Annotated in this window: 59 protein-coding genes and 1 pseudogene (1 of these 60 running past the window's edge); 44 read left to right on the forward strand and 16 right to left on the reverse strand. The window is 64.2% G+C overall.

Going from position 1 to position 54,872, the window contains the following annotated elements; genetic code table 11:
• The first annotated feature begins 41 nt into the window (after positions 1-41).
• The 7 genes from AC5IJH_RS09255 (at position 42) to AC5IJH_RS09285 (ending at position 5,626) form a co-directional block, all read left to right on the forward strand.
• On the forward strand, positions 42-296 hold the full coding sequence (locus AC5IJH_RS09255; RefSeq protein WP_491902530.1) for an acyl carrier protein: 255 nt from the start codon (positions 42-44) through the stop codon (positions 294-296).
• Between the two features lie 142 nt (positions 297-438).
• Positions 439-1,392 carry a pyridoxal 5'-phosphate synthase lyase subunit PdxS gene (gene pdxS, locus AC5IJH_RS09260; protein ID WP_491902531.1) on the forward strand — a complete coding sequence of 318 codons (954 nt, stop codon included), beginning with the start codon at positions 439-441 and terminating at the stop codon, positions 1,390-1,392.
• A gap of 75 nt (positions 1,393-1,467) precedes the next feature.
• Positions 1,468-2,130, forward strand: a complete 663-nt coding sequence (gene pdxT, locus AC5IJH_RS09265) for a pyridoxal 5'-phosphate synthase glutaminase subunit PdxT (RefSeq protein WP_491902532.1) — start codon at positions 1,468-1,470, stop codon at positions 2,128-2,130.
• A gap of 2 nt (positions 2,131-2,132) precedes the next feature.
• On the forward strand, positions 2,133-2,891 hold the full coding sequence (locus tag AC5IJH_RS09270) for a cytochrome c oxidase subunit II (protein WP_491902533.1): 759 nt from the start codon (positions 2,133-2,135) through the stop codon (positions 2,889-2,891).
• The gene (locus AC5IJH_RS09275; RefSeq protein WP_491902534.1) at positions 2,888-4,603 is read left to right on the forward strand and encodes a cytochrome c oxidase subunit I; all 1,716 of its coding nucleotides are present in this window, start codon (positions 2,888-2,890) and stop codon (positions 4,601-4,603) included. Before AC5IJH_RS09270 ends, AC5IJH_RS09275 begins: the two co-directional genes overlap by 4 nt.
• 25 nt (positions 4,604-4,628) lie before the next feature.
• Complete coding sequence (locus AC5IJH_RS09280) at positions 4,629-5,390, forward strand: cytochrome c oxidase subunit 3 (protein ID WP_491902535.1); 762 nt, start codon at positions 4,629-4,631, stop codon at positions 5,388-5,390.
• A 5-nt stretch (positions 5,391-5,395) separates the two neighbouring features.
• Positions 5,396-5,626, forward strand: a complete 231-nt coding sequence (locus AC5IJH_RS09285) for a copper resistance protein CopC (protein WP_491902536.1) — start codon at positions 5,396-5,398, stop codon at positions 5,624-5,626.
• 36 nt (positions 5,627-5,662) lie between these two features.
• Here AC5IJH_RS09285 and AC5IJH_RS09290 read toward each other — a convergent pair whose 3' ends face one another.
• The 4 genes from AC5IJH_RS09290 to AC5IJH_RS09305 form a co-directional block, all read right to left on the reverse strand.
• Positions 5,663-6,073: a hypothetical protein gene (locus AC5IJH_RS09290; RefSeq protein ID WP_491902537.1), complete on the reverse strand. Its 411-nt coding sequence runs from the start codon at positions 6,071-6,073 to the stop codon at positions 5,663-5,665.
• 59 nt (positions 6,074-6,132) lie between these two features.
• On the reverse strand, positions 6,133-7,158 hold the full coding sequence (locus tag AC5IJH_RS09295; RefSeq protein WP_491902538.1) for a metallophosphoesterase family protein: 1,026 nt from the start codon (positions 7,156-7,158) through the stop codon (positions 6,133-6,135).
• 32 nt (positions 7,159-7,190) lie between these two features.
• Positions 7,191-7,403 (reverse strand): sulfur carrier protein ThiS, encoded by a 213-nt coding sequence (gene thiS, locus AC5IJH_RS09300; protein WP_491902539.1) that lies wholly within the window; start codon positions 7,401-7,403, stop codon positions 7,191-7,193.
• 66 nt (positions 7,404-7,469) lie between these two features.
• Positions 7,470-7,868 carry a hypothetical protein gene (locus AC5IJH_RS09305; RefSeq protein WP_491902540.1) on the reverse strand — a complete coding sequence of 133 codons (399 nt, stop codon included), beginning with the start codon at positions 7,866-7,868 and terminating at the stop codon, positions 7,470-7,472.
• Between the two features lie 295 nt (positions 7,869-8,163).
• Here AC5IJH_RS09305 and AC5IJH_RS09310 point away from each other — a divergent pair, with 295 nt between their 5' ends.
• The 5 genes from AC5IJH_RS09310 to AC5IJH_RS09330 all read left to right on the forward strand — a co-directional run bounded on the left by AC5IJH_RS09310 (position 8,164) and on the right by AC5IJH_RS09330 (position 11,223).
• A complete protein-coding gene (locus AC5IJH_RS09310) occupies positions 8,164-8,571 on the forward strand; it encodes an NADH-quinone oxidoreductase subunit A (RefSeq protein WP_491902541.1) in 408 nt (135 codons plus the stop codon).
• A gap of 3 nt (positions 8,572-8,574) precedes the next feature.
• Complete coding sequence (locus AC5IJH_RS09315; protein WP_491902542.1) at positions 8,575-9,072, forward strand: NADH-quinone oxidoreductase subunit C; 498 nt, start codon at positions 8,575-8,577, stop codon at positions 9,070-9,072.
• A 167-nt stretch (positions 9,073-9,239) separates the two neighbouring features.
• Positions 9,240-10,394: an NADH dehydrogenase (quinone) subunit D gene (nuoD, locus tag AC5IJH_RS09320; RefSeq protein WP_491902590.1), complete on the forward strand. Its 1,155-nt coding sequence runs from the start codon at positions 9,240-9,242 to the stop codon at positions 10,392-10,394.
• The gene (locus tag AC5IJH_RS09325) at positions 10,391-10,726 is read left to right on the forward strand and encodes a transcriptional regulator (protein WP_491902543.1); all 336 of its coding nucleotides are present in this window, start codon (positions 10,391-10,393) and stop codon (positions 10,724-10,726) included. Before nuoD ends, AC5IJH_RS09325 begins: the two co-directional genes overlap by 4 nt.
• The gene (locus tag AC5IJH_RS09330; RefSeq protein ID WP_491902544.1) at positions 10,723-11,223 is read left to right on the forward strand and encodes an NADH-quinone oxidoreductase subunit NuoE family protein; all 501 of its coding nucleotides are present in this window, start codon (positions 10,723-10,725) and stop codon (positions 11,221-11,223) included. Before AC5IJH_RS09325 ends, AC5IJH_RS09330 begins: the two co-directional genes overlap by 4 nt.
• On the opposite strand, the gene AC5IJH_RS09335 is transcribed toward AC5IJH_RS09330, so the two are convergent.
• Positions 11,199-11,498, reverse strand: coding sequence for a hypothetical protein (locus tag AC5IJH_RS09335; RefSeq protein ID WP_491902545.1), 300 nt, complete (start codon positions 11,496-11,498; stop codon positions 11,199-11,201). The two genes, AC5IJH_RS09330 and AC5IJH_RS09335, sit on opposite strands and share 25 nt — an antisense overlap.
• Positions 11,499-11,752: 254 nt before the next feature.
• Here AC5IJH_RS09335 and nuoF point away from each other — a divergent pair, with 254 nt between their 5' ends.
• The 11 genes and pseudogenes from nuoF to AC5IJH_RS09390 all read left to right on the forward strand — a co-directional run bounded on the left by nuoF (position 11,753) and on the right by AC5IJH_RS09390 (position 23,178).
• Entirely contained in the window at positions 11,753-13,066 is a 1,314-nt protein-coding gene (gene nuoF / locus AC5IJH_RS09340; RefSeq protein ID WP_491902546.1) for an NADH-quinone oxidoreductase subunit NuoF, read from the forward strand.
• Positions 13,063-13,254 (forward strand): type II toxin-antitoxin system HicA family toxin, encoded by a 192-nt coding sequence (locus AC5IJH_RS09345; RefSeq protein ID WP_491902547.1) that lies wholly within the window; start codon positions 13,063-13,065, stop codon positions 13,252-13,254. The genes nuoF and AC5IJH_RS09345 overlap by 4 nt, the downstream gene beginning before the upstream one ends.
• Positions 13,251-13,469 (forward strand): type II toxin-antitoxin system HicB family antitoxin, encoded by a 219-nt coding sequence (locus AC5IJH_RS09350; protein ID WP_491902548.1) that lies wholly within the window; start codon positions 13,251-13,253, stop codon positions 13,467-13,469. Before AC5IJH_RS09345 ends, AC5IJH_RS09350 begins: the two co-directional genes overlap by 4 nt.
• A gap of 22 nt (positions 13,470-13,491) precedes the next feature.
• Positions 13,492-13,803, forward strand: a pseudogene (locus AC5IJH_RS09355) (2Fe-2S iron-sulfur cluster-binding protein); the annotation flags it as partial.
• A gap of 11 nt (positions 13,804-13,814) precedes the next feature.
• Positions 13,815-15,839, forward strand: coding sequence for a molybdopterin oxidoreductase family protein (locus tag AC5IJH_RS09360; RefSeq protein WP_491902549.1), 2,025 nt, complete (start codon positions 13,815-13,817; stop codon positions 15,837-15,839).
• A gap of 123 nt (positions 15,840-15,962) precedes the next feature.
• Positions 15,963-17,018, forward strand: coding sequence for an NADH-quinone oxidoreductase subunit NuoH (gene nuoH, locus AC5IJH_RS09365; RefSeq protein ID WP_491902550.1), 1,056 nt, complete (start codon positions 15,963-15,965; stop codon positions 17,016-17,018).
• Between the two features lie 149 nt (positions 17,019-17,167).
• Entirely contained in the window at positions 17,168-17,662 is a 495-nt protein-coding gene (locus tag AC5IJH_RS09370) for an NADH-quinone oxidoreductase subunit J family protein (protein ID WP_491902551.1), read from the forward strand.
• Positions 17,663-17,664: 2 nt separating this feature from the next.
• Positions 17,665-17,970 carry an NADH-quinone oxidoreductase subunit NuoK gene (gene nuoK / locus AC5IJH_RS09375; RefSeq protein WP_491902552.1) on the forward strand — a complete coding sequence of 102 codons (306 nt, stop codon included), beginning with the start codon at positions 17,665-17,667 and terminating at the stop codon, positions 17,968-17,970.
• Complete coding sequence (nuoL, locus tag AC5IJH_RS09380) at positions 17,967-20,117, forward strand: NADH-quinone oxidoreductase subunit L (RefSeq protein ID WP_491902553.1); 2,151 nt, start codon at positions 17,967-17,969, stop codon at positions 20,115-20,117. The genes nuoK and nuoL overlap by 4 nt, the downstream gene beginning before the upstream one ends.
• Positions 20,118-20,119: 2 nt before the next feature.
• Positions 20,120-21,655 carry a complex I subunit 4 family protein gene (locus AC5IJH_RS09385; RefSeq protein ID WP_491902554.1) on the forward strand — a complete coding sequence of 512 codons (1,536 nt, stop codon included), beginning with the start codon at positions 20,120-20,122 and terminating at the stop codon, positions 21,653-21,655.
• A 2-nt stretch (positions 21,656-21,657) separates the two neighbouring features.
• Complete coding sequence (locus AC5IJH_RS09390; protein ID WP_491902555.1) at positions 21,658-23,178, forward strand: NADH-quinone oxidoreductase subunit N; 1,521 nt, start codon at positions 21,658-21,660, stop codon at positions 23,176-23,178.
• 2 nt (positions 23,179-23,180) lie between these two features.
• Here the strand turns inward: AC5IJH_RS09390 and AC5IJH_RS09395 are convergent, their stop codons facing one another.
• The 6 genes from AC5IJH_RS09395 to AC5IJH_RS09420 form a co-directional block, all read right to left on the reverse strand.
• Positions 23,181-23,879, reverse strand: a complete 699-nt coding sequence (locus AC5IJH_RS09395) for a hypothetical protein (RefSeq protein ID WP_491902556.1) — start codon at positions 23,877-23,879, stop codon at positions 23,181-23,183.
• Positions 23,876-24,793 carry an ABC transporter ATP-binding protein gene (locus tag AC5IJH_RS09400; protein ID WP_491902557.1) on the reverse strand — a complete coding sequence of 306 codons (918 nt, stop codon included), beginning with the start codon at positions 24,791-24,793 and terminating at the stop codon, positions 23,876-23,878. The genes AC5IJH_RS09395 and AC5IJH_RS09400 overlap by 4 nt, the downstream gene beginning before the upstream one ends.
• Positions 24,794-24,901: 108 nt before the next feature.
• Positions 24,902-25,216: an ATP synthase F0 subunit C gene (locus AC5IJH_RS09405; protein WP_491902558.1), complete on the reverse strand. Its 315-nt coding sequence runs from the start codon at positions 25,214-25,216 to the stop codon at positions 24,902-24,904.
• Between the two features lie 133 nt (positions 25,217-25,349).
• On the reverse strand, positions 25,350-26,084 hold the full coding sequence (gene atpB / locus AC5IJH_RS09410) for a F0F1 ATP synthase subunit A (RefSeq protein WP_491902559.1): 735 nt from the start codon (positions 26,082-26,084) through the stop codon (positions 25,350-25,352).
• Positions 26,085-26,150: 66 nt separating this feature from the next.
• Positions 26,151-26,576, reverse strand: coding sequence for an ATP synthase subunit I (locus AC5IJH_RS09415; protein WP_491902560.1), 426 nt, complete (start codon positions 26,574-26,576; stop codon positions 26,151-26,153).
• 20 nt (positions 26,577-26,596) lie between these two features.
• A complete protein-coding gene (locus AC5IJH_RS09420) occupies positions 26,597-26,851 on the reverse strand; it encodes an AtpZ/AtpI family protein (RefSeq protein ID WP_491902561.1) in 255 nt (84 codons plus the stop codon).
• A gap of 90 nt (positions 26,852-26,941) precedes the next feature.
• Between AC5IJH_RS09420 and lysS the strand changes: the two genes are divergently transcribed.
• Positions 26,942-28,471, forward strand: a complete 1,530-nt coding sequence (lysS, locus tag AC5IJH_RS09425; RefSeq protein WP_491902562.1) for a lysine--tRNA ligase — start codon at positions 26,942-26,944, stop codon at positions 28,469-28,471.
• Between the two features lie 207 nt (positions 28,472-28,678).
• Here the strand turns inward: lysS and AC5IJH_RS09430 are convergent, their stop codons facing one another.
• A complete protein-coding gene (locus AC5IJH_RS09430; RefSeq protein WP_491902563.1) occupies positions 28,679-29,089 on the reverse strand; it encodes an Rrf2 family transcriptional regulator in 411 nt (136 codons plus the stop codon).
• Between the two features lie 171 nt (positions 29,090-29,260).
• Between AC5IJH_RS09430 and AC5IJH_RS09435 the strand changes: the two genes are divergently transcribed.
• From AC5IJH_RS09435 to AC5IJH_RS09465, 7 genes are all read left to right on the forward strand, one after another.
• On the forward strand, positions 29,261-30,058 hold the full coding sequence (locus AC5IJH_RS09435) for a TIGR00282 family metallophosphoesterase (protein WP_491902564.1): 798 nt from the start codon (positions 29,261-29,263) through the stop codon (positions 30,056-30,058).
• A gap of 131 nt (positions 30,059-30,189) precedes the next feature.
• On the forward strand, positions 30,190-30,897 hold the full coding sequence (locus tag AC5IJH_RS09440; protein WP_491902565.1) for a Crp/Fnr family transcriptional regulator: 708 nt from the start codon (positions 30,190-30,192) through the stop codon (positions 30,895-30,897).
• Between the two features lie 122 nt (positions 30,898-31,019).
• On the forward strand, positions 31,020-31,292 hold the full coding sequence (locus AC5IJH_RS09445) for a hypothetical protein (protein WP_491902566.1): 273 nt from the start codon (positions 31,020-31,022) through the stop codon (positions 31,290-31,292).
• Positions 31,293-31,517: 225 nt separating this feature from the next.
• The gene (gene mutS / locus AC5IJH_RS09450; protein ID WP_491902591.1) at positions 31,518-34,148 is read left to right on the forward strand and encodes a DNA mismatch repair protein MutS; all 2,631 of its coding nucleotides are present in this window, start codon (positions 31,518-31,520) and stop codon (positions 34,146-34,148) included.
• 13 nt (positions 34,149-34,161) lie between these two features.
• Positions 34,162-35,283 carry a glycoside hydrolase family 3 N-terminal domain-containing protein gene (locus tag AC5IJH_RS09455; protein WP_491902567.1) on the forward strand — a complete coding sequence of 374 codons (1,122 nt, stop codon included), beginning with the start codon at positions 34,162-34,164 and terminating at the stop codon, positions 35,281-35,283.
• Positions 35,280-36,449 carry an anhydro-N-acetylmuramic acid kinase gene (locus tag AC5IJH_RS09460; RefSeq protein ID WP_491902568.1) on the forward strand — a complete coding sequence of 390 codons (1,170 nt, stop codon included), beginning with the start codon at positions 35,280-35,282 and terminating at the stop codon, positions 36,447-36,449. Before AC5IJH_RS09455 ends, AC5IJH_RS09460 begins: the two co-directional genes overlap by 4 nt.
• 143 nt (positions 36,450-36,592) lie before the next feature.
• On the forward strand, positions 36,593-37,981 hold the full coding sequence (locus tag AC5IJH_RS09465; protein WP_491902569.1) for an ABC transporter substrate-binding protein: 1,389 nt from the start codon (positions 36,593-36,595) through the stop codon (positions 37,979-37,981).
• A 4-nt stretch (positions 37,982-37,985) separates the two neighbouring features.
• Here AC5IJH_RS09465 and AC5IJH_RS09470 read toward each other — a convergent pair whose 3' ends face one another.
• Complete coding sequence (locus AC5IJH_RS09470) at positions 37,986-39,941, reverse strand: non-ribosomal peptide synthetase (protein ID WP_491902570.1); 1,956 nt, start codon at positions 39,939-39,941, stop codon at positions 37,986-37,988.
• Positions 39,942-40,226: 285 nt separating this feature from the next.
• On the opposite strand from AC5IJH_RS09470, the gene AC5IJH_RS09475 reads away from it, so the two are divergent.
• Complete coding sequence (locus AC5IJH_RS09475; RefSeq protein ID WP_491902571.1) at positions 40,227-40,889, forward strand: MBL fold metallo-hydrolase; 663 nt, start codon at positions 40,227-40,229, stop codon at positions 40,887-40,889.
• An 87-nt stretch (positions 40,890-40,976) separates the two neighbouring features.
• Positions 40,977-41,189, forward strand: a complete 213-nt coding sequence (locus AC5IJH_RS09480; protein ID WP_491902592.1) for a hypothetical protein — start codon at positions 40,977-40,979, stop codon at positions 41,187-41,189.
• Between the two features lie 36 nt (positions 41,190-41,225).
• Here the strand turns inward: AC5IJH_RS09480 and AC5IJH_RS09485 are convergent, their stop codons facing one another.
• Positions 41,226-42,434 (reverse strand): pyridoxal phosphate-dependent aminotransferase, encoded by a 1,209-nt coding sequence (locus tag AC5IJH_RS09485; RefSeq protein ID WP_491902572.1) that lies wholly within the window; start codon positions 42,432-42,434, stop codon positions 41,226-41,228.
• 23 nt (positions 42,435-42,457) lie between these two features.
• Here AC5IJH_RS09485 and AC5IJH_RS09490 point away from each other — a divergent pair, with 23 nt between their 5' ends.
• A complete protein-coding gene (locus AC5IJH_RS09490; RefSeq protein WP_491902573.1) occupies positions 42,458-43,141 on the forward strand; it encodes an HAD family hydrolase in 684 nt (227 codons plus the stop codon).
• 151 nt (positions 43,142-43,292) lie between these two features.
• Positions 43,293-44,480, forward strand: a complete 1,188-nt coding sequence (gene ribB / locus AC5IJH_RS09495) for a 3,4-dihydroxy-2-butanone-4-phosphate synthase (RefSeq protein ID WP_491902574.1) — start codon at positions 43,293-43,295, stop codon at positions 44,478-44,480.
• Between the two features lie 21 nt (positions 44,481-44,501).
• Here the strand turns inward: ribB and AC5IJH_RS09500 are convergent, their stop codons facing one another.
• The gene (locus AC5IJH_RS09500) at positions 44,502-45,245 is read right to left on the reverse strand and encodes an SDR family oxidoreductase (protein ID WP_491902575.1); all 744 of its coding nucleotides are present in this window, start codon (positions 45,243-45,245) and stop codon (positions 44,502-44,504) included.
• Between the two features lie 141 nt (positions 45,246-45,386).
• The gene (locus AC5IJH_RS09505) at positions 45,387-45,614 is read right to left on the reverse strand and encodes a hypothetical protein (RefSeq protein WP_491902576.1); all 228 of its coding nucleotides are present in this window, start codon (positions 45,612-45,614) and stop codon (positions 45,387-45,389) included.
• A 420-nt stretch (positions 45,615-46,034) separates the two neighbouring features.
• Between AC5IJH_RS09505 and AC5IJH_RS09510 the strand changes: the two genes are divergently transcribed.
• The 9 genes from AC5IJH_RS09510 to AC5IJH_RS09550 all read left to right on the forward strand — a co-directional run.
• Complete coding sequence (locus tag AC5IJH_RS09510) at positions 46,035-46,427, forward strand: hypothetical protein (protein ID WP_491902577.1); 393 nt, start codon at positions 46,035-46,037, stop codon at positions 46,425-46,427.
• 131 nt (positions 46,428-46,558) lie between these two features.
• Positions 46,559-46,804, forward strand: coding sequence for a YtxH domain-containing protein (locus tag AC5IJH_RS09515; RefSeq protein WP_491902578.1), 246 nt, complete (start codon positions 46,559-46,561; stop codon positions 46,802-46,804).
• A 146-nt stretch (positions 46,805-46,950) separates the two neighbouring features.
• A complete protein-coding gene (locus AC5IJH_RS09520) occupies positions 46,951-47,580 on the forward strand; it encodes a YkgJ family cysteine cluster protein (RefSeq protein ID WP_491902579.1) in 630 nt (209 codons plus the stop codon).
• Between the two features lie 357 nt (positions 47,581-47,937).
• Positions 47,938-48,198 carry a helix-turn-helix domain-containing protein gene (locus AC5IJH_RS09525; protein WP_491902580.1) on the forward strand — a complete coding sequence of 87 codons (261 nt, stop codon included), beginning with the start codon at positions 47,938-47,940 and terminating at the stop codon, positions 48,196-48,198.
• Positions 48,199-48,408: 210 nt separating this feature from the next.
• Positions 48,409-49,677 (forward strand): WecB/TagA/CpsF family glycosyltransferase, encoded by a 1,269-nt coding sequence (locus AC5IJH_RS09530; protein WP_491902581.1) that lies wholly within the window; start codon positions 48,409-48,411, stop codon positions 49,675-49,677.
• A 70-nt stretch (positions 49,678-49,747) separates the two neighbouring features.
• Positions 49,748-51,115: an O-antigen ligase family protein gene (locus tag AC5IJH_RS09535; RefSeq protein WP_491902582.1), complete on the forward strand. Its 1,368-nt coding sequence runs from the start codon at positions 49,748-49,750 to the stop codon at positions 51,113-51,115.
• Positions 51,106-52,479, forward strand: a complete 1,374-nt coding sequence (locus AC5IJH_RS09540) for a glycosyltransferase family 2 protein (RefSeq protein WP_491902583.1) — start codon at positions 51,106-51,108, stop codon at positions 52,477-52,479. The genes AC5IJH_RS09535 and AC5IJH_RS09540 overlap by 10 nt, the downstream gene beginning before the upstream one ends.
• A gap of 113 nt (positions 52,480-52,592) precedes the next feature.
• Positions 52,593-53,642, forward strand: coding sequence for a polysaccharide biosynthesis/export family protein (locus tag AC5IJH_RS09545; RefSeq protein WP_491902584.1), 1,050 nt, complete (start codon positions 52,593-52,595; stop codon positions 53,640-53,642).
• Between the two features lie 134 nt (positions 53,643-53,776).
• Positions 53,777-54,872: the 5' portion of a GumC family protein gene (locus AC5IJH_RS09550; RefSeq protein WP_491902585.1), read on the forward strand. It continues 1,097 nt past the right edge of the window; only the first 1,096 of its 2,193 coding nucleotides appear in the window; it begins with the start codon at positions 53,777-53,779; the stop codon falls past the right edge of the window.

Genomic DNA, 54,872 nt, shown 5'->3' on the forward strand with positions numbered 1-54,872 from the left:
TGCCATCGAGGTCAAATGGATGGCACGCCCAGGGGAGTGGAATGCAAACGGCAGAGATCGACGACAAGCTGACGACCATCTTTCGAGACATCTTCGACGATGACGACATCACGCTTCGTCCAGAGATGACGGCCGCCGACGTGGCGGAGTGGGATTCCTTCAACCACATCAACCTGATCGTGGCGACAGAGGCGAAGTTCGGCATCAAGTTTCAGACGGCAGAGATCGAGTCACTCAAGAACGTCGGTCATCTCGAAGACCTGATTGCAAAGAAGCTGGCCGCCCTGGGCCGTTGAACGCACGTTGCATCGCCCTGCTGCAACGTACTCACCGCGTCTGCAGCAGGATGGAAACCGATCCGCTGACCGCGTGCATTCCGCTGTTAGACTGAAAAGTCAGTCGAAGCGGCGCGAAAGCCGCATCAGCGAGGTACGCACGATGAGCGAAAAGAACGGCAACCACAACGGCTCCAAGGCGAAGGGCGAGACAGAGACGAACGGACTGCGGCTGAAAACCGGTCTGGCCGAGATGCTGAAAGGCGGCGTCATTATGGACGTCACCGACGCGCGCCAGGCGGAGATCGCCGAAAAGGCCGGCGCCGTCGCCGTCATGGCGCTCGAGCGCGTGCCGGCGCAGATTCGTGCAGAGGGCGGCGTCGCCCGCATGGCGTCTCCGAAGAAGATTCGCGAGATCATGCAATCTGCTTCGATCCCGGTCATGGCCAAGTGCCGCATCGGCCACTTCGCCGAGGCACAGGTGCTGCAGGAGCTCGGTGTTGACTTCATCGACGAGAGCGAAGTGCTCACCATGGCAGATGAAGTTCACCACGTGGACAAGCACGCATTCACCACACCGTTCGTGTGCGGCGCGCGTGATCTGGGTGAGGCATTGCGGCGCATAGCAGAGGGCGCGGCGATGATCCGCACTAAGGGCGAGGCCGGCACGGGTGACGTGGTGCACGCGGTCAAGCACATGCGGCAGATCGTGAAGGAGATGCGCGGCCTAACTGTCCTGGGTGAAGAAGAACTCTTCGCCGCGGCGAAGGAGTTGCGCGCACCTTACGAGCTGGTCCGCATTGTGGCGAAGACAGGCAAGCTGCCGGTGCCGAACTTCTCCGCTGGCGGTATCGCGACTCCGGCCGATGCGGCGCTGGTTCGTCAGCTCGGGGCTGAGGCGGTGTTTGTCGGCTCGGGCATCTTCATGCACGACTCGTACACGTTTGCCGAGCCGAAGGAAGCGGAGATCCGCGCGCGGGCGATCGTGCGTGCGACCACACACTACGACGATCCCAAGGTACTGGCCGAGACGAGCGAGGAGTGCACCGGCGCGATGAAGGGCCTAGCGATCTCGGCTCTCGAAGCATCGCAGTTGTTGCAGACGCGCGGCCACTGATCTCAACCAAGCGCAAGCTGGATCAGGGGGTGCCGTCAACTGCGGCACCCTTTTGATCTTCCAGGAGTGGAAGCTTTGTCGGAACAGCAGCCAGCCAGCGGGCTGACAGGAACAGAAGCGGGGGAACGAGTCCGCATCGGTGTGCTCGCGATCCAGGGCGACTACGCAGCGCATGCGCGCGCGCTCGAAGCAGCCGGTGCCGCGCCGGCGCTGGTGCGCAAGCCGGAGCAGCTTGCGGCGCTCGACGGGCTGATCATTCCGGGCGGCGAATCCACCACCTTCCTCAAGTTTCTGGAGCGCGACGGCTTCTTCGAGACGCTCCGCGAGTTCACTCGTTCCACGCCCACCTTTGGCACCTGTGCCGGTTGCATATTGCTGGCCAGCCATGTGACCCATCCCGCGCAGCAGAGCCTCGGTGTGCTCGACGCAACGGTCGAGCGCAATGCCTATGGCCGCCAGATCGATAGTGCGATCACGGAGGCTGAGACGCACCTCGGGCCAGCGTACGACGATAGCCCGCTCGAAACCGTCTACATTCGCGCGCCGCGCATTCAGCAGATCGGCTCGGATGTGAAGGTACTTGCGGCGCGCGACGGCTTCCCTGTCCTCGTGCGCCAGGGCCACCTGCTGGCCGCGACCTTCCATCCAGAACTTTCCGACGACGGCCGCGTGCATCGCTACTTCGTCGACATGGTGCGGCAGGCTGTGGAGCAGAGGCGCGGCTCTGCACGGAGCTGAAGTTGCCCCTGCCGCTGCACCCCGCCGCGATTCTCAGCCCCTGGTGGATGCCGCCGAATGCGGCCGCGCACGGAGTCGTGCTCGATCGGCTGATGCGCTGGGATATCGCCGCCATGGCGGGCTGTTTCGTCCTGGCCAATGTGCTGCTTGTCTGGCTGATGTGGCGGCCGCGCCGAGAGCGGCGCGCGCCCTCCGCATGGCATGTCGAGTTGATCCCGCTGGCGCTTATCACCTTGCTATACGTCGCCATGACGGTGACAGCCGAGCATGTCTGGGCGAGCCAGCGGTTCGAAGGGCCAGCCCCTGCCGCGCTGCCCGTCGAGGTCGTGGGACAGCAGTTTCAGTGGTACTTCCACTACCCGGGCGTAGATGCCACGTACGGTCGCAGCCGTTCCGACCTGATCAATGCAGCGCTCGGAGATCCGCTCGGCCTCGACCCTGCGGACGATCACAGCCGCGATGACATCGTCGCGAGTGAGCTCGTCCTCCCCGTTGGCCGGGAGGTCGATCTTCAGTTGCGGGCACACGACGTGATCCACGGCTTCTTTGTGCCGCAGATGCGGCTGAAACAGAACGCCCTCCCCGGGCAGTTGCTGCACGTGCACTTCACGCCGGCCGCTGCGGGCACGTATCCCATCCTGTGTTCGCAGATCTGCGGCTCCGGGCACGCACGCATGCAGGCGCGGATGCGAGTCGTCTCTGCGGCAGAGTACGCAACCTGGCTGGCGCAGCACGCGCCGCATCGGGAGACCGCACAGTGAATCCTCGCGGAGCGACGGCCTCGATGGACGCGCGCAGTGCGTGGCGGCGCGTCCTCGCGCGCGTGTTCACGACGGACCACCGCATACTTGGCGTTCGCTACCTGCTGCTTTCGCTGGCTGCCGTCGCAGCCGGCACGCTGCTTTCGCTCGCCATGCGGATCCAGCTCGCATGGCCAGGGCTGCGCTTCCCCCTGCACGGCCCCATGCTGCCGGAGGAGTACCTGGCCCTGGTGACGATCCACGGCACGCTGATGGTTTTCTTCGTGCTGACCACCGCACCGCAAAGCGGCTTCGCCAGCCTGGTGCTGCCGGAGCAGATCGGTGCGCGGCGTATGGCCATGCCTCCATTGAATGCAGCTGGTTTCTGGATTGTGCTGCTGGCGTTGCTGGTGTTGCTCTCCGCGTTCCTGGTGCCCGCGGGTGCGCCCATCTCCGGCTGGACCAGCTACCCCCCGCTCAGCGCAGTCGCCTCGGCTGGTCCCGGCCAGGGCTATGGCATGGACTGCTGGCTCGTCAGCATCGGACTGTTCTCGATTGGCACATGGCTGAGCGCGCTTAACATCCTGGTCACGATCGTCACTGAGCGCGCACGCGGCCTCACGCTCAATCGCCTGCCGCTCACGGTCTGGTCGTGGCTGGTGTCGTCGCTGCTCATCCTGCTGGCGTTCACGGTGCTGTTCGCCGCACTGGTGCTGCTCCTGTGTGATCGGCATCTTGGTACGGCGTTCTTCATTCCGCAGGGCGACTGGGTCAGCGGCACGGTGGTCGGGCACGGGGACGGCTCGCCGCTGCTGTGGCTGCATCTCTTCTGGTTTTTCGGGCACCCGGAGGTCTACATCGCCATCCTGCCCGGGATGGGGCTGGTGTCGGGCCTGCTTGCGAACTTCAGCCGCCGCCCGGTCGTCGGCTATCGGTTGATGGCAGTGACTACTGTGCTGATCGGCCTGCTCGGGTTCGTGGTCTGGGGCCACCACATGTTCGTCAGCGGCATGAACCCGTACGCTGGCACTGCGTTCGCGCTCACCACGATGGCGATCGCCGTCCCGAGCACGGCCAAGGTCTTCAGTTGGCTCGGGACGATGTGGGGTGGCGGACTGCGCCGCACCACGCCGCTGCTGTTTGCTGTCGGTTTCGTTTCACTGTTCATCGCGGGTGGTGTCACCGGCCCGATACTGGCGCTCCCGGCTCTCGATACTTACCTGCACAACACCTTCTTCGTGGTCGCGCACTTTCACCTCATCATGGCGATGGCCGGCGCATTCAGCATCTTCGCCGGCGTCTACTACTGGTTCCCGCTGATGACGGGGCGCCTGATGAGCGAGCGGCTGGGGCGATGGCACTTCTGGCTGAGCCTGATCGGCGCTTACGGCAGCTTCTTCCCCATGCACCTGGAGGGGCTGGCCGGGCGCCCGCGTCACTACGCGCAGGTGACTGGATCAACCTCATCGCTTGCTGCGCTCCTGCCGTCGGAACGCGGCATCACATGGTCAGCGTTTCTTCTTGCTTCCGCGCAGGTCATTTTCCTCATCAATGTTCTGTGGAGCGCGCGCGCCGGTGAGGCCGCGGGCGAGAATCCATGGCAGGCCACGACCCTCGAGTGGCAGCCCGAAAGCCACGCCGGTATGGTCGAACGCGGGCCCTACGAGTACGGTGTCAATGATGTGGGATCGGATTTCACACCACAGTGGGAGCCGGTCGTCGAACAGGAGTAAGCTGAGTTCGGAACGGAGTGCTGCCATGCCCGCTACCTTCACCAGGTCGGTTGTCGACACAGAACGGGAACGGAAAGATACAGGGTTTGGCGGCCGGCCTCCAGTCGATCGACGGCCCACCGGTGGTGGCGGTGGGGACGAAAACTGGGAGAACCATCGGCACAATCGCGGCCCCCGGGCACTGCTCACGCGCTACCGTTTCGGCATCTTCTCTGCCCTCGCGGGCGACCTCATGTTCTTCATGGCCCTGGTGACGGCCTTCTTTTTCCGCCAGTCCTCCGGCCACTTTGATCCGCATGGCGCGTACCTGCTGGACTGGAAGCCGCTCGCCATCCCGCCAATCCTCTACCTGAACACGGCCATTCTTCTAGTATCGAGCGTCACCATGGAGATGGCACGCCGCCAGCTCTTCCGCGAAGTCGATGTCATGGAGGAGTGGCTGGGCATGGGCAGGCCGGCCGCACGGCGCGCGGCGCCCTGGCTGGGCGCGACCGTGGTGTTGGGCATCCTCTTCCTGGTTGGCCAGTGGATGGCATGGAAAGATCTGGCATCGCAGGGGTTCTTCTTCGCCTCAAACCCGAGCAGCCATTTCTTCTACCTGATTACGGGCGCGCACGGAGCTCACCTGATCTTTGGTGTGCTCGCGTTGGTCGCAGCCCTGGCTTCTCTCACGCTGCTGCGCCGCATGGAACTGCGCCAGATCTTCGTCGACTGCACGGCATGGTACTGGCACTCCATGGGCTTCTTCTGGGTGTTCCTCTTTGGCCTGCTGGCCTTTTGCCAATAGCTCGCATGCGCACGTTCTCTCTGTCCTTGCTGCTCACTTGTGCCACGTTCAGTGCGCACGCGCAAGGCTGCTCGATGTGCCGCGACACGACCGCCGGCTCTGCTCCTCAGGTGCGCGCCGGATTGCGCAAAGCCATCCCCGTTCTTGCAGTTCCGGCGATCCTGCTGTTCGGTGGTGTGCTTGCCGCCGCGCGCGCGTCTGACCGCTGGACGGGCGACGATGACGGGCAGCGTTAGCACGCCACCTCAGCCACTCACTCCGCGACGAGCGTTCTACTTTGAGTTCGCGTCATCGACGGTCTTGACCAGCGGAATGCCGTTCTGGCCGCTCGGGATGTAAACCGTCGTATGGTTGGGTGAGTTCGCCAGGGCTCGCTGCGACTCGATGGCTTCGTGCTGCAGGTAACGGTCAGTGAGCGTACCTGTGATGATCTGCTGGGCCCGCGCAATGCCCTCCGCCTCGACCACGCGGATGTCTGCCTTTTGCTTCTCAACCTGCACCAGTTGCGCTGTTTGCTGGATCTTCAGCTCATTCAGTCGGATCTGGTTCGCCTCGTCCTGCCGAGCCTGGTAGCGCCGGTAGGCAGGCAGGCCAAGTAGAAGGACCACGAGCACAGCGATCAGGCATGCAAGGACAAGACTGAAGTTTCCCGGGCGCAACCCGGTGCGGGATGGCTGAACCATGCTCTCTCCTGATTTCGACAGCGAAGGTGCGCGCCTACCCTAGCACGCATCCCGGGTGCTCAACGCGCCGTCTCGGTGAAGTGGTCCTTCTCAGCCAGCGAGTACTCGGCAGCAGTGGGATCGGCGATCTTGTACATCGTGCCCTCCGCCTTTTTGCCGTCGACCGTGAGCATGACGTAGTGGAAGACAGGAAAGCCCTTGTCCCGGTACTGATCCTGAGGTCCGCGGACTACGACCGGATAAGGCGCCGCGCCACCCCCACCGGTGATGAGGTGCGTGATCCCGTTGGACTCAAACCGCTCGTAGTTGTGAATGTGCCCGGAGACAACGATGAACTTCTGTCGGGCGGTGAGCGCGCGGGCTTCGAGGTAGCGCCGCAGGTTGATACCGTCCGCGCCTGGGATGTTCGCGATGAATTCAGTCTGGGTGTCAGCGATCAAGGGCACGTGCATCTGCAGGACGACAAAGTCGACTTGGGAGGGGATATGGTCGAGCTGATGCTTGAGCCAGTCAGCCTGCCGGCCCTCGGGCCACACCGGCTCGGTCGTGTTCAGGTTGATGAGCAGCACATTGCCGAGCAGAACCGAGTAGGTGCCATTACCGGCGATCTGAGGAAAAGCTCCGAAGAAGTTCTGCTGCCCGAGTCGCGCGTCGTGGATGACTTCGTGATTGCCGACGGTCGGAAACACGTGCGGATCGTGCGCCCATGAGGCAGCTTCGGTGTCGAAGACCTTCCAGTCGGCGGGACTGCTGCCCTGAAAAGGCAGGTCGCCCGTGAAAAAAATAGCGTCGGCGTGCTGCTCGCCTACCCGCTCAGCCAGCCATTTGCGGGCCCTTGGGTTGGTCACCCGGGTGTTGGCGGGGTTGGTAAAGCGCGTGTCCCCGTAAATGAGCAGGCGCAGCGGCTTGCCGCGAGGCAGATCTCTGAGTACAAACGTCGGCTCATCGGGGTGTTCGTAGGCGATCCGGGGTGGGGGGGCCGCCGCGAAGGCACGCACCACGACGAAAGCGGCGAGCGCCCAGGCGATCCAGCACCAGCCCCCTGCTCTCGAGTCCGACCTCGAGGCGAACCGGAACTGACCCATTGCAGCCGAAGAACCACCTCTGGCAAAGCCCGTCACAGCCCCCCGCCGACGAAGTGAACGATTTCAAGCCGGTCGCCTTCGGCCAGCGGCGTCTGCTCCCACCTAGCGCGCGGAGCGATGTCGCCGTTCCGCTCGATGGCAATCCGGTCCGGCTTCATCCCGAGCACCGCGACCAGTTCTTCGAGGGTCGCGCGCCCGGGCTCGAGCGAGAAGTCGCGTGCCTGTCCGTTCAGCACGATCTGCATAGGACCCCAGATTACCAGCGCCGCGGGTCTTATTAGCCCGAGCGTCACTGGGGACTGCAGTCGTGTTTACCGTGATCCAAACAAACGCTGCCGCAGTCGGTCAACCAGGGACGGCACGATCGGGGATTCGTAGTACACCTGTCGGTTGGCAGCCATCAGGATTTGAATGGCTTCGAGCCGGGGATCACTGTTGTGCACCGACGGCAGCGAGCCTGCGGCGTGCACGTACTCGTCGGCCAGGTATTCGATGGCGTGCCCGAGCACGGTTAGCGCGAAGCCAGCCTCTGGCGTGATGTGACGCCGCGCACTGCGCGTGCTGACGCCCGTGGAGGCGCTGTGCACCGCGGTGCGGATGACAGGGGTGGGGCGCGGCGTGGAAGCGGGGAGTGGTGCGGCCGCGGCCGGGCGTGAGGGTGGGACAGGCAGAGAGGCAGGCAGTGGAGCAAATACAGGCGATGTAGCCATACGTGAGGACCTCGAAAGAGTCTCTACTGTCGAGCACCATATCGGCGGCGCGCGGGGTTGGACAAGGACTTGCCTTCTTTTTTTTATTCGCCCTCTCCCAACCCGGGACGAGACGCCCTGATTCGGGACGGGTAACCTCTGCCCGGTCGGCGTCACGGATCGGTTTTGACCATAAACGCGTGCGTTTGGCACACGGCTTGACTGCCCCCTGTCCCACCCCTAATCTCGCAAGAGAGGGTTGGTGCGCAGAACGTAATCTCCCCTACGCCGCTCCGGCACCTCGTCAAAGGACCGCATGCAGACGCCAAATTACTTCTGGAACTATCTACCGCTTCTGCTGCAGATCCTCATCGCCGTCGGCATGGGTGCCGGAATGGTGATGGGCTCCTTCTTTATCGGCAAACACCGCCGGACTGCCGCCAAACTTTCGACGTATGAGTGCGGCATCGTCAGCGAGGGGGACGCCCGCGGCCGCTTCTCCGTCCGCTTCTACATGGTGGCGATGCTGTTCATTCTGTTCGACGTGGAAGCGGTCTTCATGTTGCCTTGGGCGGTGATCTACCGGCATCTGCCGGCGATCAGCGGCTCCCGCTACTTTGGCTTCTGGGAGATGCTGGTTTATCTCGGCTTCGTCCTGGTGGGCTTCTTCTACATCTGGAAGAAGGGCATTCTCGACTGGGCCGCTGACCGGGGGGACCTCTAGTCCATGTGGGATCGCGAGCATTACGACAAAGCGGCCGTGCTCGAAGCGCACGGCTCCAATCCGGCGATTGCCGCGCTCGAATCTGAGCTACCTGGCGCACTCGCGGATGCGAAGTTCGACCGGGGCGAGTTGACGCTCGAGATCGCACGTGAGCACATCCGTGCGGCTGCCCTGATCGTGCAGAAGTCTGGCTACAACTTCCTCGAGGACGTCACCTGCCTCGACCGCTTCCCTGCGGAGCCGCGTTTCCAGGTGACCTACCACATCCTCTCGCACAGCCTGAAGGCACGTGTGCGGCTGGCCGCGCTGGTCGACAGCCTCGATCTCGAGATCGACAGCATCACCCCGGTCTGGCCCTCGGCGAACTTCTACGAGCGCGAGGTCTTTGACTTGTTCGGCGTCCGCTTCGGCGGCCACCCCAACCTGCGCCGCATCATGATGCCCGACCAGTGGGAGGGCCATCCGCTGCGCAAGGACTACCCCGTGGAAGGCTACCGCTGATGCCGACGACGCCCGAGACCCCCGTCTCCCCTGCTCCTTCGAGCTCCGTTCCACCCGCGACCACCCCGGTCGACAGTGAGCGCACGCCGACCATGCCGTTCGCGGCCGGCTTCGAGATCTCGCCCTTGATCGAAGCGCGTCCTGAGGAGAGCGGACGCGATCGCACCATGATCCTCAACATGGGGCCGCAGCACCCGTCGACGCACGGCGTGTTGCGCCTGGTGCTCGAGATCGACGGCGAAACGGTGCTGCGCGTGGTCCCGGACATCGGCTTCCTGCACACCGGCATCGAGAAGACCTGCGAGGCGAAGTTCTATCAGCAGGTGGTGCCGCTCACCGACCGAATCGACTACCTCAGCCCGATGTCGAACAACCTCTGCTACTGCCTCGCCGTCGAGAAGCTGCTTGGGCTCGAAATACCGCCGCGCGGGCAGTATCTGCGTGTGCTGCTGAACGAGCTGACGCGTTTGCAGTCGCACCTGGTCTGGCTGGGCACGCACGCCATGGACATCGGCGCGCTGACGGTGTTTCTCTACTGCTTCCGGGAGCGCGAAGAGCTGCTCAAGATCTTCGAGCACCTCTCCGGCCAGCGCATGATGACGTCGTACTTCCGCGTGGGCGGCGTGGCGCTCGAGCCGCCGGTGGACTTCTATGAGCGGGTGCAGAACCTGCTCAAGATCATGCCGTCGAAGATCGACGAGTACCAAAACCTGCTGACCGGCAATCCCGTGTGGATTGGTCGCACGCAGGGTGTCGGCTACCTCTCGCCTGAGGATGCGATCGCGCTCGGGGTCACCGGGCCGCCGTTGCGCGCCTCCGGTGTCGACTGGGATCTGCGCCGCGACATGCCGTATTCGGGCTACGAGAATTTCCAGTTCAAGGTCCCCATCTCGACACAGGGCGATGTCTGGGCGCGCTACATCATTCGCATGGAAGAGATGCGCGAGTCGGTCAGGATCTGCCAGCAGGCGCTCGATGGCATGCCCACCGGGCCGCTGAAGGCCGACGCGCCCAAGGTGGTGCTGCCGGATCGCGAAGTGATGAAGACGCAGATGGAGTCGCTGATCTATCACTTCAAGATCGTGACGGAAGGCTTCGGTGTCCCGGTCGGCGAGGTCTACCAGGCGATCGAATCACCGCGTGGCGAGATGGGTTATTACGTCGTGTCCGATGGCACGTCCAAACCCTACCGCGTACATATGCGCAACCCTTCGTTTGCCACACTGCAGGCAGTCAACGCGATGTGCGCTGGACGCTTGCTTGCTGACGTCGTGGCGGTGATCGGCTCGATCGATATCGTCCTCGGAGAGATCGACCGGTGAGCGCGACCGCCATTAGCGACACGAAGCTCGACTCCGCGGTCAGCCGCGAGCTGTGGAGTTCGTTCGTCTCGCTCCTGCGCAGCTACACGGCTGCGCACAGCTTGAACGGCACACGCCAGGCGGTACTCGAGGTCAGCACGGATCGCCTGCTGGTGCGTGCGGGGGAGCGGCTGCTCACCATCAGCTTCGATGGTGACCACGGGTCTTTCACGCGCGAGGACGGAACGTCCGTTCCCTTCACCCTCGACGAGCACGGACGGATCGCGAGCAACGGCGTGACCGAGGAGATGGACATGGTGGCTGAGCGGCTGGCCCGGGAGATTTTGCGATGAGCACTGTACCGAACACCATCTTTTCCCCTGAACTCGCAGCCCGCTTCGACAAGCTGGTCACGATCTATCCGGTGCGGCGTTCGGCACTGATCCCCATGCTCCTGTACGCGCAGGATGAAGTCGGCGCGGTCAACGATCCGGTCATCGCCGAGATCGCCGAGCGTGTCGGGATCAGCGAGCTTGAAGTGCGCAACGTCATCAGCTATTACTCGCTGCTGCACACGAAGCCGCACGGCAAATTCCATGTGCAGGTCTGCACCAACATCTCCTGCATGCTGCGCGGCGGCAACGAGATGCTGGCTCACTGCAAGGGTCGCCTCGGCATCGGCAACCGCGAGACCACCCCTGACGGCGTTTTCTCGCTCGAAGAGGTCGAGTGTATTGGCGCCTGCTGCTGGGCTCCCGCTGTCCAGGTGAACTATGACTTCCACGACAACCTGACACCGGACAAGATGGACACCGTGCTCGAAGTTTATCGGGAGAAGGCAAAAGGCTGAGCGGATGCCGACTGGATCCTGGCCAGGTAGGCAGCATCGTCACTGGTGAGATCAATCCAGTCGTCGCTGAAATCCGCGATCTGGGCGCGAAGACTGACGAGAGGATCCGAGAAGAAGGTAAGGAAGAACTCGAGACCAGCGAGGATCGGGGCGATACATCGGACCATCCATCCGGGAACGTGGACTTGTTGAAGGAACGCAGGCCGGTAGTGGGAGAACTGGGGCACGGCGAGGATGCCAATGCCGATGAGGACGACACCACTGATGCCGCTCACGATCTTTCGTCTGGTCCAGCAGCGGCGGCAGATGGGAACTTCGATCCTGGGTTTCGAGCGCAACCAGCGCGTTCGGCGAAGAGATAACAGCGTTGTCGCCTCCGAATGCTTATCGCCACATCGGACGCATTCCGAAGGAAACGACAGTCCGAGGCGTGCGAAACGCAACGTAGTGTTCATGCGACGCGCACCTCGATGGTCCGCTCTACATTCCAGCCCAGCGGTCGCCCTATAATCAACGAGAAACGGAAAATATGCCTGAACTGGTTTCGCATCCGGAAGAAGTCAAGGTCATCTCGCGCCGCTGGGGCCAGGGCGCGGCGGATATCGATCGCTACATCGAGCTCGGCGGCTACCAGTCGCTGCGCAAGTGCGTCGAGAACGGCCCGGACTGGGCCATCGCCGAGATGAAGGCATCCGGCATGCGCGGACGCGGCGGCGCCGGCTTCCCCACCGGCATGAAGTGGTCGTTTGTGCCCAAGCAGAGCGCGAAGCCGAAGTACGTGCTCGTCAACGGTGACGAAAGTGAGCCCGGCACCTGCAAGGACCACCTGATCTTCCGCGAGGACCCGCACTCGGTCATCGAAGGCACGATGATTGCCGGTCTCGCGATCGGCGCGAAGATGGGCTTCATCTACCTGCGCGGTGAGTATCGCTACCTGCTCGAGATCATGGAGCGCGCGCTGGCGCAGTGCTACGAGCGCGGCATCCTGGGCAAGAACATCTTCGGTCTGGGGTTCGACTTCGACGCCGTGTCGCATACCGGCGCAGGCGCGTATGAAGTCGGTGAAGAGTCGGCGCTGATGGAGTCGCTCGAGGGCAAGCGCGGAGTGCCGCGCATCAAGCCACCCTTCCCCGCTGTTGTCGGCCTGTATGGCGGCCCCACGGTCATCAACAACGCCGAGACTATTGCCAGCGTGCCGTACATCATCGACATGGGCGGCGAGGCATATTCAAAGATCGGCACGGAACGCAACGGTGGCACCCGGCTGTTCGGGATCAGTGGCCACGTCAATCGGCCAGGCGTCTATGAGCTGCCGATGGGCTACAACCTGAAGAAGATGATCTACGAGGTCGCAGGCGGTATCCGCGGAGGCAAGGCGCTGAAGGCTGTTGTGCCTGGTGGTGCCTCCTGCCCGATCCTGCGTGCGGACGAGATCGACGTCGGGATGGACTTCGACCAGATGGGCAAGGCCGGCACGATGCTGGGCTCGGCCGGTGTGGTCGTGCTCGACGAGACAGTCTCGATCGTCGAGTTCGCGCTCCGGACAATCAAGTTTTACCAGCACGAGAGCTGCGGCTGGTGCATTCCCTGCCGTGAAGGCACGGACTGGCTGAAGAAGACGATGACGCGGTTCTACGAGGGCTTCGGCACGGTGCAGGACATCGACAACATGCGCTACCTCGCCGAGAACATGCTGGGCCGCACCTTCTGCCCGCTGGGCGACGCTGCAGCGATGCCGATGATCGGCTTCTTCAAGAAGTTCCGCGGTGAGTTCGAGGAGTGGATCGCAGCCAATCCGAGCAAGCCCGAAGCGCAGGCGCTGGTTGAGCTGGTTGGTGCTTGAAGTATCGCGAGTTCATACAGTTGATCGAGACAGATGGCTGGGTCTGGATCCGCACAACGGGCAGTCATCGACATTATCGGCACCCGGATAAGACAGGACTGGTCACAGTCGCGGGAACCGGCAACATCGATATCCCAAAGGGAACCCTCAACGCTATGCTCAAGCAAGCGGGGTTGAAGAGCCAATGAGGTACACCGTCATTTACGAGAAGTCTTCGAACGGGTACGGTGCGTATGTGCCCGATCTGCCGGGTCTGGCCGTGGTCGCTCCTACGCTCGAGGAGACACGCAGTCTTATTCTCGAGGGCATTCCCGCTCACATTCGTGAACTGCGCGAGCATGGCGAAACTGTTCCGGAGCCTACCTCTCGCGCAGAAGAGGTCGAGATCCCCGCGCTTGTTTAGGCACACGTACTAAAGAGAATTCATGGCTGACGTCAATTTCACTGTCGATGGCAAGCAGCTTTCCGCTCCTGCCGGCACCCTGCTGATCGAGGCCTGCCGTGCAGCGGGTGTCGAAATTCCTGCCTTCTGTTACTACCCCGGCCTCTCCCTACAGGCCGCATGCCGCATGTGCGTCGTGCGCATCGAGAAGATGCCCAAGCTGCAGACCGCCTGCACCACGCCCGTCACCGAGGGCATGGTCGTCCAGACCGAGACGCCCGAGATCGCGCAGGCGCGCAAGGCCACAGTCGAACTCCTGCTCGGCAATCACCCGCTCGACTGCCCGGTGTGCGACGCCGGCGGCGAGTGCGAGCTACAGGACATGACCTTCAAGTACGGCGCGCGACCTCGAAGTATGTCGAGATCAAGGCGCATCGCGAAGAGCAGCAGTGGTCGCCGGTCGTCTTCTTCGATCGCCCGCGCTGCATTCTCTGCTATCGCTGTGTCCGGATGTGCGGCGAGGGCATGGACGTGTGGGCGCTCGGCGTGCAGAACCGCGGCGTTGCAAGCGTCATCGCACCCAACGGCCAGGATCACCTCGACTGCGAAGAGTGCGGCATGTGCATCGATGCATGCCCCGTCGGCGCGCTCACCTCAGGTACCTACCGCTACAAGACGCGGCCGTGGGAGATGAATCACGTCTCGACCATCTGCACGCACTGCGGCGATGGCTGCAAGACTACCCTCGGTCTGCGCCGCTCGGACGACGGCATGGAAATCGTGCGCGGCGACAACCGCGACAAGAGCGGCATCAACGAAGACTTCCTCTGCATCAAGGGCCGTTACGCGTTCGACTTCGCCAATCATCCGGAGCGCATCACGACGCCCTTGCTGAAGCAGCCGGATGGCAGCTTCGCGGTCGCGACGTGGGAGCAGGCGCTCGACTTTGCAGGAAAGCGCCTCAGGGAGATCCGCGATTCGCGTGGCCCCGGCGCGATCGGCGTCATTGGCTCGAACCGCACCACCAACGAAGAAAACTACCTGCTGCAGAAGTTCGCGCGTACGGTGCTCGGCACAAACAACATCGACCATCACCGCACGGCGGACTACGTCAGCTTCGCTCGCGCGCTTGCAGGCAAGGGCGACCGTGCCGCCTCGCTCCGCGAAGCTGCGACTGCACCGGCCGTGCTGCTGCTGGGCAACGATCCGACCGAGCAGCACCCGCTCCTCGCCTGGATGCTGCGCCAGAATGTGCGGCTGAACCAGGCGAAGCTCTTCATCGTGAATGACGAGGCGATCAAGCTGCGCCGGCAGGCCAAGGGTTTGCTGCGTATTCCAGAGGGTGCGTACGCGGATGCGGTCCGTTTCCTCGGTTCGAATGACGACACGCTCGCCGGTGTTGAAGGCGCTGCCGAGTTCCGCGATGCGCTGCGTGCGGAGCAGAAGCTGCTGATCGTCTTCGGCTCGGAGTTCCGCGGCCACGACATCGATGCGCTAATCGCGTTCGGTCTATCCCTGCCCGACGCGCGCTTCGCCTGCCTCGCTGATTACGCCAACTCGCGCGGCGCGGCTGACATGGGTCTGCTGCCGGACATGCTGCCCGGCTACCGTCCCGTGTCCGCAGCCGGACCGTTCGCCGACGAATATCCCGACCTGCCCAACACGCCCGGCAAGGATCTGGTTGAGATGTTCGACGCAGCCGAGAGCGGCGAACTGGGTGCCCTCTACGTCGTCGGCGCGAACCCGGTCAAGCGCTACAACGTCGATCCCGCTGCACTCAAGAACACTTTCCTCGTCGTCCAGGAGATGTTCCTCACCGAGACCGCTTTGCTCGCCGACGTCATTCTCCCCGCCGCCAACCTCTACGAGAAGGCCGGCACCGTCACGAACAGCTATGGCGACCTGCAGCTGATCAAGAAGGCTGCCGATACCGCGGGCGTGCGCAGCGATCTTGAGCTGATCGTGCGGCTCGCCGAGCGCATGGGTGCCAACCCGCGCAAGCTCGTCCCCTTTGGTCGCGCTCTGCGGTCAGATATCGGTCAGAGCCGAGGCGCACAGTCGGGCGAGGTCGATCGCCACAACATCTGGTTGGCCGCGCGTCAGATCGAGCCCAAGGTCAGCCCCTTCGATCCCTTTGCCGTGCTCGATGAGATAGCGCGCCTCGTCCCGGGCTACGACGTCTCCCGACTGAATCTGTTCTCCGGCGGCGACGTTGCGACTCGTCTAGTGCAGATAGAGGGAGCGCCCGCCGACACCACTCGTCGTGACCTTGTGCTGCCCGCCGAAGACAAGCTCTTCACCTCGGGCACGCTCGGCCGCTACAGCGCCAAGCTGAACGAAGTGCACGAGCCCGCCCACCGCAAGCCGGCTGCAGAGACCGCTGCCGATTGATTCAATGACCTGCTGTTTCCCCTGCCCTGCGCATTCTCCTCGCCGACGATGCGCAGGCCCGCCGCATCCTCTGCTGCAGCATCATGTTGCGGTAGAGTGGATGGCAGAGAGCCAAGCGCAACCGTGACCTTCCTGACCTTCTTTGTCCTGAGCCTGATCAAGATCGCTGTCGTGCTGGTCGTGCTGCTCACCTGCGTGGCCTACACGGTGCTGCTCGAGCGCAAAGTGGTGGGCCGCATCCAGAATCGCTACGGCCCCAGCCGTGTCGGTCCCTTCGGCCTGCTGCAGCCGCTCGCCGACGGACTCAAGCTCTTCCTCAAGGAAGACATTATGCCGGCCGATGTCTACCGGCCGCTCTATATCCTGGCGCCTGTGATTGCGCTGGTCTGTGCGCTGCTGTCGATCGCGGTTGTGCCCTTCGGCGCGAATATCAAGTTCCACGGCGTCGACCTGTTTGAGATCGCCGACTTGAACATCGGGCTGCTCATCATCCTGGGCGTCACCTCGATCGGTGTCTACGGCATCGCGCTCTCCGGCTGGGCCTCGAACAACAAGTACTCACTGCTGGGCTCACTCCGCTCCAGTGCCCAGATGGTCAGCTACGAGCTTGCGCTCGGTCTGTCGCTCGTCGGCGTCGTGATGCGTGCCGGCTCGCTGCGGCTGCGCGACATCGTCGACGTGCAGGCCACGCATGGCCTGCTCTCGTGGAATGTCTTTGGCGGGTTCCAGTTCGTGGCGTTCTTTATCTATCTGATCTCTGCGTACGCTGAGACGAATCGCGCTCCCTTCGACCTGGTCGAGGCAGAGAGCGAACTGACCGGCGGCTACCACACCGAATATTCGTCGATGAAGTTTGCCATGTTCTTCATGGCCGAGTACGCGAACATGATCACAGTCGGCTGCGTCGCCACCCTGCTGTTCTTTGGCGGCTGGACGAGCCCGTTCGGCCACCTGCTGCCAACGCCGCACTGGATTGTGCTCCAGGCCCTGCTGCCGATCTTCTGGTTCGTGTTGAAGGTCTTCTTCTTCGTCTTCCTCTACATCTGGGTGCGCGGGACGACGCCTCGCTTCCGCTACGACCAGCTCATGAGCTTCGGATGGAAGTTCCTGTTGCCGCTCGCCATCGCCAACATCATCGTCACAAGTCTGATCTACGCGCCGTCGCTGCCCGGCCGGTGATGGCCGCGCCATAGGGTGGCGACACTGCGGTCACTGCGTCATCGAAGCACAAACATCGGTGCCGCCTTGATTTACTATGAAGCTCTGCTGTCACTCTGTCTCGCTGGGCCTATGCCCTGGCATGCACCTGCTGTCTGCACGTGAATGACATGTATCTAGCACTCTTCTTCATCTTCGGAGCACTGTGCATCGGGGGCGCCCTCAACCTGCTCCTGCAGCGTCACCCTATCAACAGCGCGCTTTCGCTGATCGTCGTCATGACGTCGCTGGCAGTCCTTTATCTGCTGCTCGGTGCAGAGTTTCTCGCCGCCGCGCAGGTCATCGTCTACTCGGGCGCAATCATGGTGCTGTTCACCTTTGTGATCATGCTGCTCAATGCGGGCGAGGAAGAGCGCACCCGTGGCAGCCGCGCGGCGTATCTGGCCGGGTTTCCCGGTGTGGCCGCGCTGGCCGGTCTGCTGACTTATATCTTCCTGTCGCAATCGAACCGGCTCGGCTCGGCGCGGCTCGGCGATCAGCTCGTGACCACCTCCGACCTGAGCCGGGTGCTCTTTCGCGACCTGCTGCTGCCGTTTGAGGTCACCTCGATCCTCATCCTGATTGCGATCCTCGGCGCCGTCGCCCTCGCGCGGAAGGAGCCCTGACCATGGCCGTGCCCATCGCCTACTACCTCGTGCTCAGCGCCATTCTCTTCTCGATCGGCGTCGCGGCCTTCCTGATCAAGCGCAACATCATCACCGTCTTCATGTCGATTGAGCTCATGCTCAATGCGGTGAATCTGACCTTTGTCGCCTTCGCGCACCAGTGGCATCAGGTCAGTGGCCAGATCTTCGTCTTCTTCGTGATGGTGGTCGCCGCGGCCGAGGCGGCGGTTGGGCTGGCCATCATCATTGCGATCTTCCGCACCCGGAACACGCTCAACGTGGACCAGGTGAACCTGATGAAACTATGAACGACAACAGCCTCCATCTCTGGCTTATTCCGGTTCTGCCGTTCATCGGCTTTCTGCTGAATGGTCTGCTCGGCCGTCGGCTGCCCCGCGCCCTGGTTGCGATCATCGCCCTGGTCTTTACTGCCGCGCCGCTCGTGCAGGTGTTGCGCGTGTACCAGGCCTTTCCCGCCCTCGCTCTGCCCCACGTCGAGCGCCTCGCTCCGTGGATCCAGACCTCCGGCTTTCATGCCGACTTCGCATTCGCGCTCGACCAGCTCACGCTGGTCATGCTGCTGGTGGTCACAGGCGTCGGCTTCCTCATTCATATCTACTCGGTCGGCTACATGGCGCACGAGGAGGGCTACTGGCGATTCTTTGCCTACCTGAACCTTTTCATGTTCTTCATGCTGACGCTGGTGCTTGCGGAAAACTTTCTGCTGATGTTCGTCGGTTGGGAGGGCGTCGGACTCGCCTCGTACCTTCTGATCGGCTTCTATTTCCAAAAGCACTCTGCCGCCAAGGCCGGCATGAAGGCGTTCGTCGTCAATCGCATCGGTGACTTCGGCTTTCTGCTCGCGATGTTTCTGATGATCGTGCACTTCGGCACGCTCAGCTTCGGCGAGGTCTTCGGCCAGATCGCGCAGCATCCGGAGTTGCAGGGCGGCTTCCTGACCGCGATCGCATTGCTGCTCGTGCTCGGTGCAACCGGCAAGTCGGCCCAGATTCCCCTCTACATTTGGCTGCCTGACGCAATGGAAGGCCCGACTCCGGTTTCCGCGCTGATCCACGCCGCGACCATGGTCACCGCGGGCATCTACATGGTCGTGCGCTCGCACGTGCTGTTCGACCGCGCACCGCTCGCGCTCACCGTCGTTGCCATCATCGGCGCGCTCACCGCCTTCTTCGCCGCGACGGTTGGCATCGTCCAGACGGACATCAAGCGCGTGCTCGCCTACTCAACGATCTCGCAGCTCGGCTACATGTTTCTTGCCTGCGGGGCGGCTGCCTACTCGGCCGCGATCTTCCACCTCCTCACGCACGCGTTCTTCAAGGCGCTGCTCTTCCTAGCGGCTGGTTCCGTCATTCATGCGATGGGCGGCGAGCAGGACATGCGCGCCATGGGCGGTCTCCGCCGCTACATCCCGGTCACCTTCTGGACCATGACGATGGGCGTCTTCGCGATCTCGGGGCTGCCGCCGTTTGCCGGCTTCTTCTCGAAGGACGCGATTCTCGCGGAAGTCTTCCGCTCACCCAACGGCGGCCCTCTGCTGTGGGCCGTTGGACTTGTGACTGCCGCGATTACGTCCTTCTACATGTTCCGGCTCTGGTACCTGACCTTCTTCGGCCGCTTGCGCGTCGACACCGCCAGCCCTGCCGCGCACCACGCCGAATCGCAGGAAGAGCATCACGGCGCAGCCGAGATGGATGCATCGCACGCGCCGGACCTGGCACACGCGCATGCGATCGGAGACAGACACGACCGCGCGCCGCACGGCGTGCACGAGAGCCCGTGGTCGATGCTGGTGCCGCTCGTTCTGCTCGCCATTCTCTCCGTCACCGGGGGCTGGCTGGGCATCCCGCATTCGCTCGGCGGCAGCGATCGCTTCGCGCACTTCCTTGAGCCGGTCACGCACGGTGTCGGCGTGCCGCCATCGTTCGAGCAGGTCTCGATCGCCATGCGCACCACGGGCGCCATGCCAGTGACCGAACCAGCGCCGCGCCAGGAAGACCCGCAGACCGAGCGGGTGCTCACCGGCTGCTCCGTGCTTGCCGCCATCCTTGGCTGGTTCCTCGCCGACCTGCTCTATCGCCGCAAGCCGCTGTTGCCTGCGCGCATGGCGGAAAGTTCGCGCGCTCTCTACGGCCTGGTGGCGAACAAATACTGGGTGGATGAAATCTACAGCATTCTCATCGTACGTCCGCTGCTCGTGCTCGCCCGCTACGGGCTTTGGGGTGGAGTCGATCGTGCGCTGATCGGCGGTGGTGGCCGTCTGCTCGCGGGCAGTGCTCAGGGTGCAGGTTCGATCCTGCGCCGCGTGCAGTCGGGCAACATCCGCTCCTATGCTGGCTGGCTCGCGCTGGGCGCGGCGGCCATCCTTCTGCTGTCCTTCTTCGGCTTCGGGGCGCATCTTCCTGCGCTCGCCGGGCACGGATGGGGAGGACGCTAGTGATGAACGGTCTCGATCACACCATCCTGAACTGGATCCTGCTCGTTCCCGCCGCGGGCGCCGTCGTTGTCTCGGTGCTGCCGAATCGCGGACGCATCGTGCAGCTCTGGACGCTTGCCGTCGCGCTTGTCACCTTTGCGCTCACCCTGCACCTGCCCGCGCACTTCGACACCGCGCGCACCGGCATGCAGTTTGAGTTCGATCGCTCCTGGATCGTGTCACCGCCGATCCGCTATCACGTCGGCGTGGACGGCCTCTCGATGTGGCTGGTCGTGCTCACGGGATTCCTGGCCCCTATCGGCGTGCTGGCCTCATGGCGTGCCATCGATACGCGCGTCAAAGAGTTCTACGCACTCTTCCTGCTGCAGCAGACCGCGATGCTCGGCGTCTTCCTCGCGCTCGACCTGATGGTTTACTACGCCTTCTGGGAGCTGTCACTTGTGCCCATGGCGATTACGATTGCCATCTTCGGTCGCAACCCGGGCAGCCGCGATAGCGCACGCGCCGCGATCAAGTTCTTCCTCTACACCTTCATCCCATCCGCTCTCTTCCTGGTCGCGATCCTCGCTCTTTACACGCGCACCCACACCTTCGATTACGCCGCTATCAGCGCAGCGCTTGCACAGCAGCCGACTCTGTTCTCAGCCAACGCCCTGCAGTGGATCTCGCTTGCCTTCCTCGTCGCGTTTGCCGTCAAAGTTCCCGTGTTCCCGCTGCACGGCTGGCTCGGTGATGCCTTCGCGGAGGCGCCGACGGCCATGGCGATGATCATCGCCGGCAAGCTTGGCCTGTACTCGCTGATCCGCTTCCACGTCGGCCTCTTCCCTGCCCAGGCGCATCGGGTTGCGCCGTGGATGATCGCGCTCGCCGTCATCGGCATCCTCTATGGCGCGCTGGTCGCGCTGGTGCAGATCGATCTCAAGCGCCTGCTGGCCTTCGCGACTATCTCGAGCCTCAGCTTCTGCACGCTCGGCGTCTACACCTTCGCGATCAACGGGCTCGATGGTGCAGTCTTCCACGTGCTCTCGGAATCGATTGCCGCTGCGGCCATGCTGGTGCTCATGGGCATTCTTTATGAGCGCTACGGCACCTACGATATCGAGCACTACGGCGGCCTGGCCGCGCGCACACCGCGGCTGGCGACCATGTTCGTCATCACAGTGCTCGCGCTGATCGGCCTGCCCATCCTCAACGGCTTCGTCGGCGAGTTCCTCACACTGTCGAGCGGCTTTGCCGTCAGCCATGTCTGGGGGGCGCTCGGCACAGTCGGCGTGATTCTCAGCGCGGGCTACATGCTCTGGATGACGCAGCGCGTCTTTTACGGTCCGGAGTCGCCGCTGGTGCACCGCACTCCCGCACGTGACCTGCTCGCGCGCGAGCACCTCACACTCTGGCCCATCGCCGTGCTGCTGCTGATCATGGGCGTCGCTTCCCCTTACTGGATTCGTGCGATCGATCGCGGCGTTCACCCCTACAGCCGACCCATCACGACTCAGCACATCATGACGACCGCCAACGCAACCGGAGAGGCTGAATAACGATGCAGCTCGCCCGCATCCTCCCCGAAGTTATCCTCACCCTTGCCGGCGTGCTGATCATGCTGGTGGATCCGCTGCTCCCTGCCACCGCTCACCGCAGGAGCATCGGCTGGTTCAGCGTCACCGCCATGCTGGCTGCCTTCGGTGCGAGCGCGTGGCAGCTCTCGCTTGCCCCCGGCACGGCCTACTTCGGCGTCGTGCAGACGGACGCCTTCAGCGGCTTCTTCCACCTGCTGATCTGCGGCACCGTCCTGGTCGCACTCCTGACCGCGATCGATTCGCTGCGCCCGACCACCGCGGACGTTGGCGAATTCTTTGCGCTCGTTCTCTTCGGCACCGTCGGCATGCTGCTGATGACCTCCGCGGTCGAGCTGCTGCTGGTCTTCATCGGGCTTGAGATCTCGTCGATCTCGACATACATCCTCGCCGGCTATCGCCGCCGCACCGGCCGCAGCCCCGAGTCGGCCATCAAGTACTTCCTGCTCGGCTCGTTCGCGACTGCCTTCTTCCTCTACGGCATCGCGCTCACCTTCGGGGCCACCGGCACTACCCGCATCGCAGCCATTGCCGCAGCGCTGCCCACCACGCAGACCCCAATCCTGGCCTGGACCGCGATCGGTCTCATCCTCATCGGGCTCGGGTTTAAGGTCTCCGCCGCTCCCTTCCACGTGTGGACGCCGGACGTCTACGAGGGCGCGCCGTCGCCCACTGTCGGCCTGATGTCGACCGCGCCCAAGGCCGCCGCCTTCGCCGTACTGCTCCGCATCTTCTACGGCGCGTACCCGTCGCTCCAGCAGCACTGGTGGGGCCTGTTCTGGGTCATGGCGGCGATCTCGATGACGCTCGGCAACCTCGCCGCGCTACGCCAGCAGAGTGTGAAGCGCATGCTGGCCTACTCATCGATCGCGCATGCCGGCTACCTGCTGGTCGCGTTCACCAGCTTCTCGCCCACAGCGATTGCCGCGGCCAGCTTTTACGCGCTCTGCTACGCCGCGATGAACGTCGGCATCTTCGCCATCATCAGTCACGCGGGCGGTTACGAAGACACGCTGTGGTCGATCTCCGATTACCGCGGCCTCGCGTATCGCTCACCCGTCCTCGCCGGTGCGATGGCATTCTTCCTGCTCTCGCTGATCGGCATTCCTTTCACAGGCGGCTTCTTCGCGAAGTTCTATGTCTTCTCCGCGGCGCTGGAGCAGGGCATGACGGGGCTCGCGATCATCGGTCTGATCAACAGTGGTATCGCGTGCTTCTATTATCTGCGGCTGCTGGTGGCGCTCTACAGCCGGCCTCTTGAGGGAGCACCCGTGCTCGCCGTGCCGCGCATGTCCTTCACACTGGGACTGGCCATCCTGCTCTCTGCTTCGGCAACGTTGCTGCTCGGAGTGGTGCCACGCGGCTCGCTCGACCTCGCGCAGCGCGGCGCCCGTACCTTGTTTACGGCAACTTTCCCGGCCACATTCCCGGTGATCAATCCGGAGCACACGCCGGTCCTGCCGGGGATCGCAGCCACAGCGAAGTAAGCCTACTCCGTCTTCAGCCGCAGGTCGCGCCGTTCGAACAACCGGACCGCTCCCTCGAAGATGAACGCTGACAGCAGCAGCGCCTCAAAGGCTGCAGCAGCGTAGAGCGTGGCAGTCACGTCGACCGTCGAGTTGGCGGGCGATCCTGTCCCACTCATCAATCCATGCAGCACGCGACCCAGCGCGGCGTGATCTGCCGATGCCGAGAGCAGTGGCAAGCCCACCGCTCCCATGCTGACCACGCCGGCCAGCACCCCAGGCAGCACCAGCGATAGCAGCACGCTGAGCGACGCCGTGACCGCCGCAACCAACAACAAGGCAGCGAGCACCCGCGCGATCTCGTCACCGGGAATGCGTAGCAGGGTCGACGTGAGCGCAAGGTCAGCAAGATAGGCAAGCAGCGGCAGCATGGCCGTTAGCCACAGCGCGAGCATGTACTGACGTCGGCTCACCTGCCGCGAAAGCACGAGGACGATGCGACGGGAGCGCTGCTCGTTTCCGATCAGCGAGCCACCCGTGAACGCGACCAGTGCGAGGCCGTAAATAGCCTGCTGGGCCAGCGCCGCCGACGACTCATCGAGCCCCGGGTGCAGGCCGCCGGCCAGCAGCAGCGCAGCCATCGCCCACGGCCACACCGCCAGCAGCAGCCATAACCAGCGGTTCATCCACAGCAGTTCACGCGCGATGACGAGGCTCTTCATCGCTGTGGCGCCTCGGCTGTACTGGTGACAGCCGCTGGATCGCCGGTCAGCTTCAGAAAGAGTTCGGTCAGGTCGCGACCGCGCGGGGTGACGCTCAGCAGAGTGCCACCGCAGCGCCACGCCGACTCGATCAGTTCGCGTACATCTTCCTGGAGCACGCGCCAGACGCCGTTCACTCCCTGTCCCCATCGCGCAGTGAACGTGGCATCTGCGCGGACATCGCACAACGCCACCTCGAGTTCGTGCGCACCGCCAAGCAAGTCGCTCAGGCTCCCGGAACCGACGAGTCGGCCCTTGCGCAACACAAGGACGCGATCGCTCACCAGCGCGACTTCATTCAACTGGTGCGAACTGAGCAGGATCGCTACTCCCTCTGCCCGCAACTCCTGCAGCAGCGTGCGGATCTCGACCACGCCCTGCGGATCGAGTGCTGCCGCGGGCTCATCGAGAATCAGCACGCGCGGCCGGTGAATCAGCGCCATCGCCATGGCGAGCCGCTGCTGCATGCCGCGCGAGAAGCGCCGCACGTCGCGCTTCCGCTCAGTCAGCCCGACGCGATCAAGCACCTGCTCCATCTCTGTCGCGGAGGCATTCGTGCCGTTGAGCCGCGCTGCAAAGCGCAGTGCTGCGATCGCCTTGCCGCCGAAGAAGACGGGTGCATCCGGAACGAAGCCGAGATGCTGTCGTGCCTGCGCATTGCTGAAGGGTCGGCCCGCGAGCGTGCCAGTGCCGTTGGTCGGCCTCAGGAAGCCGACCGCAATCTGTATTGCGGTGGTCTTGCCAGCGCCGTTTGGTCCGAGCAGTCCCAGTACCTCTCCCGGCGCAAGCGTGAAGCTCACACCGTCGAGCGCGACTGCGGATCCGAACCGCTTACCAATGCCGTCGAAGACCAGCGCGGGTTCCATGGCTGCCATCCTAGCTGTCTCGTTCTCGGGCGCGACAGCCCGCGTTCCAGAACGTCTCCGGGCATGCAAAAGCCCCCGGCCATGAGGAGCCGGGGGCCCTTGTGCGAAACCGCAGTCCTAGCGAGCGTTGACCTTCACGAAGATGATGACGAGCGTGAACAGTGAGAGCGACTCGATGAAGGCTAGACCCAGCGTGAGCAGTAGCAGGATGCCGGGGCGTGCGCCGGGATTGCGCGCCAGCGCCTCAGTGGCCGATGCTGTCGCACGACCCTGACCGAGGCCGCAAAGGCCGGCCGCCAGGCCCATGCCGATGCCGGCTGCGATCGAGGTGAGGCCGACGGCCATGCCGTTGCCGCCGCCGTCCTGTGCGAATGCCGGAGCCGCCAGGAACAGGATGCTCAGCAGCGAGAAGAGGATTTGCAGTTTCCGCATTGTAGTTCTCCGTTGCCCCCGGAATTGGTCCGTCAGTGGGTGGTTGATGCTCACCGTGCTGGCACCCTCACGCTCACGGCCGATGCAGACAAGGCGGTGGCGGCTCCCTGTCTGAAATGTCGGTACGCTCGCTCTAGTGCTCGTGCGCCGTCGCCTGCGCGACATAGATCAGCGCCAGCAGCATGAAGACGTACGCCTGAATGACAGAGACGCCAAGGTGCATGCCCAGGAAGACAGCGGGCAATGCCACCGGCACGAGCGAGAAAAAGACGAGCGTCACCATGTCACCGGCAAACATGTTCGCGTAGAGACGAACCGTGAGCGACAGGATGCGGGCGAGGTGCGAGATGATCTCAATCGGGAGCATCAGCCAGGAGATCCACCAGATCGGCCCCAGGAAGTGCTTCAGGTGGCCGATAGGTCCCTGCTCGCGAACACCGTGGTAGTTGTAGTACAGAAACGTGATCGTCGCGACGCCGAGCGGCACCCAGGGCTTCGCTGTAGGCGAGATGAAGCCGGGCAGCAGCCCGAGCAGATTGCTGAGCAGAATAAAGATGAAGACGCACGTGACGAACGGGACATACCGCTCGGAGCCGTGCCCGACGATCGAGTCCGCCTGCTCGGTAACGAATTCGTTCAGCATCTCGGCGATGTGCTGCACCGGGCCGGGCTTCTCCACGCTCAACGTCGCGCGGACCAGGACGAAGAACAGAAGCAGAACGAAGAAGACCACCAGTTCCATCGCGACCGAGTTCTCGATCGGCGCCTGCGCGTAGTGCGGATGCACATGGAACAGGGCCAGGATCGCATTGGCGATGCCGGCGAAGTAGTGGTTCAGAAAGGCGGTAAATGGGAGCTGAACTGGCATGGCGTCGGTAGCGTTTCCGGGTCCGTCAGTGGTTCTTGTCGAGATGCGGATGAGGCAGGATCGGCGCTAGAGAGACCAGGCGCGCAGCAGTCGAATGGATTCGATCAACAGCGCCACCACGGCCAGCCCCAGGCCCGCGCAGAGCGCGTAAACCGAGCCCTCCAAACTCCTAAGGCTAACATAAAGAAGCGCTCCGGCCGCGACGAGGCGGATGAAAAACCAGATCAAGACACCGGCGATCGGCTTCGCTGCGCGGCCTTCGTCAAAGCGGCTCAGCACCGCCAGCATCAGCCGCTGCGACTCGTAAAGACCAGTCGCTGCGATCACAGCGCCGACTGCGAACAACGCACCAGAGCGCCAGCCCAGCGTGAGCCAGACCACCACCGCTCCAACAGCACCCAGCACACCGACCCAGCGCAGTGCACGCATCAGCGTGGTTCGCAAATCCTGCTCGGTAAAGTCGGCCAGCGTATTGGGCTCTGATCCGGTCACTATTGTCATTGTCGCAGGGCCTAGTCTTCCTTTGTCTGCTTGAGCACGACGCGGAAGATCTCAACGAAGCCCGCAGCCGCACCAACGAGCAGGCCGGCGATGTAGATCCAGTGCTGATGCAGCCAGTGGTCCAGCAGCCGGCCGATGCCCCCCCCCACCAGCGTGCCTACAGGCAGCATCAGTGCAAGCTGGATCATGCTCTCCACCTGCACCAGCGATTTCACGGTATCGTTGCCGCGCTTGGTCTGCTTCTCTGGTTGTTCGTCGCTCGTCACTTGGTGTTGTGGCCTCGCCTGACCTCGGCTGTTATACAACATCCGCTCGCTATACTGGCCTGTTCCGCACCTCTTCACCAAGGACATCGAGTGTTCGAGTCAGAGTTCGAACGCAGCCTGTTTGCGCTGCGCCAGGAGAAGCTGCAGCAGATTGCCGCCCTGGGCCATGCTCCCTACCCCAATCACTACCGCACCACACACGAGATACCCGCGCTGCGCCTGGCTTACAACGGCTGGGCGGCGGAACAGTTCGAGGCAGAGCGCGTCGAGGTCTCAATCGCCGGCCGCATCATGGCGATCCGCGCGCAGGGCAAGGCAGGTTTCGCACAACTGCAGCAGGGCGGCGAACGCCTGCAGATCTATGTCCGGCTCGACGCAGTCGGCGAGCAGACCTTCCAGCTCTACAAGCTGCTCGATATCGGCGACCACATTGGCGTGACCGGGTATCTCTTCCGCACCCGCACTGGCGAGCTGACCGTGCACGTCGAGACGATCACCTTCCTTACGAAGGCGATGTTCCCGCTGCCGGAGAAATATCACGGGCTCTCCGACGTCGAACTGCGCTATCGTCAGCGCTATCTCGACCTGTTCATGAACGTCGATGTCCGCGCTGTGTTTCTCAAGCGTGCTCAGGTGCTGCGGGCGCTGCGCCGCTTCTTCGACGACCGCGGCTACATCGAGGTCGAGACGCCCATGATGCACTCGATCGCCGGTGGCGCGGCGGCACGGCCGTTTGTGACGCACCACAACGCCCTCGATCTCTCGCTGTTTCTGCGCATCGCGCCGGAGCTCTACCTCAAGCGGCTGGTCGTCGGCGGACTGGACCGTGTCTATGAGATCAATCGTAACTTTCGGAATGAGGGAATATCGACTCAGCACAATCCCGAGTTCACGATGCTTGAGTTCTACCAGGCTTACGCGAACTACCACGACCTGATGGAACTGACCGAAGAGCTGGTGCGCGCTGTCGCCATGGAAGTGAACGGGACGATGCTGACCGAGTTCAACGGCCACAGCATCGACCTGGCGCAGTGGAAGCGCTACTCCATGCGGGAGGCGATTGCGGCCTTCTGGCCTGGAGCGGCTGGCACTGCTCCGGAGAGGACAGAGTTCGACAGCGCAGAATCCGTGCTCGCGCTCGTCGCACGCGCGCGAAATGCCGGAGTGAACGTGCCAGTCGAGGCCGGCGAGCCAGTGGGCAAAACCATCGCCAGCTTGTTCGAGGCAGTCGCAGAGGAGCACCTCGTCCAGCCGACAATCATCTACGACTTCCCTCTTGCGGTCTCACCGCTGTCGAAGGTGAAGCCGGATGAGCCGGACTGGGTCGAGCGCTTTGAGTTCTATATCGGCGGCTTTGAGGTCGGGAATGCCTTCAGCGAGCTGAACGATCCTGTTGATCAGCAGCGCCGGTTCGAGCAGCAGCTTGCTGAACGGCAGCGCGGCGATGAAGAGGCGTTCCAGGCAGATGAGGATTATGTACGAGCGCTCGCCTACGGGTTGCCGCCGACCGGTGGCGAAGGCATCGGCATCGATCGGCTCACCATGATCCTCACCGGCGCACGGTCAATCCGCGATGTGATCCTGTTCCCGCTCATGCGCCCCGCGCATGAGGCCGAGTGAGGGGGACTGGCCTTCGTGCACACTCGGGCAGCGATAGTCAAAGGATTCAGTGTGCACACGTGGTGCCGAGGTGAGCTCAATGCGGCACTGAGTATGCGCTCGCGTCCACTAAGCCATAGGCAGAAGAGGTACTGCGCAGCGCCGCAAAGCGGCGCTTTAGACGGCTGCTTCGGCGCAGGGCCTGCTTGGGAGCAGGATTCCTACAACTTAGCGGCTGACCTTACCCGCGCGCTTGACCAAAGTGGCCAGCGTGATCTTCTCCAACTCAGACTCGAAGGCGCGATGGCAGTCCTTGTAGGCCTTCCCGATCGCAGCGTGGATCTTGTTCGCCACCGCACCGCTGCTCTTCGGCAGGTTCAGCTTGGTGCTCGTATCGAGCGCGCGATGCACATCAGCCAGCGTGATCGTCTTGGCGGGCTTGGTCAGCCGCGAACCGCCGGACGGACCTTTCTGGCTGACGATCAGATCTGCCTGCTGAAGGGAGGAGAGAATGCGACGAATCACGACAGGGTTCGTATGCAGTATCTCTGCCAGATCCGCGGAGGTCTGTAGCGACTCTCCCTGCGACAGAAGAACGAGAATGTGAACGCCGGTGACGAAGCGTGTGTTGGCTGCCATAAGCGAAACGCTACCATAAAAAAAGACTTTATTCACTCGGAACGGGTCGTCACATTAGTTTCGTAACTCAGCCCGGGGGTCATCTGCACAAAGCGTCCCTCTCGCCGCATCTCAGTGCGTCCAATCGCTCCTGTCAGACCGTTGTAGTTACTTAAGAAAGGCCGTTCAAGCGTGAAAGTTCTGTTTGTTGGAGACGTATTCGGAAGTCCCGGCCGACGCGTGGTCCGGGAGCATCTGCCACACCTCATTCGTGAGCGAGAGATCGATCTCGTCGTCGTCAATGCAGAGAATTCTGCCGGCGGGTTCGGTGTCACACCGGCCATCGCCGAGGAGCTGTTTGACCTCGGCGCGCACGTGCTCACCACGGGCAATCATGTGTGGGATAAACGCGAGATCATCGACTATATGAACTCTGCATCTGCGGAAAGCGATGTTCGTGCGCGCCGCGTCGTGCGTCCCGCCAACTACGCTGCCGGCACTCCCGGGCACGGCGTTTACGAGGGCACGCTGCCCTCCGGCGTGCGCTATGCCGTCATCAATCTGCAGGGCCGGGTCTTCATGGCCTCCAATGAAGATCCCTTCCGTACCGCGGACCGGCTGCTGGCACAAATTCAGGCCAGGGTAATCCTCGTGGACTTTCACGCGGAGGCCACATCTGAGAAGGTGGCGCTGGGCTGGTATCTGGATGGGAAGGTTACCGCTGTGCTCGGTACGCATACTCATGTGCCAACAGCGGACGAGCGCGTGTTACCAAACGGCACGGCCTATCAGACAGATGTGGGCATGAGCGGCCCCTATGACGGCGTTATCGGCGTCGAAAAGGATCAAGTTATACAACGTTTTCTCAGCGGTATGCCGGGCAAGTTCGAGCCTGCGCGGGGCGATGCGCGGCTTTGTGCCTTGCTCATCGAATGCGATGCGCAGACCGGACGCGCAACGTCTGTCCAGAGACTCAGCCTCGGAGAATAACTCCATACCTAGGGAAAACCCTTGGCGCGGCAATGCCGTCCTACTCATATCGAGTCGCCTCGCTGCTGTCGTCGGCTGCGTCCCAACTCTCAACATCAGACGCATCTAACGAAATGCCGGACTCTGTCGCGATGGCCTCCAATCTTCTTATCTCCGGGCTTCCTGCGGCGGAACGCACCCGTCTTGCGCCGATCCTTCACCCGGTGCGCCTGGCCGATGGACAGCCGCTCGTCGAACCGGACCGGCCCATCCGTTCACTCTATTTCAGCGAAGACGCCGTGCTCTACACCTCGCAGCCACTGCCCGGCGGCCGCAGTATTCCTGCCGGCCTGACGGGACACGACGGCGTGGCGGGGTTCGAACTCTGGCTCGGCAGGGATCGCTCGCCCTTGCGCACTGTCGCTGAGGTAGGCGGCCACGCGCTCGAAATGAATGCGGACGACCTTGGCAAGCACGTTCTTGGCACGCCTTCAGCACTCAACACGGCACTTGCCGACTACGTCTTCTACTTCACGACAATGGGCGCGCAGATGGCCACCTGTCTGCACAGTCACGCGCCAGAGGAGCGGCTCTGCCGCTGGCTGCAGATGATCACCAAGCGTCTGCCGGAGCGCGACGAGTTCTCCATATCTGCCAGCTTCATCGCCTCGCTGCTCCAGTCCGAGCCGCACACCGCCACGCTTGCGGTGCGCGTGCTTGAACGCGCCGGCCTGATCACCTACCAGCGACAGAAGCTGCGCATCATGGATCGCCAGGGTCTGCACGACGGCTGCTGCGAGTGTCTTTCAATTTTCCAGGATCGGCTCCTCCGGCTGCTTGGCGATGCGCCCCAGGCCTGAGGTCTTTTCGCCGCGCGCAACAGTTTCTGCGCTCCGCGGTTGACCGGGCACCAAACAAGCGCATCTTGGTCAATGAGCGCCGTGGAAGTGAATGGGAGAACTGCGGCCCCTAAGGAGACGGAATGACGGATTATCGCGTACGCGCAGGCGACATCGAAGAAGATCAGGTAACGTCCCTGCTCGAGAGCTACTCGGCGCAGGTGCCTTCGAGCTTTTATCTCGGTGCGGCCGGCGCCTCAGTCGTAGGCTCGCTGATTGCCAAGTCGCAGGGAAAGGATCACCTCGCCTTGTTTATCGGCCAGTGGGTCGCGCCTTTTCTGCTGCTTGGGATCTACAACAAGATGGTGAAGCAGCACGGCTCCGACGCACTGACCAAGGGCGCTGGCGCCGACTGATCCAGACACCTTAGCCCTCGAACCTGCAAACGCCAGCATGCCCGAGCACGGTATGCTGGCGTTTCCGTGTCTGACTCAGTGCCATCCTCCTCCCCTGCTCCGCCGCCCGCGGCTGAGTCGGGCCCGCTCCCCGTTACGCCGCTCCCTGTTCCGGCCGAACCGACCCTAGCCGCGACCTTGCCCGGAGCCGCGCAGACCGAGAGCCTGCCGCAGGCCACTCCCCTGATGCGGCAGTATGCCGCCGCCAAGGCGCAGCACCCCGAAGCCCTCCTGTTTTTCCGCATGGGCGACTTCTACGAGCTGTTCTACGAAGACGCGAAGGTCGCGGCACGCGAGCTCGAAATCACGCTGACGGCGCGCGACCGAGAGCGGCAGGTGCCCATGTGTGGCGTGCCCTACCACGCGGTCGAGGGCTACCTGGGCCGGCTGCTGCAGAAGGGGTACCGCATCGCCATCTGCGAGCAGATGGAGGACCCGAAGCTCACAAAGAAGATCGTGCATCGCGCCGTCACTCGAGTGCTCTCGCCGGGCACAGCGCTCGATCCGGCACAGCGCTCCGAGCGCAACAATTACCTCGCTGCCGTCCATGCGGCTGACGATCGTATCGGGCTCGCACTGCTCGACCTCTCGACCGGCGAGTTTCACGCGACCGAGTTCTCCGGCAAGTCCGCCGAGGCGCTCTGCCTGGATGAGCTGGCGCGGCAGCAACCGGCCGAGTTGCTGATCTCCGGCGACACGCCGCTCTTCTCCTCACTCGCAGCCGATGCGCGCGCGACCGGGCTCGATCCCATCCGCACCAAGACGCGCCTCGACCCCTGGGTCTTTAGTGCCGACTACGCGGTCCCGCTGCTCGAGCGGCAGCTTGGTGCGCGCTCGCTCGACGGCTTCGGACTGGCTGGACACCCGGCGGCCGCGATCGCCGCCGGCGCAGCACTGCACTACGTCAAGGTGACGCAGGCAGGCGACCTGTCGCACCTGGATGGGCTGCGTTACTCCGAGCGTGCGAGCCACATGGAACTCGACACGGTCAGCGTGCGCAACCTCGAGTTGGTCGAACCCCTCTTCGCCGACGCGTCCACCCGCACCACTCTTTTTCATACGCTCGACTGCTGTCAGACGCCGATGGGCAAGCGCCTGCTACGCGCGACCCTGCTGCGCCCGCTGCTCGATGCGGCAGAAATCGATGGGCGTCTTGATGCAGTGGCAGAGCTGCACAGCGGGCTGCGTCCGCGTGAGGAGCTTCGACGCGCGCTCGCCGGTGTGCTCGACATCGAGCGCCTGCTCAGCCGGGTCTCACTCGATTCCGCCGGGCCGCGCGATGTGCTGGCACTCGGCGCATCGCTCAGTCGCCTGCCTCTGGTCGCAGCGGCGCTCACCGGACTCTCCGCTGCGCGGTGGCGTGAACTTGCGGCGCAGCTTGATGTGCTCGATGAGGTGCACAGCGCCATTTCCGGCACGCTGCTCCCCGAGCCGCCGCTGACGCTTGCCGATGGCGGCGTGATCGCGTCCGGCGTCCACGCGGAACTCGACGAGCTGCGCACGCTCAGCCAGAGCGGCCGGCAGTCGATCGCTGCGATCGAGGAGCGCGAGCGACAGCGCACCGGCATCGGATCGCTCAAGGTTCGCTTCAATAATGTGTTCGGCTACTACATCGAGATCACCAAGGCGAACCTGAAGGGCGTTCCCCCGGACTACGAGCGCAAACAGACACTCGTCAATGCAGAGCGCTTTACCACGCCGGAACTCAAGGACTATGAGACCCGCGTGCTCACCGCGCACGAGCGCGCCATCGACATTGAGCGGCGCCTTTTCGCCGAGTTGCGCGCCACCATCCTCGCCGCGGCTGCACGGATTCGCCGCAGTGCCGCTGTGCTCGCCGAGCTGGATCTGCTAGCCAACCTCGCGCATGTGGCAGCGCAGCGCCAGTACACGCGGCCTGTTCTCACGAACGACTGCGTGCTCGAGGCCGCAGCCGCTCGCCACCCTGTCGTCGAGTGCCGCATGGAGGACAACGGCGAAGGCCGCTTCGTCCCCAACGACATCTATCTATCCACCGACGGACCAGCCGTGCTGCTGATCACCGGCCCCAACATGGGCGGCAAGTCGACCTACCTTCGGCAGGCAGCGTTGCTCGTCATCCTGGCGCAGATCGGCTCCTTTGTCCCCGCTGCACGCATGCGCTTCGGCCTGGTGGATCGCGTGTACACGCGCATCGGGGCCAGCGACAACGTGGCCCGCGGCCGCTCCACCTTCATGGTGGAGATGACGGAGACGGCCACTATCCTGAACACGGCAACGGCGCAGTCGCTCATCCTGCTCGATGAGATGGGGCGTGGCACCGCGACCTTTGACGGCCTCTCGCTGGCCTGGGCCACGCTTGAGTACATCCACGCGCGCATCGGCGCACGCACGCTCTTCGCCACCCACTACCACGAACTCACGCTGCTCGCTGACCAGTTGCCGCGCCTCAGCAATCTGCGTGTCGCGGTCAAGGAGTCGCCGAGCGGCATCGCCTTCCTGCACACCATCGAGCCCGGCGCCGCGAATAAGAGCTACGGCATCGAAGTGGCACGGCTCGCCGGACTGCCCGGCTCTGTGATCGAGCGCGCACGCCGCGTGCTGGCCCAGCATGAGCGCTCCGAAAAGCGCAATGTCGCGCTCGAGGCCGAGGACGCGTCCGCACCGCTCCAGCTCACTATGTTCACGCCGCTGTCCCAGCGCATCGTCGATCGACTGACCGAGCTGGATACGAATGCGCTCACCCCCTTGCAGGCATTGAATCTGTTGGCAGAGTTGAAGACCGAGATACGCGCCGGCGCAAATCCTCTCCCCGCCCCCGCGAAGCCGCTACCATAGCGACACACCTTCTATGAGTCTTCGTCAGGACGCTGGACAACTGCTGCTCGTGGGCCTCGCCTCCACCTCGCTCGATCCCGTGGAGCGCGCCTGGCTCCGGCTCATCCGGCCAAGCGGCGTCGTGCTCTTTCGCCGCAATATCGAAGACCCTGTGCAGACGCATGCTCTGCTCGAGAGCGTCGACGCCGTCGTCAATCAGGGCAGCGATCAGGGCGGCACGCTCTTTCACGCGGTGGATGTCGAGGGCGGCCTCGTGGATCGCCTGCGCGACCTGATCGCGCCCATGCCGTCTCCCGCCGCTGTAGCGGCGACTGACAACAAGAAGCTCTTTCGCGACCACGGATATCTAATCGGCTCGGAGTTACGTTTGCTCGGGCTGAACGTCGCGTTTGCGCCAGTGCTCGATCTGCGAACTGCGTCCTCGTCTGACGTTATGCGGACACGCGTGGTGTCGGGTGATCCGCGCCGCGTGATTGCATATGCTGAAGCCTTCCTGACAGGACTCAACAAGGCGGGCGCGCTCGGCTGCGGCAAGCACTACCCCGGGCTGGGCGGCGGCAACCTCGACTCGCACCTGGGAACGCCCAGCATCGACCATAGCTTCAAGCAACTCTGGGAAGAGGACCTGCTGCCCTTCCGCAAACTGCATCGCGCGCTGCCCTTCCTGATGGTCTCGCACGCAAGCTACCCCGACGCCTACGGCAAGCCGGACACGGCCCCGCTGCCAGCATCCATCTCGCCGTTCTGGATCGATCGCACGCTGCGCCACAAAATCGGCTACCAGGGACTCATCGTCTCGGACGACATGGAGATGGGCGGCATCCTGCACCACGCGCCCATGGGAGAAGCCGCCATCTCGGCCATCGCGGCGGGCACGCACCTGATCGAGATCTGCAAAGACCCAGCGCTCGTGCTCACGGCGTACGAGGCCATCCTGCACGAGGCCGAGCGCTCGCGTGCCTTTCGCAGCATGGTCGAGCATGCCGCCAACGAAGTACGCACGCAGCGCCCACGGCTGCTACGTTACGCGGGCTCGGTCCCCCCGCCGGAGCCCGACCAGATCCGCCAGATGCGCGACGCCGTCCAGCGCTTCGCCGCCGAGGTTGCCGGGCAGCCACCGCAGGAGCCCGCGTGAGCCGGCCTGCCGCGGCTATGCTGGTCGCCGGCGTGATGAGCGGCACATCCGCGGACGGCATTGACGTGGCGCTCTGCCGCATCACGGCCGCACGCCCCAGACCAACCATCGAACTGGTGCGGCATCGCGCCTTTCCCTTCGCTGCTGCGTTGCGCAAGGCCGTGCTTGCCGCCCAGGACGCAAAGAACACCTCTGCTGCTGAACTCGCGCGCCTCAACTGGCGCCTTGGCGAAGCCTATGCAGATGCAGTACAAGCCACTGCGCAGGGTTACATATTGAACCTCGTCGGCTGCCATGGCCAAACCATCTATCACCAGGGCCAGCCGGCGAGCTACGCCGGCCGCCGCTTCGCATGCACGTGGCAACTGGGTGAGGTCGCGCTGATCGCAGCGGCGGTGCACGCGCCTGTCGTCTCGAACTTCCGCCCCGCGGACATGGTGGCCGGCGGACAAGGCGCGCCGCTTGTCCCTCTACTCGACGCGACACTCTTTGCCGACCCACGGCGTCCGCGTGTGCTGCAGAACCTTGGCGGCATCGCGAACCTGACCTTCGTGCCTGCAGGCGGCGCGCTGGATGCGGTACTCGCCTTCGACACCGGCCCCGCGAACATGGTCATCGACGCGCTCGCGCGCAGGCTCTTCGACAAACCGTACGATCGGGGCGGTCGCCTGGCCGCTGCTGGCTCCGTGCACCCGGCGACACTCGCCGAATTGCTACGAGATCCGTTCTATCGCAGGCCGCCACCGAAGAGCGCCGGCCGCGAGCAGTACGGAGAGGCCTTCGTCGCGCGCGTGCTCGCGGCGTCGCGCAAAGCGCGTCTCCGGCCGCACGACATCGTTGCAACAGCAACCGCGCTGACTACGCGCTCGATCGCGCTCGCCTGGAAGCAGTTCCTGGTGCCTCGGCTCGCAGGCGCACCCGCGGAATGTTTCGTCGCCGGGGGCGGCGCGCGCAATCAGACATTGATGTGCATGCTCGCCGCCGATCTTGCGCCATTCGGCGCGACCATCCACACGACTGACGCGCTCGGCATTCCGTCCGAGGCGAAGGAGGCGGTCGCCTTCGCTCTGCTCGCGTGGCAGACCTGGCATCGCCTCCCCGGCAACGTGCCCATCGCCACGGGGGCCGCGCACCCCGTCATCCTGGGGCAGGTCATGTATGTCTAGCAAACGTGCGTGTATCAGTATCCTGTTCAGCGCGCTGGCGCCGATGCTCCTGACCAGTTGCTCGGATGGCAAGCTCCCCGCCGACACCGCCGTCATGCTGATCGAATCGAGCCCCGTTAACCTCGACCCGCGGATCGGCCTCGATGCGCAATCCGAGCGCATCGACATGCTCGTCTTCGATTCACTGGTCAAAAAAAGACGAGCACTACGAAGTCCAGCCCTGGCTCGCGCAATCGTGGGAGCAGCCCGACCCGCTCACCTACGTCTTCCACCTGCACCCGGGCGTGCGCTTCCAGGATGGACGGCCGCTCACCTCGGCCGATGTGAAGTGGACCATCGACTCGACGCGCAACAGCGCCGTCATTACCGCGAAATCAGGTGCGTTCACCTCTGTCGATCATGTCGAGGCAACCGACCCGCTCACCTGCACAGTGCATCTCAAGCGGCCCGATCCGTTCCTGCTGTGGAATCTGTCAGACGGCGCGCTCGGGATTGTGCCCGCCGGCAGTGGACGCGATTTCTGGAAACATCCCGTCGGCAGTGGACCGTACACCTTCGTCTCACAGCAGCAGGACAAGGACGTACTGCTCGAACGCAATCAGAGTTCATGGCAGCCGATGCCATCGATTCGCAGGCTGCACTTCAACGTCGTACCCGATGACACCACGCGCGCGCTCGAGCTGCAGAAGGGGTCCGCCGACGCGGAGATCAACGCACTCGAGCCGGACACGATCGAGGCGCTCCGGCACAACTCGTCTCTCCGGATCGAGAGCTCGCCTGGCACCATCGTCAACTACATCAACCTGAACCTGCGCGATCCCTATCTTAAGGACGTGCGAGTGCGGCAGGCCGTCGCATACGCGATCAACCGGCCCCTGATGCTCGACAGCCTGTGGCGGGGACAGGCGCGACTCGCCGACAATCTGCTGCCCCCCGGACACTGGGCGCGCACCGACGAGGTCGCCCATTATCCGTTCGATCCGGCGAAGGCGAATGCATTGCTCGACGCGGCCGGATACGCCCGCGGTCGCGACGGTATCCGCTTTCATCTCGAGATGAAGATATCGAACAGCAGCACGCCCACGCGCCTGCTCTGCCTCGTAGCACAGCAGCAGTTACGTGCTGTGGGCATCGCGATGGACCTGCGCATCTTCGAGTTCGGCACGTTCTTCGCCGACGTGATGCGCGGAGCCTTCTCGATGTATTCACTGCGCTGGATCGGAGGCAACGAGAGTCCGGAGATTTTCCGCCTGGCCTACGCCACCGCCAGCCAGCCGCCGCACGGCGCCAATCGCGGCCACTATGTGAACCCCGAGCTCGACCGCCTGCTGGCCGATGCCGCGGCCACGAGTGACCTCACCGAGGACCGCAAGGACTACGTGTCCGTGCAGCAGATCCTCGCTCGGGATGTACCCACGATTCCGCTCTGGTACCAGGACAATGTCGTGGTGCATACCGAGCGGCTTGAGCACATCGTGGTCTCGCCATCGGGCGATTACGAATTCCTCAGGACGGCGACGTTGGCGCGCTAAAGAGCTACGCGCCGCGACGGCTGAGCATCCGCTCGCGTGCCACATCGCTGCCCAGGTGCTCGATCACCTGACGCATCGTGCGCAGGGAGTGCAGCTCGGCCATGGTGAACGCGCCGGGGAAGCGCTGATTGAGCTCTGCATACAGTCGAATGCGCTGCACAGACGTGCCGCCGCTGGCGAAGAAGTCCTCATCCGGCTCCACCTGCAACCGATGCAGCAGCCGCTGCCAGATGCTGCGCACTGCATCCTCAGGTCGTTGCGGATGCTCGGGCTGCGGCCCGGGCCGGCTCTCTGTGACGCTGCTGCCGCCGCTGCCTGCCGGTGGCGGTACGGAACCCGGAGCAAACCGCCGCATGATCACGTCACACTGCTGACGCAGCGTCCAGCGATCGGGACGGCCCTGCGCATCGAGCGGAAAACGCGCCACCAGCATCAAGGCCGCGGGGTGCTGCTCCTGCGGCACGCGCTGCTCCAGGAAGTCGCGCAGCACTGCTTCGGCTCGAGGATCGGCGCCGGTCTTCAGCGTAACAAAGACGCAGCTCACACCCTCGCCGTGCGGATCGGCGAGCGCCACGCACTCGCGCACCAGCGAGTGCGCCGTCATCATCACTTCAAACTCGCCGGGAGAGATCCTGCGTCCGGGCCGGATCTTCGGCACCTCGGGCTCGCTAAGCACGATGGTCTCTTCAGCCGCGGTCCGTGCCGGTGCTCCGATCAACAGTCGTCCGTCCGAGAGTTGCACCGCTTCGATCGCCAGCGAAAAGCCGCGCAGTCGCTGATCGCTCAGCAACTGCACCTCCCGAAACGCGTTCATGGTCTCTTGCGGCTCGCCCAGGTAACCGATGGCCAGCGCGTCGCCGGTCACGGTCAGTGCGCCGAGCCGGCCGATAGCAGTCTCGTGGTGCGCGGCATTGGCGACCAGCACGCTGCTGCCTTTGACGGGCGTGGCCTCGCCGGTAAGCGACACACCCACCGCGTAGCTGGTGGTCTCCGCGGCACCGAGCGCGCCAATGATGCGTGGTCCCGCTGCAGTGCTCTCGTTTGCACGGAGCCGGTCGAGCTCTGCCGGATTCATCCCGGCCAGGTCGACGACGACCTGCTCCAGGTGCTCCAGTGGCCCATGAACTTTACTGTTTAGGTCGGCGACGCTCGCGGCGGGTGCGCACAGCGTGGTCACGCGGTAGCGCCGCAACAGTCGCGCATAGTCCTGCGGACTAAGCGTCTCCCCTTCTGCCGGGTGCGGCGCCAATGCGACGGTTCCGCCCGCAAGCAGTGGTCCCCATAACTCGAGCAGAAAGGCATGGTGCTGCGCGCCGGCGTGCAGCAGGGTCGTGTCGGTCGAGCGAAACTCCACCAATGAGCCCGACGTGACCAGCCGCACGATCCCGGCATGCGTCACCAGCACGCCGCGTTCCTGCTCATTGAACAGAACGACGGCAGGATCCTCAGGCAGCCGGTGTGCCAGCCGGATGTCGCGAAACATCGGCATGAACTCACGCTCGACGATCGAGGAATCGAGCACGGTCACCCGCTCCGCCCAGTGCAGCCGATTGGCTGCGGGGTCGCTGCGATCGGCCAGCAGCAGATCGACAGCGCTTGCGCGCAGCTGCCGACCCAGCCGCTCCGGCGTCAGCGCGTGCACGTCGAAGGGCACATACACGCCACCCGCAAGCAGGATGCCGATGATGCTGCAAATAGTGCTGAACGAGCGCGTGCCGACTACGCCGACCAGATCGCCATGCCGCATGCCGCGGCGGCGAAGCAGTGTGGCCAGATTCTGTGCCCGTACGAGCAGGTCGCCATACGCCAGCCGCCCCTCGTCTCCGAGCAGCGCCGTCGCCCCGGCCCAGATCACCGTGCTTTCCAGCAGAAGAATGTCGACGGTGGTGCGGACCGGGGGATCCGCCGGCGTGTCGGCGCGCGGGCGCGTGGACCGAACACTTCCGGAATGTCCCAGCATGTGCGGTCCTCTCAAGGCAGCAACGGCATGAACCCTTTGCGCAAAGGAACCGCAAAGACGGCAGATGACAGAAGGCCCACTCGCCCTTCGGCGATCGTTCATTCACTCCACACGTTCCGGCCAGTGCCCTGCGCTGGGGCTGCCAATGTCTGGTGATGAGCCGACGTGATGTGCTGTTTATACCCGCTCCCCCTTCAAGCCGACGCCGTGCAATTGGTAACGTCGCAGTAATGCAGCGCTGTTACTGAGTCACGTTTGGCACTGGCTGCGAGCTACCATCGAGGCATGCCGAGTGATGTGCTGCGTGAAACCTTCCCCGTCGGTCCGCTGCGTTGCAACTGCACGATTCTGGCGAATGCGGAGACCCGCGAAGCCATCGTGATCGACCCGGGTGACGACCTGCCGGACATCCTGGCGCGACTGGCCCGCCGCCATTTGACGGTGCGGCAGATCGTCGTCACCCACGCCCACATCGACCACATTGGCGGGGCTGCGCAACTCCGCCGCGTCACGGGCGCTCCGGTGCTGTTCCACCAGGCGGACCTGCCTCTGGTCGCCATGCTCGATGTGCAGGCGGGCTGGCTGGGTGTGCCGGTACCTGAAAAGCTCTCCCCCGATAGCAGTGCCGAGGACGGCACCTCCGCCGGGATCGAGGGCCTGCCCGCGGAGGTCATCCACACCCCGGGGCATACGCCGGGCAGCATCTGCCTTCATTTCCCAAAGCAGGAATTGCTGCTGGCCGGGGACACGCTTTTTGCCGGCACCGTCGGCCGGACCGATCTCCCGGGTGGCGACACGCAGGCTCTGCTCCGGTCGCTGCACACCCGCCTGCTGCCCCTGCCGGAGGCGACCCTCGTTGTGCCAGGCCACGGCGAAGAGACCACCCTAGCCACGGAACGCGAGACGAACCCCTTCCTGCAGCCGCAGTACCGCCCCAGCCGCGACTGAGTGTCGCATGGCACGTTGCGGGTATAGTTCAGTCCCCGTTGAATGCATACCCTACCTCTTATGCCCCTTGCCGATCACGTTGAGGTTATGAGTTGGACGACCGATCCTAGTGGACTCAGAACCTTTGGTTGGGTATCTGTCTCAATCGAAGCTGCCCTTCGCAAGCGAGAGTCCAAGTGTCGCTGTGTTGAATGTCACCAGCCAGTCAGACTCCACCAGGATCGAGTCGGCATCGTTGCATCTCATCCCGAGCACCTCAAGCGGAACCCAGCTTGTAGGCTTAGCGATCGCTTGCGTTAGCTGCAGCCGCAGGACCGCCGCAGCCCCGGCTGAGCGTCAGGTGCTGGGCATCGCAGCAAGCATCTCGCGCACGCCGTCGCGGAACACAACCAGCTCCGGCAGCAGGCTGATCACCAGCCGGTTCGACTCGGCAAAACCGAAGAAGCTGCCTGCATGGACCGCCACCCCTCGCTCTGTCACCAGCCGGGTGGCAAGTGCATCGCCGTCCTCCGATGGCGGCGTGCGCAGCACCGCGTACCAGCCGCCCTCCGCAGCCAGTCGCGTCATGCCGTGTACCTCCGCGATCGCGTCATCGAGCACCGCAAGGTTCGCAGCCACGCGCTCCCGGATCTGCTGCTGCATGGCTCCTCGCCCAACCAGCCACCCCGGCAATGCGTGTTGGACGGGCGCATTCATCGAGAGAAAGGTGTCCGCGATAATCTCGAGCCGCCGCATCGCTTCGCGCCTCTGCTCTTCCAGCCCGCCGCAGATGATCCACGACGCCTTCATCTGCGGCAGCGCAGCCACCTTGCTCAGTCCACTCAAGACGAAGATCAGTGCGTCGGACTCGTTCCCTGCAAACGTGTGCGGCGTGCCCCCACGCCCTGGCCACGAATAGTCGAGGAACACCTCGTCGACGATCAGCGCGAGCTCGCGCTCCCGGCAAAAAGCGATCAGCGCCTCGCGCTCGGCGGCCGCAGTGTAGTGGCCGGTGGGATTGTTGGGATGAACGAGGATCACCGCTCGAGTGCGCGGCGTCACCTGCTGAGCCAGCCCGTACAGATCGAGGTGCCACCCCGGGTCACCTGCCGGATCGAACAGCATGGGAAACGGCGTCAGCCGCACATCGTCGATCGTCGCCAGCAGGTCGAACAGCGGATAGCTGGGCTGCGCGATCAGCACCTCGTCGCCCGGATCGCAGAGCAGGCGGAACAGCCAACTGTAACCTTCGCTGGTGCTTGTCGTGAGCACGATGCTGTCCGGGTCGACCGGCGCTCCGTGATCGCCGTAGTAGCGAGCCACCGCTGCCCGCGCGTGCGCCATGCCGCGCGGATCAGGATCGTAGTGCCGCGCTCCCTCGGCCGCGAGCGCATCCAGCAGGTCGTCGGCATAGCGGAAGCCGCAGTGCGTCGGATTTGACGCCGTCAGGTCGAGCACCCGCAGCCCGGCGGCTCGTCGCTCCGCCAGCGCCCGCGACCACGCCGTCTCCTCCTCCGCCCAGCCTGTCCTTGCCGCGAATCGCACGTGGCCTTCCCCTGTCGGCATACCCGTAATTGCATAATAGAGAGGTGACTGCGAACGACTCTCCTGCTGCCCTCGCAACGGTTCCAAAGGCTGTCATCTTCGACTTCGGCAAGGTGCTCAGCGAACTGCCCGACGCCGACGCGCACACCGGGCTCGTGACCACGGCAGGCGTCACGGACGAGGTCTTCGAAGAGCACTACTGGGCGCATCGCCACGACTACGACGCTGGCACGCTGAACGCGCACACTTACTGGCAGAAGGTGGCCGAGGGCGCAGGCTTCGACCTGACACCGGAGCGGCTCGCCGCCTTCCATCACTACGACTCGCTGATGTGGGCCAACCTCAACGCCGCCATGCTGCACTGGGCGACGGAGCTGCAGGCGGCCGGCATCAAGACCGCGATCCTCTCGAACATGGGCGAGGTCAACCTCGCCTACATGCGCGAAAACTTCCCTTGGCTCGCGCAGTTCACGCACCTCACGTGGTCCTGCGAGCTGCGCACGGCCAAACCAGATCCCGCAATCTATCAGCACACGCTCGAGCGGCTCGGGGTGGCGCCAAGCGAAGCGATCTTCATCGACGACCTGCCCCGCAACATCGATGCGGCGCGCGCCCTCGGCATCGACGCCATCCTGTTCACTTCGGTCGCCGACTTGCGCCGCGAGCTCGAGGCACGCGGCCTCGCCGGCCGCCTGCCCCTGCCAGAGCTCCAGAACGACCCCGCCTAGCCCGGCTCAGCCGATGCGCTGCGGAAGAAGGCGGCAGGGCTGACGTTCGCTCACCCAGCAAAGTTTGCACTTCTGGCGGGTGCCGCTGCATCCTCACTCCAGCACCAGTGAGCACTAGTACCGCACTCATCCGCTTCGCCAGGAGCAATCCATGCCGCATCCTCCCTTTATCGACGTCCCCGGAGCCATCGCCGAAATTCAGGCCGGCCGCATGATCGTGGTTGTCGATGACGAGGACCGCGAGAACGAGGGCGACCTTACCCTCGCCGCCGAGTTCGTCACGCCGGAGGCGATCAACTTCATGGCGAAGTATGGACGCGGCCTCATCTGCCTCACCCTGACCGAAGATCGCGCCGACTACCTGCGGCTGCCGCCCATGACGCAGGAGAACACCTCCCGTTTTGGCACCGCGTTCACGGAGAGCATCGAAGCACGCGAGGGTGTCACCACCGGCATCTCGGCTGCGGATCGCGCGCACACGATCCGCGTCGCCATCGACCCGACCAGCACCGCTGCCGACCTCGCGCGGCCCGGCCACATCTTCCCGCTGCGCGCGCGCAAAGGCGGCGTGCTGGTGCGCGCCGGGCAGACAGAAGCGTCAGTCGATCTCGCGCGCATGGCCGGGCTGATTCCCGCCGGTGTCATCTGCGAGATCATGAACGACGACGGCACCATGGCGCGCGTGCCCGACCTTGAGCGCTTCTGCACCGAGCATGGCCTGCGCATGCTCACCGTCGCCGAGATGATCCGTTACCGGCTGCGGCACGAGCGCTACATTCACCGCGTCGCCCAGTCGCCGATCCACACCCGCTACGGGGACTTCACGCTGATCGCCTATGAGAGTGAAGTGGACGGCGGGGAGAGTCACATGGCGCTGGTCCGCGGACCGCTCGACCCCACCTCCGAAGCGCCCACACTGGTGCGGGTGCACTCGCACTGCCTCTCCGGCGACATCTTCGGCGCAACCACCTGCGACTGCCGCGAGCTGCTCGAGCGCTCACTCGAACGCATTGCTGCCGCGGGCCGAGGCGCGCTCATCTACCTGCACAACAACAGCCCGGGCTTCGAACTCGACCGGCGCGAGCAGCCGGCCCGCATCCAGCTGCACCGCGACACCCGCGCGCGTGAGATGCACCCGGACCCGGCGCACGAGGAGCGCCAGCAGCGCGTTCTGCGCAATGTCGGCATCGGCGGCCAGATCCTGGCAGATCTCAACATTCGCAAGATCCGGCTGCTCACCAACACGCCGACACACGTGCCTGCGCTTGAGGGCTTCGATCTTGAAATCGTCGAGCAGGTGCCACTGCTCGACGCCAAGCCGCTGCTACCTGCGAAGTAGCCCGAGCAGCGGCCTGACCCACTACCAGGGGACGACCCCGTGCCGGTCGAAGTAGCCGCCGGTTGGCCCGTCTGCTGGCACTTGCGCGAGCCGCACGATCGCCTCGCTGCCCTCTTCGATGGTCTGCGTGCCCTGGTTGCCGTTCATATCGGTCGCCGTGTAGCCAGGGTCGGCGGCATTCACCTTGATCGGCGTGTCGCGAAGCTCCCAGGCGAGGTGAATCGTGAACATATTCAACGCAGCCTTCGAGGTGTTGTAGCCCAGCGGCTTGATCCCGGCAAACGCCCAGTTTGGATCCGCGTTCTGCGTCAGCGAACCGAGCCCGCTCGAGACATTCACAATGCGCCCGGCGGGAGACTTGCGCAGCAACGGCAACATCGCCTGCGTCACCGCGATCGGTCCGTAGAGGTTGGTCCGCAGCGTCCGCTCGAGCACGTCGAGTTGCACTGTGCTGGGCGCGCCATCGGCACCGAGATCGGCAATGCCGGCATTGTTGACCAGAACATCCAGACGCCCATACTGCTCGCGCACGACCTCAGCCGCGGCTCTGATCGATGCCTCGTTGTTCACATCGATGGTGAGCGGTTCCACCGTCGCGCCAGTCGCCTGCAGGCGCTTGGCTGCTTCCTGTCCGCGCCCCGTGTCCCTGGCGCCGAGCAGCACCAGGTACCCGACGGCACCCAACTGCCGCGCGACCTCAAATCCGATTCCTTTGTTGGCCCCGGTGATCAGGGCGATCCGCTTCCCATCGCTCTTTTCTGGCATGTGACTCTCCCGCGCGAGTACTGGCGCTTGGTAGTCGATGCTCGCCGCGTCCCCGCCGGACCAGGATTCGTTGACGCAAAAACGAAGACGCCACCCGGAGGGGGTGGCGTCTGTCGCAATTCTGATTGCGTGTGCTGCCGCTTAGAGCGTGGACTCGATCTCGAAACCCCAGGCCTCAAGCAGCGACTCCGGGATGTACTTCGAGTTCTTGTTGCGGCGCGCCCACTCACGAAGGCGGGTCGAACGGACGTACTGGTCCGGTGTCAGCTTGAACTCCTTCACGACCTGTTCAAACGAAGTCACCGTAGGGACGACGGGACCGATCGGCTCCGGCTTGCCCCAATTTGGATTTCCGCGACGCTTTGCCATTTCTCTGTTGTTCCTCAGCGTGGAGAAGATTTAGGACCGGAACCCGGCCGTTTTCTGGCCTCGGCACTCTAGCGTGGTGCCCTTCCCCTGATCCTCTAAAATCATAGCGCATTTTTGCCCAAATATCAAACGCAGGCAAGGACTTAGCTGCTCTTCTACCCAGGCCTGGTGAAGCCCCGGAACGTCCTCCTGCACATGCTTCGCGGCAACCCCGGGAGCCTTCCCCGGCTCTCACCTTCAGCAGAGTACCAACTCATTACTGGACCGGTGACCCTCAGCACTCTCGACCGCGACCGCCCGGACCTTCCTACAACCTGTGTGCGATTCTCCGATGCTGCCAACCCGAGTGAACCTAGGAAGGCAACAGGAACCAGAGAAGGCACCTGTCGCCCTTGAACCCCCGACCCTGGAGTGACGCGCATGGAAACGACCTACCGCCGGTTCCGCCTTCTGATCTACTTCGCCGCTTTCATGCTGGTCATGTCGCTTTGCTTCGTCTACGCCGAACCAGTCCCGCACGCCGCCACCCCGCTGCTGTTCGCAACCAGCCCGCAGCACGCCTCGTTCCTGGCGTCGTCGACAGCTGAGCCGAGCTTCGATCCTGCGGCCCTGCGCAACACCCTCACCCCGGGCGTCTCGCCCGCCCTGCTCGATCAGCTGGAGCAGGCCGCTCATCCGCACCACGGACTCTTCCACCGCTCGCATCGCAGCGTGCCTCACTTCAGCCCTGCCACGCCCGGTACTGAATCCTCGGGGCTGAGCACCGGTTCCGTCGCACCCGCGCCGCCTGCCGAAGTCCTCCAGACTCGATAATCCCTCGGGGCACAACCCCTCCCCCGGCGTACCCTTCTTACACAAAGATTCCGGTCACGAGATCCGGCCGCGGCAGAGGCGCATCTGCGCTGATTCACACCGCGCGCTGACATACACAAGGAGGAATGCCGATGTTCAAGGTTCTGACAGTCTTTTCAATTGGGGTAGCGACAGGTGCGGCCGTAGCACTCGCGTACGCTCCCCGGACCGGTGACAAGACCCGCAAGCAGTGGAAGCGCAAACTGGGTGACACTAGCGAGTACCTGCGCGACACGGCCGACGATTTCGGCAAGCACGCGACAAAGGTCTACAGCCAGGCAGACAAGATCGCGAACAAGGTCTCGAAGTCAGCCAATCGCTTCGCTGAGTCCTTCTAGCAAAATCTTCTAATTACCGCTGTCCTCGAACCCGGTGCGCCGCGCTGCGGCGCGGGCGCACCGGCCGGGTACGCACCCCTTCACATCCCGGCGCCCACATTCCCCGTTCAGTCCAAAGCACCAATGCTTCATGCGATCCTGCTGGGATGGCCGCCGACCCGACCCATACATTTCACGGACAGGACCACGCCTTCGTCCAACTCGTGGATGGCGCGTTCGTGACGTCCGCAACGCGTGCCGGCAGCCATGTCGCATGCCGCCCCGGGTGTACGCAGTGCTGTGTCGGGGTCTTCCCTGTCGGACCTGCAGATGTCCTCCGCATCCAGACCGCGCTTGTCGTTATCGAGAACACCGATCCGGAGCGCCTCGCGCGCATTCGTGAGCGCGGCCGCGCTTCCTGGGCAAGGCTCGAGCCCGACTTTCCAGGGGATCCCGCGACGGGGCGGCTCATGCTCGATCCCAAAACGGGAATTGAGACGGATGACTTCGCTGGTTTCGGCAATGATGAACCGTGCCCGATCCTTGACCCAACGAGCGGCACCTGTGACCTTTATGCAGCGCGGCCGCACACCTGCCGAATCTTTGGCCTGCCACTGCCCACTGAGGGCGGGTATGGCGTGTGCGAACTCTGCTTCACCGCAGCAAGTTCTGCCGAGATAGCGTCTGCAGCACTGCCGGAGTCCGTCACCGACACGCCAGAGGCATTGGACCAGCTGGCAATCAACGCTGGCGCCGCGCCCGGATTGACCGTCTTGTCATACGTCGTGATCCGGTGATTTGGCATCTCAACTACTGCTTGTCATTCTGCGGGCAACCCCTTGCAATCATCCTCAGACAATGAAGTCTTTACACGGCCGGCTGGCCTGAGGCAGAGCAGCCGGGCGGGCGTTGCTGCGGCCCATTTCCTGATGGAAGCTCTGCTATCTAGCCTGCCAGCCACTCGGGCGACCCAGCCCGGGCGTTCTCCTCGAGTGGCGCAACCCTCAAAAGCCCTAGCTTCCTCGTTACTTCTGCGCAAAGCAGGTGACTTTCCGGGTACCAAAGCTCTGTGCAAGTTCTTACAAGTTCGTTGTACGTTTGGGTCCATTGCCGATGTATTGAGTACAAGCAAAGCTTGAGCGAGGCGCGTAAAAGTGAAGGTCGACGAGAGATCTATTTACCCGAATCTGAAGCTGACAATCTACAAGACAGGAATTCGCCAGAATCGCCTGGCCAAGATGGTAGGCATCCACGAGGCGTACCTGAGCCGGATCGTCAATGGAACGCGCGAGCCAGGGGATTCCCTCCGCCGCTCAATTGCCGACGCCCTGCAGTGCGATCCCGACTGGCTCTTCGAACGCGAGAAGGTCGTCGCCTTCCCTGCCCTGCTGCGGGAGAACCGCCAAGCCTCCTGAGTTTTCGTCGCGGCAGGGGGCTCTCACGAGCCGGCGCCCTGCCGGTCCTCTCCCAAGCGACTCCGTCTCCCAGCCGGCAGATCAGACCGGAAGGTGACGCACTGGACCGCCACCCTGCTCGCTGGTACCGGCGAGGCTGTCGTCCTCACTCTGTCCCTCATGACCTTTGTTTTTGTCCTGGGTTGTTCTACTGAAGAGGAAATACGCGTGATGCAGCCTTGGTTTGGCACTCGTCCGGTCGCGGTTCTCGGTGTGCCGGTGGACAATGTTTCGACTCGTGAGGTGCTCGACCGCATCGATGAGTGGGTCGCCGCCGGCGACTTTCATCAGATCGCCACGGCCAACACGGATTTTGTTCTGCACGCCGTGCATGACGATGAATTGCGAGAGATCCTGCACCGCTGCGATCTGGTGCTGCCGGATGGCATGCCGCTGGTCTGGGCATCCCGTGCTATGGGCGCGCCGCTGCGGGAGCGCGTGACCGGGGTCGACCTGGTGCCGGAGATTGCCGCCCGTGCTGCCGACCACGGCTACCGTCTGTTCCTGCTGGGCAGCACGCCCGAGAGCCTGGCCGGGGCCGCTGCTGCGCTCTGCGCGCGCTACCCAAAACTCGAGATCGCCGGCACCCTGGCGCCGCCCCATACCTCGCTCGAAGCGATGGACCACGCGGCCATCCTGGACGAAATCGAGCGCGCCCGGCCCGATATTCTGCTGGTTGCCTTTGGCAACCCGAAGCAGGAGAAGTGGATTTCCATGCATCGCCGGCGGTTGGCGGTTCCTGTCTCGATTGGGGTCGGTGGCAGTTTTGACTTGCTGGCGGGGCAGATGTCCCGTGCGCCCGAGTGGATGCAGCGTTCGGGGCTCGAATGGCTGTTTCGCACCTTTCAGGAGCCGCGACGCCTGCTGCGGCGTTACAGCGGCAACGCCTCCGGTCTGATTCGGCATCTGCCTTTCGAGATGGGTCTTTACCAAATGCAAAGACGGCAGGACCGACTGGCGCAGCTTCGCGTTGAGGTCGGGGAGGGAGTGGCGCTGCTGCAGCTGTCCGGCGACGGCGCCGGGCCTGTGGTCGAGCGCCTCGGTGGCGCCCTGGCCGACGCCTTTGCCGAAGGCCGGCATGTCGTGCTCGATCTATCGGACGCCAGCTATCTCGGGCCGGACGCCGTGGGACTGCTGATCCGCGCTCTGCGCTGGGCAACGCTGCTCGGACGCGAGGTCTGGCTGACCGGCATGCCCCCCGCGCTCGCCCGGGTCGTGCGGAGCGCGCGTCTCGGCCACGCACTGCGTGTGGCGCCGGGCGTGCCCGATGCGCTGCGACGGCTTGAGCCGGCAGCGCCCGGCTGGTCGCCGACCGGAAATGAGCGCGTGCTCGCCTTCCGCCCCCAGGCAGTTCCGGCATCTCCGGCCCATGCCTTTCGGTCCAGGGTGCAGGGTACTTCCGCTATGACCCCGGCACCAGACGAGTATGTCGGCCGGTAGCGAAACCGCCCTACACTGGCAATATTTTTAGCCCCTTGCTGTACGACGGCTCCTGTTCTACGGAATCCCTATGCTGGCACTACTGCTCACACTCGGATGTCTCGCTGCCCTGATCGCGCTCTGGCGCGTCGGGCCGGAGCGTGCCGTGCTGGCGGTGATTCTGCCGCTGATGATGCTCTGGCCCTATGGCAGCGGGTTCCGCTTCAAGGGCGTCGAGATCGACCCGTTCATGCTGGCCATCGTCCCCGTTGCACTGGCGCTCGCCTGGAAGTACCGCTCGCGCTGGCAGCACACGGTCACGGATCTGCTGGTCTTCGCCTATGCGCTGAGCACGATGATGTCGAACTGGAACTCGGATGGGCAGTCGGCCGGCCTCGCGCTCGGCACCGCTACCCTGCTCGCCTGCGTTCCGCCCTACATCATCGGCAAGGTAGGCATCGAGCAGGCGGGGTTGCGGGTCAGCTGGATCAAGCGTTTTGTGACGCTGGCGTTTGCCGTGTCGCTGCTCTCGGTCTACGAGTACCGGATGGAGCGCGACTGGTTCCGCGAGATCGCGGACCGCCTCTTCGAACACAAGACCCACCTCGTGATGCAGTTCCGCTGGGGCTATGGCCGCATCTCCGGGCCCTACACCCATCCCATCCTGGCCGACTGCATTCTGCTGAGCGCCCTGATGTTCGCTGTCTGGATCTCGAGTCGGAAGCTGTGGGAGAACAAGTTCCGCAGACTCGAGTTTCTGCCCGGGCGCAAGGCCACCTACCTGCTCGTCGGTCTCGCAGCGGGCGTCTGGATGACCCAGTCACGTGGTCCGTGGCTGGCCGGCGCCTTCGGCATCCTGCTGGTGATCGCGGCGCGGGCGCGGCGGCAGAAGCGGGCTCTCTTCTATGTCACGCTGGTCTCGATCGTGCTGGCGGGTATCTTCTATGTCGTCCTGAATCGCTACACCGCTGTCAATCACGCGGCGGGCAGCATGGATCAGCAGAACGCCCAGTACCGGCGCCTTCTGCTGGTCAACTACACACCCGAAATCATGCGGGGCGGCTGGCTGGGCTTCGGCCTCCACTTCCCCATCGTCGATGGTCAGGATTCGATCGACAACGAGTACCTCAACATCACGCTGACCCAGGGCTTCCTCGGGCTGACCATCTTCGTCCTGCTCATCCTGGGGACATCCGCGCGGCTGCTGCGCGTGGCGCTGACGACGCGCGACCGGACGGATGCCTCGTTTGCCATCTGCCTGCTCGGCATCTTTGTCACGCTGGCGCTCAGTATCACGACCGTCTTTCTGGGTGCGCAGACCTACACGCTCTTCTTCCTTCTGGTGGGCTGGTCGCAGGCGCTGCGCCCCCGTCCGGCCGTCGCGCCCGCTCTTCAGCCGGCAGTCGCTCCCCTTGCGCCGTCCTCGCTGCGGTACCAGTACCGCAGGGTGTGGAGTTAGTTATGGCCTCGCCTCTCCTCATGTCCGCTCTGGCTGCCGCACTGCCGGCCTCCGTGCGGGCTGTCCTGTCCGGCCGCGTCGTCGAGATCGCCGCGATCACCCTGGTCGCCGTCACCGCGCCGACGGTGCTCGAACTCGGCCTGGTCACGCTGGCGGCGCTTGGCGCCGGGCGGTTCCGGTCCGCATCGCGCTTGCCAGGAGCTGTTGCCGCTGGCTCAGCCACCCCGCTCACCCGCCTGACCGTGGTCGTGCCCGCGCACAATGAAGAGGCTCTGCTCGGTCGCTGTGTGTTCAGTCTGCGGCAGGATCTCCCGGCCCATGGCCGGGTGCTGGTGATCGCCCACAATTCGAACGACGGCACGGCCCAGGTGGCGCGCACGGCGGGCGCCGATGTGCTCGTCCTGAAGGACGCGGGCCGCGAGGGCAAAGGGGCCGCGCTGCGCGCCGGCTTTGAGCGCGCGATCGCCGACGGGGCCGAGGTGCTGGCCGTGGTCGATGCCGATTCGATCGTGCGCCCCGGGTTCTCGGCGGCTGTGCTCGACGCAGTCCACAGCGGCGCCGAAGCCTTCCAGGCGCGGTACGTAGTGCGCGGCAGCGGTCCCCGCTCGCGTCTCACGGCGCTTGGCTTTCTGGGCTTCAATGTCGTCCGGCCACGCGGCCGGTCGCAGCTCGGGCTCTCGTCGGGCATCTTCGGCAACGGCTTCGGGATGCGCGCGGATGTGCTCGCCCGCGTGCCGTACGCGGCCAGCTCCGTGGTCGAAGATCTCGAATACCACCTCCGGCTGGTCGAGCAGGGCGTACGCGTAGAGTTCCTCGAGGCCGCGACGGTCGCGAGCGAGCTGCCGACCCGGGGCGATGCCGCACGGTCGCAGCGCGCCCGCTGGGAAGGTGGCCGGCTGCGCATGGTGCAGGTCTGGATGCCGCGCCTGCTCGGTCGCCTGCTGCGCACCGGCTCGCCGCGGCTGATCGAGCCTGCGCTCGAACTGGGAACGCTGCCGCTCGCCACGGCCGTGCCGCTGCTGGCCCTGGCACTGTTCCTGCCCCTCGGCTGGGCAGCCAACTACGCGCTCTTGGGCTTCGCCATCCTCTCGCTGCATGTCGGTCTGGCGGCCGCCGAAGGTCAAAGCGGCTGGGAGGTGGTGCGCACGCTGGCCGCCGTCCCCGGCTACATCCTGTGGAAGCTGCTGCTGGTGCCGCGGACGCTGCTCTCGGCGCGCACGGACGCAAGCTGGGTGCGCACCGAGCGGGAGGCCGTCACGCTGCCTTTCCCGGCGCCGGTCGAAAGCCTACCCGCCGCCCGGGCTGTCAACGAAGGTCCACGGGGCCCGCGTCCGCTGCCGCCCGTGGCCAAGGTGCGCTCATGACCCGGGGCCGGTCTTCGAAGTTTCCTGCTGTGTCGCTTCCTGCTGTTTACCGGATGGTGTTCGGGGCCTGCCCCCGCCACCCTCTCCCACGTGTCTCTAGGAGTGTCAACCCCATGACGGCTCACCGCTCACCGAACCTCTCTGCTTTGGCCAGCCTCCTGCTCGCCACCACCGCTCTCGGCCTGCCAGCGCTGGCCCAGGTGCCGACGACCGCGCCCGGCGCGGCTGCCGCTGCCGGGACCACCAGTGGCGCGAGCACGACGACACCCGAGCTCAAGCAGAACCCGATGACCCAGCTCCGGGCCTTCGAGCCGTCCGCGAGCGAGGAGTACCAGCTCGGCGGCGGGGACGAGATCACGCTCGAGTTCCCGGGCCGTCCCGAGTTGTCGGGCAAGCACACGGTCGGGCCGGACGGGCGGATCACGCTGCCGATGGCGGGAGCGATCCAGGTGGGTGGCCTCAGCCGTGAGCAGGCCGGCAAGGCGATCGAGCAGGCGATGGACAAGTACTACACCAGCGTGACCTGCATCGTGGGTGTGGACAAGTACGGGTCGAACCGGGTGCTGGTCACGGGCTACGTCGAACACCCGGGCATCCTCTACTTCGACCAGACACCGACGCTGCTCGAGGCAATCACGCGCGCCGGGCTGATCCGGCCGCCGGTGGGTGCGGGGCGGACGATCGACAACCCCATTCCTGAGCGGGTGGCGATCTATCGCGGCAGCGACGAGGCCATGTGGGTGGATGTGCAGAGCCTGCTGGCTAAGGGCAGCTCGATGGCGGACATGCGTCTTCGCCGCAACGACACCGTGTTCGTGCCGAACGATCAGGACCGCTTCGTCTCCGTGCTGGGCGAGGTCATGCACCCGGGCGCGATCCAGCTGACCCACAACTCGACCCTGCCCTCGACCCTGGCCGAGGCGGGTGGGATCACCGAGAAGGCGGGTGGCAACCCGGAGATCCTGATCATCGATCCGACGACCGGCTCGAAGCGTCCGATTCGCTACAAGGAGCTGCTCAGCCCGACCGGTGCGCTCGAAGTCTCGCTCAAGCCGGGTGAGGTCATCTATGTGCCGCGCGGCGGACTGGCGAAGACCGGGTACGTCCTGCAGCAACTGGGCCCCTTGACCGGCGCCATGTACTTCGCCGGAACGATTCGCTAGATCCGGAGTAGAAAGACCCCCGGGGCAAGGAGCCCCGAAACGGAATCTGAACAGCGCGACACCATCTGAGCAGCCCGGGCAGCGATGCCCGGGACCAGCAGCTAAACACCAGGCAGGAGAGACGAGAGACCCCCATGAAGACCACATCCGAGACCGCCCTGACCCCCGTGGTATTCCCGCAGCGGCCTTCCCTGCCGCCGCCTGACCAGGAGACCCGCCGCCGCCCCATCCAACTGGTGGCCAGTCTGCGGCGTCACCGCACGCTGGTCAGCTGGGTGGTCGCGGTCATGCTGGTGCTCACCGGCTTCTATGCATGGCAGATGGGCGGCACCAGCTACACGGCGACCAGCTACGCGTATATCTCGCCCACCTTCCCGGCAACGCTGTCGACCGAGGCCAACCGCGAGCAGGATCGGCCGTACGAGAACTACATCGCCGACGAGGTCCAGACGGTCAGCCGTTACGACATCCTGGCCGCCGCGCTCCAGAAGCTCGCTCCCGGCACCTGGCAGCATCCCGGCGAGAGCCTCGGCTCGGCCGTGGCCCGGCTGCAGCACTCGCTTGACGTGGACCGCGTCGGCCAGACCTTCCAGATCAAGATCTCGCTGACCGCGCGCGACCCGGAGAAGGCCGCCGCCACCGTGAATGCGGTGACCGATGCCTTCGTCGCGAAGCAGCACAAGGACGAGTTCTACGGCCGCGACGAGCGGCTGGCCACGCTGCGCCAGGAGCGGATCAAGCTGCAGCAGGAGCTCGATGGACGCTCGGCGGATCAAGCGAAGCTGATGGAGCAGCTCGGTGTCGCCCAGGTCTCGACCGGTGACGATCCCGGCAACTCCTTTGACGAGCGCGTCCGCCGGCTGAACGAGACGCTGGCCCAGGCGAAGGCTGCCCGCATCGCCGCCGAGGCTCAGCTGCGCACCTACCGTGGCAAGGCGCTGACCGCCTTCGCCGCCGATTCGGCGACCACCGACGTCGGGCTCTCGACCATCCGCCAGAGCCTGAATACGCGGCGCGCGCAGTTGATGGCGCAGATGGGTCCGCTGACGCCGACCAACCCGCTCTACATCCAGGACGAGGCCGAGATCAAGGAGATCGACAAGCAGCTGGCATCGAGCGTGGGCAAGGCTGAGCAGACCATTGCCGACCGCAAGGAGCAGCAGTTCCAGGCAGAGCTCGATCGGGCTCGCTCGGTCGAGCAGCAGATCGCCGGTCAGTTGATGGCCGAGA

The organism is Candidatus Dedyshia acidiphila (genome assembly GCF_051025295.1).
Taxonomy (GTDB): Bacteria; Acidobacteriota; Terriglobia; order Terriglobales; family Acidobacteriaceae; genus KBS-83.

What these genes read in the sequence shown, in the direction of transcription:
- AC5IJH_RS09455 (WP_491902567.1), top strand. Translation starts at nt 34,162, where the DNA reads ATGAGTCTTCGTCAGGACGCTGGACAACTGCTGCTCGTGGGCCTCGCC.
- AC5IJH_RS09500 (WP_491902575.1), bottom strand. Translation starts at nt 45,245, where the DNA reads ATGCCAGAAAAGAGCGATGGGAAGCGGATCGCCCTGATCACCGGGGCC.
- ribB (WP_491902574.1), top strand. Translation starts at nt 43,293, where the DNA reads ATGCCGCATCCTCCCTTTATCGACGTCCCCGGAGCCATCGCCGAAATT.
- AC5IJH_RS09290 (WP_491902537.1), bottom strand. Translation starts at nt 6,073, where the DNA reads ATGGTTCAGCCATCCCGCACCGGGTTGCGCCCGGGAAACTTCAGTCTT.
- AC5IJH_RS09475 (WP_491902571.1), top strand. Translation starts at nt 40,227, where the DNA reads ATGCCGAGTGATGTGCTGCGTGAAACCTTCCCCGTCGGTCCGCTGCGT.
- AC5IJH_RS09510 (WP_491902577.1), top strand. Translation starts at nt 46,035, where the DNA reads ATGGAAACGACCTACCGCCGGTTCCGCCTTCTGATCTACTTCGCCGCT.
- pdxS (WP_491902531.1), top strand. Translation starts at nt 439, where the DNA reads ATGAGCGAAAAGAACGGCAACCACAACGGCTCCAAGGCGAAGGGCGAG.
- AC5IJH_RS09295 (WP_491902538.1), bottom strand. Translation starts at nt 7,158, where the DNA reads ATGGGTCAGTTCCGGTTCGCCTCGAGGTCGGACTCGAGAGCAGGGGGC.
- nuoL (WP_491902553.1), top strand. Translation starts at nt 17,967, where the DNA reads ATGAACGACAACAGCCTCCATCTCTGGCTTATTCCGGTTCTGCCGTTC.
- AC5IJH_RS09285 (WP_491902536.1), top strand. Translation starts at nt 5,396, where the DNA reads ATGCGCACGTTCTCTCTGTCCTTGCTGCTCACTTGTGCCACGTTCAGT.
- AC5IJH_RS09400 (WP_491902557.1), bottom strand. Translation starts at nt 24,793, where the DNA reads ATGGCAGCCATGGAACCCGCGCTGGTCTTCGACGGCATTGGTAAGCGG.
- AC5IJH_RS09505 (WP_491902576.1), bottom strand. Translation starts at nt 45,614, where the DNA reads ATGGCAAAGCGTCGCGGAAATCCAAATTGGGGCAAGCCGGAGCCGATC.
- AC5IJH_RS09530 (WP_491902581.1), top strand. Translation starts at nt 48,409, where the DNA reads ATGCAGCCTTGGTTTGGCACTCGTCCGGTCGCGGTTCTCGGTGTGCCG.
- AC5IJH_RS09440 (WP_491902565.1), top strand. Translation starts at nt 30,190, where the DNA reads ATGGCCTCCAATCTTCTTATCTCCGGGCTTCCTGCGGCGGAACGCACC.
- AC5IJH_RS09255 (WP_491902530.1), top strand. Translation starts at nt 42, where the DNA reads ATGCAAACGGCAGAGATCGACGACAAGCTGACGACCATCTTTCGAGAC.
- AC5IJH_RS09330 (WP_491902544.1), top strand. Translation starts at nt 10,723, where the DNA reads ATGAGCACTGTACCGAACACCATCTTTTCCCCTGAACTCGCAGCCCGC.
- atpB (WP_491902559.1), bottom strand. Translation starts at nt 26,084, where the DNA reads ATGCCAGTTCAGCTCCCATTTACCGCCTTTCTGAACCACTACTTCGCC.
- AC5IJH_RS09480 (WP_491902592.1), top strand. Translation starts at nt 40,977, where the DNA reads ATGAGTTGGACGACCGATCCTAGTGGACTCAGAACCTTTGGTTGGGTA.
- AC5IJH_RS09430 (WP_491902563.1), bottom strand. Translation starts at nt 29,089, where the DNA reads ATGGCAGCCAACACACGCTTCGTCACCGGCGTTCACATTCTCGTTCTT.
- AC5IJH_RS09470 (WP_491902570.1), bottom strand. Translation starts at nt 39,941, where the DNA reads ATGCTGGGACATTCCGGAAGTGTTCGGTCCACGCGCCCGCGCGCCGAC.
- AC5IJH_RS09305 (WP_491902540.1), bottom strand. Translation starts at nt 7,868, where the DNA reads ATGGCTACATCGCCTGTATTTGCTCCACTGCCTGCCTCTCTGCCTGTC.
- AC5IJH_RS09545 (WP_491902584.1), top strand. Translation starts at nt 52,593, where the DNA reads ATGACGGCTCACCGCTCACCGAACCTCTCTGCTTTGGCCAGCCTCCTG.
- AC5IJH_RS09445 (WP_491902566.1), top strand. Translation starts at nt 31,020, where the DNA reads ATGACGGATTATCGCGTACGCGCAGGCGACATCGAAGAAGATCAGGTA.
- AC5IJH_RS09485 (WP_491902572.1), bottom strand. Translation starts at nt 42,434, where the DNA reads ATGCCGACAGGGGAAGGCCACGTGCGATTCGCGGCAAGGACAGGCTGG.
- nuoD (WP_491902590.1), top strand. Translation starts at nt 9,240, where the DNA reads ATGATCCTCAACATGGGGCCGCAGCACCCGTCGACGCACGGCGTGTTG.
- AC5IJH_RS09520 (WP_491902579.1), top strand. Translation starts at nt 46,951, where the DNA reads ATGGCCGCCGACCCGACCCATACATTTCACGGACAGGACCACGCCTTC.
- AC5IJH_RS09405 (WP_491902558.1), bottom strand. Translation starts at nt 25,216, where the DNA reads ATGCGGAAACTGCAAATCCTCTTCTCGCTGCTGAGCATCCTGTTCCTG.
- AC5IJH_RS09515 (WP_491902578.1), top strand. Translation starts at nt 46,559, where the DNA reads ATGTTCAAGGTTCTGACAGTCTTTTCAATTGGGGTAGCGACAGGTGCG.
- AC5IJH_RS09310 (WP_491902541.1), top strand. Translation starts at nt 8,164, where the DNA reads ATGCAGACGCCAAATTACTTCTGGAACTATCTACCGCTTCTGCTGCAG.
- mutS (WP_491902591.1), top strand. Translation starts at nt 31,518, where the DNA reads ATGCGGCAGTATGCCGCCGCCAAGGCGCAGCACCCCGAAGCCCTCCTG.
- AC5IJH_RS09395 (WP_491902556.1), bottom strand. Translation starts at nt 23,879, where the DNA reads ATGAAGAGCCTCGTCATCGCGCGTGAACTGCTGTGGATGAACCGCTGG.
- AC5IJH_RS09385 (WP_491902554.1), top strand. Translation starts at nt 20,120, where the DNA reads ATGAACGGTCTCGATCACACCATCCTGAACTGGATCCTGCTCGTTCCC.
- AC5IJH_RS09390 (WP_491902555.1), top strand. Translation starts at nt 21,658, where the DNA reads ATGCAGCTCGCCCGCATCCTCCCCGAAGTTATCCTCACCCTTGCCGGC.
- AC5IJH_RS09535 (WP_491902582.1), top strand. Translation starts at nt 49,748, where the DNA reads ATGCTGGCACTACTGCTCACACTCGGATGTCTCGCTGCCCTGATCGCG.
- AC5IJH_RS09315 (WP_491902542.1), top strand. Translation starts at nt 8,575, where the DNA reads ATGTGGGATCGCGAGCATTACGACAAAGCGGCCGTGCTCGAAGCGCAC.
- nuoF (WP_491902546.1), top strand. Translation starts at nt 11,753, where the DNA reads ATGCCTGAACTGGTTTCGCATCCGGAAGAAGTCAAGGTCATCTCGCGC.
- AC5IJH_RS09465 (WP_491902569.1), top strand. Translation starts at nt 36,593, where the DNA reads ATGCGCAATCCGAGCGCATCGACATGCTCGTCTTCGATTCACTGGTCA.
- AC5IJH_RS09350 (WP_491902548.1), top strand. Translation starts at nt 13,251, where the DNA reads ATGAGGTACACCGTCATTTACGAGAAGTCTTCGAACGGGTACGGTGCG.
- nuoK (WP_491902552.1), top strand. Translation starts at nt 17,665, where the DNA reads ATGGCCGTGCCCATCGCCTACTACCTCGTGCTCAGCGCCATTCTCTTC.
- AC5IJH_RS09370 (WP_491902551.1), top strand. Translation starts at nt 17,168, where the DNA reads ATGTATCTAGCACTCTTCTTCATCTTCGGAGCACTGTGCATCGGGGGC.
- AC5IJH_RS09280 (WP_491902535.1), top strand. Translation starts at nt 4,629, where the DNA reads ATGCCCGCTACCTTCACCAGGTCGGTTGTCGACACAGAACGGGAACGG.
- thiS (WP_491902539.1), bottom strand. Translation starts at nt 7,403, where the DNA reads ATGCAGATCGTGCTGAACGGACAGGCACGCGACTTCTCGCTCGAGCCC.